This window comes from Cyanobium sp. Cruz CV13-4-11 (assembly GCF_024346055.1).
Lineage (GTDB): Bacteria > Cyanobacteriota > Cyanobacteriia > PCC-6307 > Cyanobiaceae > Cyanobium.
The window spans coordinates 1-55,341 of sequence record NZ_JAGQCH010000004.1 but is presented as its reverse complement, the minus strand read 5'-3'; the positions used below and the strand labels follow the sequence as shown (position 1 = coordinate 55,341).

Genomic DNA, 55,341 nt, shown 5'->3' with positions numbered 1-55,341 from the left:
GTGGGCTTCGAGGGCCTCCCGCTGGATGCCGCCGGGGAAGCGGAAGCTGCGGCTCCAGGTGCCGTAGCGGAATTCGCTCAGCAGGGGAGGACGCTGGCGGCCTTCGGTGGCGGCGGAGCTGTCGTCAACCGGTTGAGGGGAACGGCGTTCGGCGGTGATGATCAAGGAGCGGTCGGTGGCCTTCACGTCGATGGAGGAGCGATCGACGCCGGGGAGTTCCAGAGCGATCGTGTACTTCGCCTCGGTTTCGTAAATCTCGGCGGCGGGAACCCGTTCAGCTGTCTGCAGCTGTTGCTCCAGCCGGTCGAACAGATCGAAGGGGGAAGGATGCAGGGTACGCATGGTTGTTGTGTCCGATACAGGCAACGGGAAGGGTCGGGTGAGGAAGCACCCGCTGCATCAATCTCCCCGGCTTGCCATCAGGCTTCCAGGGTGAGAACCGATGGCTCAGGTTCGGTCCCCCCACCCGGGTTCGGCCTCTTCGCCAGCGGGAGGCGGAGAACCGCCAGGGGCCTCCGGCAGCCACCACCAGGTGGCGAAAGCGGCCGCCTGCCCTGCGGGTTGGCCGGTGCCATCCCGCAGGCTCCACAGCCGGGCCTTCTCGAGGCGGAAGCGGCGGCCGCCACTGTCGACGCGGACGCCGGCGTAGCCAGCCACGGCCTCGCGGCGGCGGGCCTTCTCCAGGGCGAGGGCGCGGCTTTGTCGTTCGGCCGGCTCGGCCGTGAGGCGGGAAGGCAGCCCCACCATGGCGTTCCAGGGGCGGCGCCAGAGCACAAGGGCGGCGCGGTTGGCGTAGATCAGGCGCGGATCGGCGCTGCCGTCGTGGGCCAGGATGACCGTGGCCGCCACGAACAGTTCCTGGGCCGCCTGCAACGGTGAGCGGCCGTGCTGTACGCCCGCCAGCAGCGGACGATCGAACGCCAGCCGGTGACAAGCCAGGAGGCGCCCGGCGGTGGCGATGGCGGCGTCGCTCAGCCAGGGGGGCAGATCAGGCGATGGGATGGCTCCGACCTCAGCGAAGGGGATCGTTGTCCTTGGGCGTCATCATTCGCATGGCCTTGCGGATGGAGGCGCTCAGTCCCCGGACCCCTGCCCGTTCTTGGCATTGCTGCCGCCTTCGGATACAGCCGCAAGCTGAGGAAGCGTATTCAAGCCAGCTGAATCGCGTGACAACGCAGCCACTGCGGCGTGGGCATGACCACCGGCAGCAGGCCGGCCACCGCGTCGCTGTAGGGCGTGGCTTGGTTGGCGAGGAACCAGCCGCAGAGCACGGAGTTGTCGAGCACAAAGGCGGTGGTTGCGATCGCCGGGTTCAATCCAGGCCCTCCCGGGCGATCAACCCCAGGTCGCCATCCAGGACGACGCCGCTCCGCAGCTGTTGCAGCCGCTCCAGCGCCAGGGCCACCCGCTGACGACGCCCAGCCCCCCGATGGCGATCGCCGGGATCAGGCACGAGCCGCACCACCGGCACCCCCCGACGGGTGATGGCGATCTCCTCGCCTCGTTCCACCCGAGCCACTAGGGCCGAGAGCTGGTTCTTGGCTGCCGCCAAGGGCACCGCCAGGGTGGGTTGGCGCCGGGAGCCGGCGGGACAGCTGTCCGTCATGATCAATGGCTAGCCTGGGGGTTATCCAAGCTAGCCTGAAGGCTTCGATGGTGATCCCCAGTTCCCCGGGCTGGTGGTGGATCTGGAGGAGATCTGGGCGGGCTGAGGGGCCCTGAGGTGGTTGGCCCAAGCTCTCCCTCTGGGCCGCGAAGTTCGAGCGGCTGGTGATCAGCCCGGGCGTTGCCCGCCCTCGGCAAGGGCGATCAGCGCCTGCAGCCAGCCATCGAAGGCCTGCAGATCGGCACTCAGCCGCGGCCAGAGCGCCAGGGCTCCGCCGAGCCGCTGCCGCACCTGATCGGGCTCCAGATCATCGCTGTAGAGATGGCGCACCACATGCCGGAAGCCCAGCAACAATCCCAGCGCCTGGGCCGTGTCCGCTGAAAGCAGCGCTGGCCTTTGCTCGGTGGCCATGGTGAGCCGATCCAGCAGGCGGCGGTGCCAGTCGGCCCCTTCAGGGGTGGCGCCATTGAGCACCCGCACGATCTGCAGCAGACAGCGCTCGATGCCGGTGTACAGGCTCTGCAGCCGCAGCGCCGCCGCATCCACCCGTTCCGCGTCAGCACCCTCCCGTTGCCAGCGCTCCGCCAGAGCCGCGAGGTTGTGGACCAGGGCCTCCAGCCGCCGACGCTCCACCGCCAGATCAGTGGCCAGATCGCGCAGCCGCTGGGGAGGTAGCGGATCAATGGCCATCAGACCAACGGCTGCCCCTCGGCGCGGATCCTCTCCTGCCAGTGGATCGGCAGCGCCTCGAGCCGCACCAGATCCACCGCTACCGCTGCGGATCCAGTGCGGCCGGCGGCAGCGGCGGCACTGCGTTCGGCCAGCGCCAGGGCATCGAGCAGCTCGCCGGCGGCGAGGCCCTCCACTGCCAGATCCAGATCTGAATCAGCGTGCAAGCCCGCACCCAGAACCGAGCCGAACAACCAGATCGAGATGGGGGGCCAATGCCTGCGAAGCTCTGCGGCGATGGCCCCAGCTTGGCTGCGGAGCTCCCCTCGCCTCAGCTCACGGCATGCCGTCTGGCTCGCCCAGCGTTGCCGCCAGTGGTCGCGTTGGGCTGGAGTGAGAACCATCCCACAAGCGTAGGCAGCCCGGTGGAGGAGAGTTGGACCGTCGTGAGGGAGGGTGCCACAGCGTTCGCGACTTTCGGAACGCCTCAGCTGGGATCTCCTTGCCCTCCTACTCAGCCAAGCCCTCCTAACGGCAGGTCAAGGCTGTTCGTGGTGTCGAGGTAGGGCCGGAAGCCGTAGCGGCGATAGAAGCTGTTGGCCTCCTCTCCTTTGGCATCGACGATCAGGGCGTAGCCGCCCACCGACTGGCGAGCCCGCTGACAGCGTTCGACCGCAAGGCCGAAGAGCAATTCGCCCAGGCCTTCTCCACGCCAACGGAGATCTCGAGCCAATCGACCCATTCGAAAACAGGGCCGCTTGGGATCAAGCAGCTGCTCATCAAACACGCTTGACGCGGGCGTGGAGCTGGTTCAACGCTTGCAGCAAGGCCTCGTTGGGGCGGAACGGTTCAGCCAGGGCGGCTTGGAAGGTTTCGTAGTCGCGGCGGAAGAGAGAGACGGCCCGATCGAGCTGGATGGCCTCAGCTGCCCGCTGCTTGGCGGCCAAGCGCACGAAAGCAGCAACGGAGATGCCTTCGATTGCGGCCGCTTGCTGGAGGAGCTGCTTGTCTGTGCAGGAGAGCTTCAGGTCCAGGCGATCGGTGGTGGCCATGACTTTCCAGACCTACTGAGCTGACGGTACGGCAAAAAGCAGTACTGGGGCGAAGGGCCAAGCCTCTGGGCGGAGGGTGGGCAGTCGATGACCTGCAATCGCTGCTCGGTGTTGATGTCGATGTTGATGGGGATTCTGGTCGTGAAGGGTGCGCTCACCAATCCCTGCCAAGCAATGCCTTGCACCACCAAGGGCCGAGGGCCTTAAGGCCTGGTTGCCGCTGGGCTGAGCAGGGAACTCAAAAACCCCAAAAAACCTCTCCCCCGCGTTAGGGGAAGAGGTTTTGGCCTGTAGCCAGGGTGGAGAGACTACGGAAGCAGCTATTGAAGCAAGCAGAGAAACGACATAGAAACGAAGCCCAGGGCCTATCGATGCGGCTGCCCTCAAGCGGCAGGGAAAGAAGAACCAACTGCTTTGCTGTCGTTGATCCGCTTCCTCAGCTTGCGGCTCAAGCCGAAGGCTGCTGCGGCACCAAAGAGAGGTAGGGGGCCAGGGACGGGTACGAGACTAGCTTGGGCAAATAAGAAGGATGAACTGGATGCGCGCGGTCCAAACCCCGCCATGCATTCACGCACCCCGGGGCCACCAGGAGGACATGAGCTTGCGCTTACACCGCCGTTTACTTTCCTCCACGCCGACCCGTTTATACTGCCTCCGCTTTGGACCGAAGTGAAGAATGGTCCAATTCCTGACCCTGTACCCGAGAAGTCGGGAAGTTGGGAAGTTGGGAAATCCAAAGGCAGAATTTACAGCTGTGGAAAACGTGCCCGATAGCGCGTTGCCGCCCCACCAAGGCATCACTCCACCGTTAGCCGGAGTATTGAATTTACTGATGTTGGCGTCGTAAGACCCCGTAAACGTGGTCACATTCCATTGCTGGCCGTTGACAGTCACAACCAAGGCTTGGGCTTGTCCCGCACCCAGCACCCCTATCGCCAAGGCGGCACCGATGGCGGACTTGAGGGTTGCTTTGCCTAGCCCAGCCTTAACCCAGCTTGTGCGGGGGGGTAGAGGGATTAGCAAGATTCATGATGTGACGAATCCTATTGAGTCCATATGCAACAAACTTACTGTAGCACCAGCGCGTGACTGCAGTTACAGGGGGGTGAGGATTCCCCCACGGGCTTCTCGGCCGTAGGCCCTGAGCAGCGCCAGCGCACGTCAAGCCAGCGGCTACCCCGCCACCAAGCGGGGCTTCAAGGGCGTCGCTCTAGGCAGAGCCGGCGGCGGGCGCGGCCCGGCGCTGTGGCTGGTGGCAGGGATCGCTGGGCTTCGTCCCGGCTGGCCGGAGACGCCAACCGGCTATCGCGACCTGGGCGACCAGCTCCTGGGATCCCCCTTAACCTGAAACCCTGCACACTCTCCGGGCCCCCGGGCCCCCGGCCCATGCTCGCTCCGCTTCTCCCCCTGGAGACCCCGTCCGGCGAGGTATGCGGCGCCGGGCTGTCGGAGCGTCTCAGCCTGCCCGCTTCGCTTTGCACTGGCCTGCGGTTCACCCCCGAGCAGTTTGCTGCCCTGTGCCAGGCCAATCCCGAGGCGGTGCTGGAGCTGGCCGCCGATGGTTCCCTGATCCTGATGACCCCCACCGGAAGCGAAACAGGCGCCCGCAACGCCGATCTGGCCTTTCAGATCAAGACCTGGGCCCGTGCCACCGGCGGCTGGAAGGCGTTCGATAGCTCCACCGGTTTCCGCCTGCCGGACGACTCCGTGCTTAGCCCCGATGCCTCGTTGGTGGCTCTCGATCGCTGGCAGGCCCTTACGGCCGAGCAACGCCGCACCTTCGCCCCCCTCTGCCCCGATCTGGTGGTGGAGCTGGCAAGCACCAGTGGTGCAAGCCCCAGCGACGAAGGCCCCCGGGGTCTCAGCGCCCTGCGGCAGAAAATGGCCGCTTATCAGCGCAATGGGGCCCGCCTCGGCTGGCTCTTGATTCCGGCGGAGCGGGCGGTGGAGATCTGGGAACCGCTGGCCGATTCCCCGGCCCAGCCGCGGCGGCTCGAAGCGGCCAGCCGCCTTGAAGCAGATCCCCATTTCCCTGGGCTGGCGATCGATCTTGAGGAGATCTGGGCGGGCTGAGGGGCCCTGCCCCTGCAGCAGCCTTACTCCGCCACCGCCAGCTCCTCCATGGAGGCGGCATCGAGGATCACCAGATCGCTGGCGCAGCGGGCTCCGTTCCAGATCATGCACAACACCCAGCCGTCGTCCTCGGCGGGTTCCGACTTGGCCGGGTCTGCGCCGCCGGCCGGAGCGGGCCGCGGCACCATCACCGGTTCGCTCACGAAGCCCCGCGGCTCGCTCAGCCGCTCGGTGCCCACCGTGCCCGCGGCCAGGTCGATCGTGCAGCGCTCCAGCAGCCAGGCCCGCGCAGCTACTGCCAGCAGGCCCGAGGAGTGATCAGCGGCAATCGGCGGGCGGCGCAAGAGTCGGCAGTTCAAGACGGAAGCAGCACCCTGGGCGGCAGGTCGAGGGGCTGGATCCGCCGGGCCAAGCCCTTGTCGTCGAAGGAGCGCCGGCCGGAGCTGCCGAACGATCCACCCTAGATTTGGGGATTAGCCGTGCTGGCCTTGGCCGATCGATCGGCGGACTGGGTGGATCAGGCCCTGCGGGATCTGGAGCAGGCGGAGCAGTCGATGCAGGCCGCTCGCCACGAATGGGCCTGTTTTGCGGCCCATCAGGCGGTGGAGAAGGCGCTGAAGGGGCTGAATCTGGCCCTGGGCCAGCAGGCCTGGGGTCACACCCTCACCCGGCTCTGGGCGGTGCTGCCGCAGCAGGATTGGCAGCCGCCGCCGCCCGAAGGCCTCGAAGACCGGCTGCGGCTATTGGATGGCTTCTATATCCCCACCCGCTATCCCGATAGCTATCCGGAGGGCACACCGGGGGAGCATTTCGGCAGACTGCAGAGCGAGCAGGCCCTCCTTCATGCCCGTGCCATCACTGAGTGGATCCGTGCAGCGCTGGCCAGCCGCCGCTGAGGTGCTGGAGCAGGCGGGGCGTTGGGCCGCCCTGCAGCGCAGCGGCCATCCCGACCTCTTGGCGGTGGGTGTCTTCGGTTCCTATGGCCGCGGCACAGCCGGCGTGGGCAGCGATCTCGACCTGTTGCTGATCCTGCAGCGCTGCGACGAACCGATCTGGGACCGGCTGCGCCGCTGGGATACCGGTTCGTTGCCGCTGGCCTGCGATCTGCTCGTGTACAGCCTGGAGGAATGGCGCAACCTGCCGCGCTGGAATCTCAAGCTGGCGGAGGCGTTGCTTCGTGATACCCGCTGGCTGGGCGGAATACCGGAGCCCCCCGGCCAGCAGCCGGAACCGCCCGTAGCCTGAAACTCCGCACGCCCGACGGGCCCATGCGCGCCCCAGCCAGTCCCCAAGCGCCGCCCTCCTCCCAGCCGTCTTGCCCTGGGCTGCTGAGCCCCGAGCAGCCGTTCGGGTCGATCACCCTGCCGCTCATCCTCAGCGGCAGCCTGAGGCTCAGCCCCGAGCAGTTTGCTGAGCTGTGCCAGGCCAATCCCGAGGCGGTGCTGGAGCTGGCCGCCGATGGTTCCCTGATCCTGATGACCCCCACCGGAAGCGAAACAGGCGGTCGCAACGGCGCCCTCAGTGGCCTGCTCTGGCAGGCCCTGAAAGCCAGCTCCCTGCCCCTGAAGCTGTTCGACAGCTCCACCGGCTTCCGCCTGCCCGACAACTCCGTGCTCAGCCCCGATGCCTCGTTGGTGGCTCTCGATCGCTGGCAGGCCCTCAGCACCGAGCAGCGCCGTGGCTTTGCCCCCCTCTGCCCTGATCTGGTGGTGGAGCTGGCGAGTCCCAGCGACGAAGGCCCCCGCGGCCTCAGCGCCCTGCGGCAGAAAATGGCCGCCTACCAGCTCAATGGGGCCTGCCTGGGCTGGCTGCTGATTCCTCAGGAGCGGGCGGTGGAGATCTGGGAACCGCTGGCCGATTCCCCGGCCCAGCCAAGGCGGATCGAAGCGGCCAGCCGCCTTGAAGCAGATCCCCATTTCCCAGGGCTGGCGATCGATCTTGAGGCGATCTGGGCGGGCTGAGGGGCCCTGGCCCTGCAGCAGCCTTACTCCGCCACAAAACTCCCGTGCAGCCCATAGGGGGTCGCCAGCGGCAGCTCCACCACCGCCAGCTCCTCCATGGAGGCGGCATTGAGGATCACCAGATCGCTGGCGCAGTGGGCGCCGTCCCGCACGCCGCTCAATCGTTGCGGACTCCGTTGGGATCTGTTCAGGAGATGGCCGTGGCTGCCGTTGATCTGACTCAGTCAGATGACCGTGGCAGCGATCGAGAACGCTGGTCCTCAGCCTGGGTGTGGAGCGCTGGTTGGCGCTGCTGGCCTCCCGTGGTGGTGGATCTGGAGCAGATCTGGGCGAGCTGAGGGAGGCACTTCAGGGCTGCGATGGCCCCAGCTCCCAGCTGATGCGCTTCAGGCTGGGGATCCCATCAACGGCCAGCACGGCCTGCTCCAGCCGCCGCCGTTCACCGCTGCCGAGTTCGGCCAGGTCACCATCGGCGAAGTACACCAGAGCCTTGAGGCACTCACGGACCGGAAACCCTGAGCCATACAGCGCCTGCGCCGCCGCCAGCCCATCGCTCAGCGCCAGGCCGGAGTCCAACAGGGTGACCACATCCTGATAGTCCTTGCGTTCCGCCCGCTGCAGCAACACCTTGATCTTGGTCGCCAGCAGATCGTGCGGGGAGGCCACCAGCGCCACCCGATCAAGGGTGTAATCCGGATCGGACACGCGGCCGATCGTCAGGCCACCGAAGAACGACTGGTGGCGGAGGGGCGGTCGGGTTAAACAGGAGTGGCTGAAGGGGGCGAAGCGATGGGCCTGGAGCGAGAGCGACGACGCTGTTCTGCTTGGCTTAACGCAGGGCAACCCGGCGGAAAGGCTCCCGCCGGAAGCGTCGATAGACATCGAAATCGCTGTCCAGAGAGAGGATCTCGGCGATGTCCAGGCGCTCTGAGAGTGTCACCAGGGTGAGGTCGGCGAAATCACCGGGCAGATCGGCGTAGCGCTGGTTGAGTTCGGCGATGCGGGCGTAATCCTCCGGAAGCAGGTTGATTGCATGGATCCCGCCGCGGCTCACCGCTCCCAGCAGGTGATTCTGAGCGGCGAGAGCGCGGCGATCGCTGGGATTCCCCAGCAGCCACAGCACCTCCGCGATGCAGATCGGTGAGGTGATCAGTTGGGCGGCGTTCTGATCAAAGAAGGCCACCACCGCTTGATGCAGGGGCTCCTGCTGCTGGTAATAGCTGAGCAGGATTCCCGAATCGATCAGGATCCGCCGCATCAGCGCCGCTCCAGCCGGCGAGCCTGGAGCTGCTCGCTGAGCAGCCGGCGCCGTTCCTGGCGTTCAGCGCTGCCCGCTGGCAGGGTGTCGAGGAAGGGATCGGGGTGGCCGCCCAACCGCTCGGTGATCGAGGGGGCGGGCCGGCGCTGTTGCCAGCGATCACGGATCAGCTGGCGGATGAGGGTGCTCTTGTCCTGGCCTGTGGCAGCCAGCAGCTCCTGGAGGCAGCGTTCGGTTTCGCTGTCCAGCCTGACGGTGAGTGGCATGGACCCAGCCCCGAGGTTGTACGACAATCGGGTTGATTGTAATACGACCGACCTGATTCCGCCTGTATCGAGCGATGTCCTCACGGACGGCCATTCCCTCAGGGTTCCCGAACCCCACGACCCACCTGGCGCAGGCTGGCTGGCTGGATCAGCGTCACCGCTGCCGGCGTGGAAGCGGGCTTCCCTGTCGCCAGTAGGGAATCGCCAGGCGAGCGTGGGCATATCCGGCGCCTGGTTGTACGATTTGTACAGAAACTGGCTAATCATGGGAGAAATCGCAGTCAGCCAGGCCCGTGAGAACCTCGCGGAGGTGATCGAATCCACGCAGCGCAGCGGTGAGCCCATCGTGCTCACCCGACACGGCCGGCCGGTGGCGGTGGTGCTGGAGCATGCGGCGTATGAGCGTCTGGTGGAGGCAGCTGATGAGGCCAGTGACCGCGCAGCCCTGGCCCAGGCGCGCCAAGACGACGACAGCGTGCCGTGGGAGCAGGTCAAGGTTGACCTTGGCCTGGTTTGAACTCGGGTTCTGATCAGCCACCGCGGCGCTATGCGGTCCGCCTGGCACGCCGTGCTGTGCGCTCCCTGGCGGACTGGCAACGGCGCGATCAGCAACGCATTCGCGCAGCCATTGATCTGCTGGCCGAAAATCCCCGGCCTCCCAACTGCGTTGCTCTTCAGGGAGAAGCCGGGGTCTACAGGGTGCGTGTGGGGGATTACCGCATCGTTTATGAGGTGTTTGATCGACTGCTGGTGGTGCAGGTGGTCCGAATTGGCCATCGGCGGGAGGTTTACCGCTGATTCAGCCTTGATCAGAAGCATTCCGCCATCACCGCCAGCTCCTCCATGGAGGCGGCAGCCAGGATCACCAGATCGCTGGCGCAGCGGGCACCGTTCCACTCCATGCACAGCACCCAGCCGTCGTCCTCGGCGGGTTCCGGCTTGGCCGGTTCTGGGCCGCCGGCCGGAGCGCTCCGCGGCACCCTGTCGCCATGGCCCCGACCATCGCCCGCTGGCGCAGCGGTTGCGGGTGACTAGACGGTGAGTACCCCCACCCCAGCAGCCCAGGCAGCATCAGCAAGGGCATCATCGCGGCTGGCGATCGGCAGCTGCAGCCTCAGGGCGAGCTCCAGGTAGGCCGCGTCGTAGCTGGTGAGCTGAAAACGCAAAGCCAGGCTCAGCAGGGCGGCCGGCTCGGGAGGGGCGGCGTCGATGCGGATCGGCAGCAGGGCCACCTGATCAATAATCTCGCGGGCCGCAGCGATCTCGATCGTGCCGCGACGACAAGCGGTGCGCAGCACATTGGTGAACTCCAGCTGCAGCAACCAGGGGGCGTGGGCATCGACCACCGGCAGCAGGCCGGCCACCGCGTCGCTGTAGGGCGTGGCTTGGTTGGCGAGGAACCAGCCGCAGAGCACGGAGTTGTCGAGCACAAAGGCGGTGGTTGCGATCGCCGGGTTCAATCCAGGCCCTCCCGGGCGATCAACCCCAGGTCGCCCTCCAGGACGACGCCGCTCCGCAGCTGTTGCAGCCGCTCCAGCGCCAGGGCCACCCGCTGACGACGCCCAGCTCCCCGATGGCGATCGCCGGGATCAGGCACGAGCCGCACCACCGGCACCCCTCGACGGGTGATGGCGATCTCCTCGCCTCGTTCCACCCGAGCCACTAGGGCCGAGAGCTGGTTCTTGGCTGCCGCCAAGGGCACCGCCAGGGTGGGTTGGCGCCGGGAGCCGGCGGGACAGCTGTCCGTCATGATCGCTGGCTAGCTTGGGGGTTATTCAAGCTAGCCTGAAGGCTTCGATGGTGATCCCCAGTTCCCCGGGCTGGCGATGGAGCTGGAGGAGATCTGGGCCGGCTGATCCTTACCAGCTTTCAGAGCTGGTAAGGATGCAGCACCCCGCCAAGCGCCAGCGGGAAATCGCGGCTGTTGCGGGTGGCGAGGCTGAGATCGGCGCAGCGGGCCGTGGCCAGGATGATCGCATCGGGAATCTTGAGGCCATGGCGTTGGCGGAGCCGCGCAGCACGTCGATCAGGATGTTGGTGTCGAGCAGCAGCATCAGGGCGCGTCCCACTCCTGCCGCAGCGCCTCCTGCAACTCCAGGGTCCCTTCCGGGCGATCACGCCACAGGCCGAAGACTTCGCTGTGGCTTGGTTTCTGCTGCTCCAGCCACAGCCACAGCCACAGCCGCAGCGCCTGGCGCAGCGCCTCCGCCCGCGACAGCCCCCGTTGTCGGCAGAGGGCATCGAGCTGGGTGCGCTCCGCCTCCGGCAGGTCCACGATCGTGCGCATCCTGTTGCCGTTATCAGATGACGGCAGCGTAAAGGGGGATGATTAGGTTGATTCACGCGGCACAGCTGCCAGGGTCGGCTGCCGGCCCTGCCTTGGCGCGAGCGGCTCACCCCTCCACAACACTCCCGTGCAGCCCATAGGGGATCGCCAGCGGCAGCTCCACCACCGCCAGCTCCTCCAGCGAGGCGGCATCGAGGATCACCAGATCGCTGGCGCCACGGTTGCGGGCGACTAGGCGGTGAGTACCCCCACCCCAGCAGCCCAGGCAGCATCAGCAAGGGCATCATCGCGGCTGGCGATCGGCAGCTGCAGCCGCAGGGCGAGCTCCAGGTAGGCCGCGTCGTAGCTGGTGAGCTGAAAGCGCAAAGCCAGGCTCAGCAGGGCGGCCGGCTCGGGAGGGGCCGCAGCGATCTCGATCGTGCCGCGACGACAAGCGGTGCGCAGCACATTGGTGAACGCCAGCTGCAGCAACCAGGGGGCAGCCACTGGCAGTTGCTTGAGCAATCTCTGGTACCTTGCTTTCCAGTTGGTCCCTATGCCGATAAGGCATAGGGACTTATTTTTACCCTTGATTCCTGGCGTGCCTGGATGTCTTGCCTTCAACGATCATGACTGTCAGCCCTGACTCCGCCAGCCCTGACTCCGCCAGCCCTGACTCCGCGCTTGCCGCCAGCCCTTCTCTCTCCCGTCTGCTGGCCACCCTGTCGCCTGTGCTGCTGGTGTTGTTCCTCGCTGCCGTAAGCACGGAGGCCTTGCCGCCAAAGCCCCTTGATCCCGCCTGGCAGCTGGCCCTCATCGCGACGATCATCAACAACGCCTCCCTGGCGCTGGTGGGTACTCTCCTTCTGCCCCTGGCCCTCGGCTTCGATCCCACCAACCATCGGCTTCGGGCTCGCTGGCATGCCTTCCGCCGCTGGGCCCTGCCCGCCGCCCTTGGTTTTCTGTTGCTGATCCCCCTGCAGGGCTATGCCGCCTGGAAGTTCCAGAGAACGGCCACCGTCGCCCAGGAGCAGCGGAACACCCAAACCAGTCGGCAGCTCTTCGAACTGCGCCAGGCCATCAAGTCCGCCACCAGCCACGAAGAGTTGCAGACCAAGCTGAAGCAGCTCTTCGGCCGTAACGCTGGCCTCTCGCCATCGGAATCGCGCATTCCCATGGGCGAACTGCGCTACATGCTGCTCGCACGGGCCGAGCAGGCTTCCACCCAGATGATGCAGCAGATTGAGGCCCAGGCTGCCATGAAACCGACTCTGCCGCTCAAGGAAACCATCCGCATCGCCATCTCCGCCCTGGCCTATGCGATTGGCTTCGCTTTCCTTGCCGGTGCCCTGCCTCGCAATCAAGTGATCAGAGGGGGTAATCGTGGTGTAGTAGATCAGGACTATTTCGATACGCTTGCGGAGTGACCAAGCGCAATGTCCACCTTTTGGAAGGCTGTCCTATTGGTGAATTGCCCTTCCGGCAACTGTCGTTACCTGCATCAGGATCGCAGCGTCGTCGCTGCTGCTGAGGCTCACAGGAGCGCCTGAAGGACTCCACGCGAAGGGCCCCCTTCAGCCTTCGTTGTCGTTGCCGGTGGCCATCGCCCGGGCCATCGCCTGCTGGGCCAAGGCGGTCCCATGGGCTTTGAGCGTTTCCTGGAAGAGCTGGTTGGCCTCCGGGAAGCGGGGTTCCTCGGCCAGGGGCAGGGGGCCGGCCCCGTCGAGGCCGGACTCGCCCTCCATGGCCGGCGTGATCACCACCAGATCGGGATCGAGGGGGGCGTCGTAGCGCCACCAGCGGGCCGGATCGGCGATGGCGGGATGGGTGGGATGGGGCGCATGCTCCACCGGCGCCACCACGCCCTCCCGCCGGCGCTTGGCCAGATCACCCAGCAGCTGGCTGCGGGTGCGGCCCCGCAGCTGGAACAGCACGAAGGGATCCTCGCTGAAGCGGTCCCCCATCAGGTAGTAGACGGCGCTGATGTGCTTGCAGGGATTGGCCTTGTCGGGGCAGCTGCACTCGCTGCGGACCTCCTGGAGCTTGAAGGGGAACAGGCGCTTGCCGCTGGCGGCGAAGGCCCGCTCGATGTCGGCGGGCATGATCCCCGCCAGCAACTGGGCCGACCAGCGGGCCTTCTGGCTCAGGGCCTCGAGCACGTAGCCCCAGTCCTCGTCGTTGAGGACGTCGAGCCAGAGCTTCACCTTGTAGGGATCCGGGTCGGTGCCCTGCACCCGGGCATGCACGCGCCGCCCTTCGAAACGGATCGAGACGACGTTGCCCTCCCGGGCGTAGGTCCAGGCCCGCTCCAGGCGTTTCTTGAAGCGGTAGGAATGGATCAGCTCCATCCACTGCTCCACCCACCAGGGTTGCTGCCCAAGACCCTGCTGCCCCAGCTGGGTGGTGATGGCGCCATTGGCGCCGGGGAAGGAGCTGGTCATGCCGCCGGCCTCAGGCCCCCATCCTGACGCCTGCCGGACCCACTGGCCTACTAGGTTGGCCCGACGCAGGGCTTGGAGTCCTTGAATCGCATCACGTTCGGCGCCGGCGACGGTTTTCACAGTCTTTTAAGGGCAAGGGTTCACGACCACTTCGAGAGCACGGGCCAGGAGCGGCGCGATTCCCTGGCCATGGTGGTCAAATCGGCCGTGATCCTGGTCTGGTTCGCGCTCACCTATTGGTTGCTGGTCTTCCAGGCCAGCAGCTGGCCGGCGGCGGTGGCCCTTGCGGCCTGTCTCGGCCTGGCGATCGCCGCCATCGGCTTCAACATCCAGCACGACGGTGGCCACGGCGCCTACTCCCGCCACCGCTGGATCAACAAGGCCGCGGCCATGACGCTTGATCTGCTGGGCGGCAGCTCCCTGATCTGGGCCCACAAGCACAACGGCCTGCACCACACCTTCACCAACATCTCCGGCCACGACGACGACATCAATCTCGGGCTGATCGGCCGGCTGTCCCCCCATCAGCCCCACCGCTGGTGGCATCGCTGGCAGCACGTTTATCTGTGGCCCCTCTACGGGATGCTGCCGATCAAGTGGCAGTTCTTTGATGACTTCGCCGATATGGCCAGCCGGGGCCGCGGCGACCACTCCCTGCCTCCCCTGGCTCCGGCCGACTGGCTTGTGTTCGTGGGCGGCAAGGTGATCTTCTTCTCCCTGGCCTTTGCATTGCCGCTGCAGTTCCATTCCCCCGCCGCGGTGATCGGCTGTTACGTGGTGACGGCGATGGTGCAGGGGATCGTGCTGAGTGTGGTGTTCCAGCTGGCCCATTGCGTGGACGAGGCCGATTTCCCCGCCGCCGCTGCCACCAACTCCGGCATGGGCCCCTGGGCCGACCACCAGCTCGCCACCACGGTGGATTTCAGCCGCTCCAATAGGGTGCTGAGCTGGTTGCTGGGGGGCTTGAACTTCCAGGTGGAGCACCATCTGTTTCCCCGTATCTGCCACGTCCACTACCCCCAGCTCTCCGCCATCGTCGAGCAGACCTGCCGCGACTGCGGTGTTCCCTTCCGCAGCCACCGTTCCTTCCTTGCCGGTGTGGCCTCCCACTACCGCTGGCTGCGCTGCATGGGTCAGCCGCCTGTCGCCGCAGCCCCTGTTCATGTGCCGGTGCTGCTTCCCGTGATGGGCAAGGCAGAGGTCGCGATCGCAGAACTGGAGGCCTCGGCGCTGGTCAGGCGCTGAGGCCAGAGCGCTGCCGAGGCTTCGCCTGCCTCAGGGGCCATCCTCCAGGGCCACCAGGTCCCGCAGCTGGCCGACGTCCAGGCCGCCGAGCCATTCCTCGCCACTGCCGACGATGTCGGCGGCCAGCTTGGATTTCTCCTCGATCATGCGGTCGATCTTCTCCTCCACCGAACCGCTGGTGATGAACTTGTGCACCAGCACGCGGTTGGTCTGGCCGATCCGGTAGGCCCGGTCGGTGGCCTGGTTCTCCACGGCCGGGTTCCACCAGCGGTCGATGTGGAACACGTGGCTGGCGCGGGTGAGGTTGAGGCCGACACCGCCGGCCTTCAGGGACAGCAGGAACAGCTGGGGTCCGCGGGGATCCTCCTGGAAGCGATCCACCATCGCCTGGCGGTCGGTCTTGCTGCTGCCGCCATGCAGGAAGGGCACGTCCTGGCGCCAGCGCTGTTCCAGGTAGGCCTTGAGCAGGTGGCCCCATTCGGCGAACTGGGTGAACAGCAGGGCCCGATCCCCCGCTTCGATCACCTCCTCGAGGATCTCCTCCAGTCGCAACAGCTTGCCGCTGCGGCTGGCAAAGCCGTTCGCCACCCGGCCCTCCTTCAGGGCCAACGCCGGGTGGTTGCAGATCTGCTTGAGCCGGGTGAGCAGGGCGAGCACCTGGCCATGGCGCTGGCCGAGGGGGGCGCGGGCGATGGCATCGAGGCTGTCGTCGACGGTCTGGCGGTAGAGCTTCGTCTGCTCCGCCGACAGGCCCACCCACTCGCGCAGCTCCACCTTCTCCGGCAGGTCGGAGATGATCGAACGGTCGGTCTTGAGCCGCCGCAGGATGAACGGCCCGACCCGGGCCTTGAGGTCACGCAGGGAGCTCATGTCGCCGTAGCGCTCGATCGGCAGGCGGTAGCGCTGGCGGAAGAAGCCCTCCTCCCCCAGCACCCGCGGATTGAGGAAGTCCATCAGGGCCCACAGCTCGCTCACCCGGTTCTCGACCGGGGTGCCGGTGAGGGCGATGCGGAAACGGCCCTGCTTGCCGGGGCGGGCCAGGTCGCGGGCCGCCTGGCTCTGCTTGGCCGATGGGTTCTTGATCGCCTGGGCCTCGTCGATCACCATGCCCTGCCAGTCGATGCTCTCCAGCAGTTCACTGTCCCGCTGCAGCAGTCCGTAGCTGGTGAGGACCAGATCCACCCCGTCCAGGGCCTTGGCCAGCTTTTCCGGGGTGGACGGCCGGCGCGGGCCGTAGTGCTCGCGCACCTCCAGATCCGGCGTGAAGCCCGCCGCCTCCCGCTTCCAGTTGGTGAGCACGGAGGTGGGCGCCACCAGCAGGACGGGGCGCTTCAGCTCCTGCTCCACCTTGAGGTGCTGCAGGAAGGCCAGCAGCTGCACGGTCTTGCCCAGGCCCATGTCGTCGGCCAGACAGGCCCCCTGGTCGAAGCGGTGCAGGAAGGCCAGCCAGCCCAGGCCCCGCTCCTGGTAGGGCCGCAGCTGGCCGGCGAAGCCCTCCGGCGCCGGCAGGGGATCCGGGGCCTTCTGCTGGTGGTACTGCTCCAGGACGGCGTGCAGCCTGGGCCCGGCGGTGAAGCGATGCACCGGCAGCCGCATCAGGGTGTCGCCGTCGCTGGCGGTCAACCGCAGGGCATCGTCGAGGCTGAGGTTGGGATCGGCGGCGCAGAAGCGCTCGGCGTTCTTGAGATCGCTGGGGCGCAGCTCGATCCAGGCCCCCTTGTGCTGCACCAGCGGACTGCGCTTGGCGGACAGGCGCTCGAGGTCCTTCAGCGTCAGCGTGACGCCGCCGATCATCAGCTCCCATTCCCACTCGAGGCTTTCCCCCAGGGAGAAGCCGCGGGAGCGATTGGGCAGCTCCGCTTCGATCGAGAGGCCCAGGCGGCTGGCCAGGCCCCCACTGAGGCTGGCGGGCAGCACCACGCCCACGCCCACATCACGCAGCTGGGCGGCGGCGGTGCGCACCAGCACGAAGGCCTCGGCCGGCGTGAGCTGCATGGTTTCGGGGGCCGCCGCATCCAGGCCCCGCCCGATCGGTTCGAACACCTGCAGGGCCCGGCCCATCCCCTCCAGCAGCAGCTGGCCCGGTTCGGCCACCTCCACTTCGCCCAGCTGCAGCCTGCCGTCGCCCGCATTCCAGACCGTGCGGGCCGGCATGCGCAGGCTGGGATCAGCCTCGGCCTGAAGCGAGAAGTGCAACTCCCAGAGCTCCTCGCCCTCCTCCGGGGTGAACAGTTCCAGGCAGGTCCTGGCCGGCGCCACGCGCCCGGCCACGGCTTCGCGCCAGTGGTGGGTGGCCACGGCCAACCGTTCCCGCTCCTCTTCGTCCAACTCGAGGCGGCCGGGGCCAGGGCCGAGGGCCTTCTGCCAGGCGCCCAGCAGGGGATCGAGACCCTCGGCCCCGGGCCGGAAGCCGCTGCGCAGCTGGCCATCCAGGAGGGCCTCCAGCAGGCTGGCCACCCGCAGCCGGCCGCTGCCGGGGCGGCGGCAGGCCAGCCCCAGTTCCCCGGAGGCTCCGGCGGCCATGGCGCAGGTGGCCACCTGGGGCAGCCGGATGGCCAGTTCCTCCAGCCGGCGCCGGTCCCCTTCCCGGTTGAGCAGGGGCAGCCAGCGGGCCCGGTCCTCCTCCACCTGGGGCAACCAGCGCCCACGGGCGATCAAGCTCAGGGCCCAGCGCTCCAGGTGGGTCCACCAGCGCAGATCATCCGCCAGGCCGGGATCATCGCCCGAGAGGGGCAGCCCGGCGAGCCAGTCGCCCGCCCCCGCCGGATCGAGGGCCAGGCCCTCCACCCGCCAGGGCCACCACTGCACCTCCTTCGGGATCGGCTCGCCGGCCTGCAGCGGCAGGCCGCTCCAGGCCGCCAGCCCCTCACTGGCGGCCTTGCGGCGGCCGCGGGCCCCCTGGCTGCGGCTCGGCAGGGTGAGCAGCGCCTCCGCCGGGCGGAAGGCTTCCGACCAGAGGCCATGGTCATCGAGCCAGGCGCCCAGATCGTCGACGCTGAGGGACAGGGGATGGTCGGGAACGGTGCGCAGGGGGGCCACCGGCGCGGCGACCCTCCAGGTGTCGGCCCAGAGCAGCAGCCGGCCCCCGGCCCCTTCCGGCGGAAACAGCCAGGTGGCGTGCAGGAGGCTCATGGCCGCAGGGCGGGCAGCAGGCGTTGGGCGCCCCTCAGCAGCAGGGCGCTGCCAATCAGGGGAAGCCAGAGCGGCAACCAGCCGCGCATCAGTTCGATGATCGCCGCCATGGCGCTCTGCGCCAGGGGGGTGACCACGACCGCCCCCCCCAGGCTGCGGATGCCGCACACCGCCCCCACCAGCCCGGCGGCCAGGTGCTCGTCGTCAGGATCGACCCGCTGCAGGTGGAAGGCCAGCAGGCCGTAGAAAAAGCCACAGCCCGCCGATCGCAGCCCACTGTCCAGCCCGGCCGGCAGCCCGATCAGGGCGGCGGCCAGTCCGCCCAGCAGCGCCCACGACAGGGACTGCAGCCGCAGACGGGCACGGGAATCGTCGGACGCCTGGGTCAACGGCAAGGCCTTGGCGATGGCCCGATCATGCCTGGCCATCGGCAGGCTTACATTATTCAGTGTCGTTGGCCATGCCAACGGTTCAACCAGCACAGCATTTTTTCAGCTCCCCTACACACTTCCCCACAGCCCTGGCACGGTCATCGGGCATGGCCCGCCCGGCTTCCTGACCGGGAAGCAGGCCCCCCCTTCCGGCAAGCAACCCTCTTGACCGCCGCCCACCCGCCACCGCACGCCTCCGACGCCCATCAGGCGCGGCGCGCGTTGCCGGAGATGCTCCAGATCGCGACGGCCATCAGTGGTGCGGTCAATCTGCCCGCTCTGCTGGGGCAGATCCTCTCCAGCGCCAGGGATCTCACCCTCAGCGATGCCGGCAGCATCTACCTGGTGGAAGAGGAGAAGGGGGAGAAACGCCTCTGCTTCACGGCCTTCCAGAACAGCTCCCTGGCGGCTCGAGGGGCCGGCATCGATTCGGGCCTGCTGGATGTGCGCTTCCCGATCACTCCCGAGCGCCTTGTGGGCTGGGCGGCCCTGCATGGCGAGGTGCTGAACCTGCCCGATGAATACGCCATTCCCCCCGATCGTCCCTACCGCTTCGACGCCGCACTGGACCGCCGCACGGGTTGTCGGGCGGTGTCGATGCTGGTGGTGCCGCTGCGGACCATGGCCGGAGACGTGGTGGGGGTGATGCAGCTGATCAACCGCAAGCGGGAGACCTCCTCCCTGCCCACCCCCGAGACGGCGGCGGCGCTGGTGCGTCCCTACGACGCCGGCGACCAGCAGCTGATCGAGGCCCTGGCGGTCCTGGCGGCGGTCTGCGTCGAGCGGGCCCAGGCCCTGGAAGGACAGCAGCGGCAGATCGATTCGATGATCGCCCTGGTGGTGGGGGCGATCGATGCCCGCAGTTCCCACACCGGCCGCCACTGTTCCCGGGTGCCGGAGCTGGCGCTGCTGCTGGCGGAGGCGGCGGAAGCCACCGAGGCGGGGCCGTTGGCCGCCTTCCGCTTCCGGGGGGAGGCCGAGCGGCGGGAGTTCCGCACGGCGGCCTGGCTGCATGACTGCGGCAAGATCGTGACCCCCGAAGCGGTGGTGGAGAAGGCCACCAAGCTGGACGCTCCGACCAACCGGATTCATGAGATCCGCACCCGTTTCGAGGTGCTGCTGCGGGATGGACACATCGCCCTGCTGGAGGGCCTGCTGGCGGGCGGTGACCCGGAAACCCTGCGGCGTGACTACGCCCAGCTGGAGCAGGAGCTGCAGCGGGATTTCGCCTGCGTGGCCCGCTGCAATCTGGGCAGTGAAGGCACCGACCCTGAGGATCACGCCCAGCTCCAGCGGCTGGCGGAGCGCCGCTGGTGGCGCCATTTCGTCGACCGGCAGGGCCTGGGCTGGGAGGAGCAGGCCAGGCGCAGCGGCCCGCCGGTGCCCCTGCCAGCCCCCGAAAGCCTGCTCAGCGACGCCCCCCACCACCGCCTCCCCAGGCCCGCCGCCGAAGTGCCGGAGGCCAGGTGGGGCTTCAACCTGGCGGTGCCGGAACTGCTCTACAACCGCGGCGAGCTCCATAACCTGTCCGTGGCCAGGGGCACCCTCACCACCGAGGAGATCTACAAGATCCGTGAGCACATGATTCACACGATCGTGATGCTGGAGAGCATGGCCTTCCCCCCGTCGATGGGTCGGGTCGCCGAGATCGCCGGTGGACACCACGAGACCCTCGACGGCTGCGGCTACCCCAGGGGGTTGACGGCTGAGCAGCTGTCGATTCCGGCCCGGATCCTGGCCATCGCCGACATCTTCGAGGCGCTCACCGCCGCCGATCGCCCCTACAAACAGGGCATGCCCCTGTCCCAGTCGCTGGCGATCCTGGCCAACCTGCGGGATGGCGGCCGGATTGATGCGGACCTGTTTGATCTCTTCCTGCGATCGGGGGTTTACCTCAACTACGCGCAGCGCTTCTTGGCCGCCGACCAGATCGATCCAGTGGATCTGGACGCGCTGCTGAGGCCCGCGGCGATCTGATGCCTGATCATCTGCACAACGACGACCTGCCGCTGCGGCTCGGTGTCGATCACCATGCCAACGTCATCCAGGAGTTGCTGGGCGAGCTGCACGCGTCCTTTTCCGGGGTTCGCGAGGGCCGGGTGGCCGACTACATCCCCGAGCTGGCCAAGGCTTGCCCTGATGATTTCGGCATCGTCATCGCCACGTCGGGGGGGCGGATCTATGAGATCGGTGACACCAGAAAGGAGTTCACGATCCAGTCGATCTCCAAGCCCTTCATCTATGCCCTGGCGCTGAAGACGCTTTCGTTCGACTTCATGGCCAGCAAGATCGATGTGGAGCCTTCAGGGGAAGCCTTCAACGCCATCAGCCTGGATCCCGAGTCGGGCAAACCACGCAATCCGATGATCAATGCCGGTGCGATCGCCGCCTCTGCCCAGATCTGTGACGCCGATCCCAGCGGTGCCCTCGATCGGCTGCTGGACTACTTCGAATCGCTGGCCGGTCGGCGCCTGACGATCAACGAGGACGTCTACCGCTCGGAAAAGGAGACGGGCCACCGCAACCGCGCGATCGGCCACCTGCTGCGCAACTTCAACATCATCGAGTCGGACCCGGAACCGGCCCTGGATCTTTACTTTCGCCAGTGCGCCATCTCCGTCACCTGCCGCGACCTGGCCGTGATGGCCGCCACCCTGGCCTGCCAGGGACGCAATCCCTTCACCGGCGGCCAGCCGCTGTCGCACGACATCACCGTTCGGGTGCTGGCCCTGATGGGCACCTGCGGGATGTACGACTTCGCCGGCCAGTGGCTCCACGACGTCGGCATTCCGGCCAAGAGTGGTGTCGCCGGCGGCGTTCTGGCGGTGATTCCGGGGCGGCTCGGCATCGCCACCTACTCCCCGCCCCTCGACAACTTCGGCAACAGCGTCCGGGGGGTGGCGGTCTGCCGCCAGCTGTCGGTGGGGGTGGGTCTGAGCCTGTTCAATCAGTACTCCCAGGCCGATGCCACCATCCGCCGCTCCTACCAGGGATCGCAGCGAAAATCGCGCCGCTGGCGCAGCGACCGCGAGCTGGAGATCCTGACCCCCCACCGCGACAAGGTGCGCATCATCCACGTGCAGGGGGTGCTCGATTTCGCTGGCATCGAGCAGCTGGCCTCCGAACTGGTGCTGCTCAGCAACGACGTGCGCATCCTCATTCTCGACCTGGCCCACGTGACCGAGTGCCCGATGGAGTCCTTCGACCTGCTGGACCGCCAGCTCTGTTCCCTGGAGGGCAACGGGGTCGAGATTCTCCTCTCCCGTGCCGGGCGGCTGCCCCTGGTCTCGAAGCCGGACTGGGCCATCACCGATCGCATCGATGCCTACGAGCACCTGGATTCGGCCCTCGAGGCCGCCGAGGACCTGCTCCTGTCGTGGTTCGACCCCCAGGCCGCTGCGGGCGACCCCGACCGTGGCGACGACCTTGGCGAGCAGGGCTTTCTGGCGCCCCTCAGCGAGGAGCATCGGCGGATCCTGGTGGATCGCATGGTTCGGAGAGCGTTTGTGGCCGGTGATTTCGTGATCCGCCGGGGGGATCCGGGAGACGAGCTGTTCCTGGTGCGTTCCGGTTCCTTCGACATCGCCCTCGACATCAAGACCGGCGATGGCCAGTGCCACTCCACCCGGCTGGCCACCTTCGGCCCCGGGCTCTGCTTCGGCGAGATCGGCTTCGTGGCCCAGACGCCCCGCACCGCCCACATCATCGCCACCCGGCCGGGCGAATGCTGGGTGTTGCACCGCAGCGACTTCGAGGCCCTCAGTGCCAGCCATCCCGCTGTGGTGATCGCCCTGCTCAAGGCGCTCACCTGCGACATCGGCGCCAAGCTCAGCCAGACGAGCGTCCAGCTGACGCTGATGGAGCACTACTGAGCGCCCGGCGGGCTCCCGCGCTGGGCGATCATGCCTGTCCCAGGACCTCTGCCTGCGTTCCCGTCATGGCTGCCGACCCCACCCTGCCCAGGCCTCGCAGCGGGGCCGAGATCCGTGAGGCCTTCCTCGCGTTCTTCGAGGCACGGGGCCACCGGCGGATGGCGAGTGCCTCCCTGGTGCCGGACGACCCCACGGTGTTGCTCACCATCGCCGGCATGCTGCCGTTCAAGCCGGTGTTCCTGGGCCAGGCGGCGCCACCGGCTCCCCGGGCCACCAGCAGCCAGAAGTGCATCCGCACCAACGACATCGAGAACGTGGGCCGCACCGCCCGGCACCACACCTTCTTCGAGATGCTGGGCAACTTCTCCTTCGGCGACTACTTCAAGGAGGAGGCGATCGCCTGGGCCTGGGAGCTCATCACCGAGATGTTCGGCCTCGATCCGGACCATCTGGTGGTCAGCGTCTTCCGGGAGGACGACGAGGCGGCGGCGATCTGGCGGGACGCCGTGGGGGTGGCTCCGAAGCGGATCATCCGCATGGACGAGGCCGATAACTTCTGGGCCTCCGGCCCCACCGGCCCCTGCGGCCCCTGCTCGGAGATCTACTACGACTTCCACCCGGAACGGGGCGACGACGGCATCGACCTGGAGGACGACGGCCGCTTCATCGAGTTCTACAACCTGGTGTTCATGCAGTACAACCGCGACGCGGCCGGCACCCTCACGCCCCTGGCCCGGCGCAGCATCGACACCGGCATGGGCCTGGAGCGCATGGCCCAGATCCTGCAGCAGGTCCCGAACAACTACGAGACCGACCTGATCGTTCCCCTGGTCGAGACGGCCGCGGCGCTGGCGGGACTGGACTACGCCGCCCTCGATGCCCGTGGCCAGACCTCCCTCAAGGTGATCGGCGACCACAGCCGGGCCATCACCCAGCTGATCGCCGACGGGGTCACCGCCTCCAACCTGGGCCGGGGGTATGTGCTGCGCCGCCTGCTGCGCCGGGTGGTGCGCCATGGCCGCTTGCTGGGCATCGACCGCCCCTTCCTGGTGGCGATGGGGGAGGCGGCGATCGCCCTGATGGCGGCGGCCTACCCGCAGTTGCTGGTCCGTCGGGAAGTGATCCTGGCCGAACTGGTGCGCGAGGAGGCCCGCTTCCTGGACACCCTGGAGCGGGGCGAGAAGCTGCTGGCCGAGGTGCTCGCCGCCCGGCCGGATCGCATCAGCGGTGATGTGGCCTTCGAGCTCTACGACACCTACGGATTCCCCTTGGAGCTCACCGAGGAGATCGCCGAGGAGCACGGCCTGACGGTGGATCTGGACGGCTTTGAGGCGGCCATGGAGCGACAACGGCAGCGGGCCAAGGCGGCGGCCGTGAGCATTGACCTCACCCTGCAGGGGGCGATCGACCAGGTGGCCGGTGCCCTCGAGCCCACCGACTTCCGCGGCTACGAGGCCCTTGACCAGGCGGCCTGCGTGCTGGCCCTGGTGGTGAACGGGGAACCGGCGGAGCGGGCGACGGCCGGCGACAGCGTGCAGCTGGTGCTTGATTCCACGCCCTTTTACGGCGAGGGCGGCGGCCAGGTGGGTGATCGCGGCGTGCTCAGCGGCGAGGGCGTGATCGTGGCGATCGAGGGGGTGAGCCGCAACCGCTCGGTGTTCGTGCACAGCGGCCAGATCGAGCGCGGCAGTTTGGCGATCGGGGCCCTGGTTACCGCCCGGGTGGATGGGGCCTGCCGGCGCCGTGCCCAGGCCAACCACACCGCCACCCACCTGCTGCAGGCGGCGCTTAAGCAAATTGTCGATCCGGCCATCGGCCAGGCAGGCTCGCTGGTGGATTTCGACCGGCTGCGCTTCGACTTCCACTGCCCCCGCGCCGTGACGGCTGAAGAGCTCGAGCAGATTGAGGCCCTGATCAACGGCTGGATCTCTGAGGCCCACCGCCTCGAGGTGGCGGAGATGGCGATCGAGCAGGCCAAGGCCGCCGGTGCGGTGGCGATGTTCGGCGAGAAGTACGCCGATGTGGTGCGGGTGGTGGATGTGCCCGGCGTGTCGATGGAGCTGTGCGGCGGCACCCACGTGGCCAACACCGCCGAGATCGGCGTGTTCAAGATCGTGGCCGAGAGCGGCGTGGCCGCCGGCATCCGCCGCATTGAGGCGGTGGCGGGGCCGGCGGTGCTGGCCTATCTCAAGGAGCGCGAGGCGGTGGTGAAGCCCCTGGCCGAGCGCTTCAAGGCCCAGCCCGGCGAGATCGTGGAGCGGGTGTCCGCCCTGCAGGAGGAGCTCAAGGCCACCGGCAAGGCCCTGGCGGCGGCCCGCAGCGAGCTGGCCCTGGCCAAGGCTGCCGCCCTGGCGGGCCAGGCCGAGCCCCTCGGGGGATTCCAGCTGCTGGTGGCCCGCCTCGATGGGGTGGAGGGTGCCGGCCTGCAGGCGGCGGCCCAGGGCCTGGCCGATCAGCTGGGCGCAGGCGCCGCCGTGGTGCTGGGGGGTCTGCCCGATCCCGGCGATCTGGCCAAGGTGATCTTGGTGGCCGCCTTCGGCCAGGCGGTGATCGCCCAGGGCCCCAAGGCTGGGGCCTTCATCGGCGCGGTGGCCCAGGCCTGTGGCGGCGGCGGCGGCGGGCGGCCCAACCTGGCCCAGGCCGGCGGCCGCGACGGCGCAGCCCTGGATGGGGCGCTGGCGCAGGCCAAGGCGCAGCTCACGGCGGAGCTGGCCTGAGCCCGGCCTGGTCCCAGCCAGCTGCCGACCTGCTCCTGCCCACTGGCGCGATGCGCCATGGCCAGTACCTTCGTGATCCATGCCCGCCGCGACTGGACCTTCCGGCTGGTGCTGCTGGGCAGACGGCTGCTGGGTGGAGCCCACCCAAACGCCCCACGATGTGGCCGATCAGCTGATGCGCCAGCCCAGCTGTTGCCTCTTATTCACTCCCGGCCGGTCGGCGGTCAGAAGCGGAACTGCACCTTGGCGTAGAGGCCTCTGCCCAGGGTCCATTCGTCGAGCCACACACCCCGGTTGTCGCCGGTTTCGAAGGATTTGGCGTAGCCCAGCTCCATCGCCCAGTTTTCTACGGCCAACCAGCGCAACAGCAGGCCGGCAGTGCCCACGGTGTCGCTGAAGTCGGCACCGGGCAGGTCGGTGCGCACCCCCCCCGCACCCGCAAACGGCACCAGTTGCAGGGCGTTGGTTTTGTTCTGCCAGAAGGTCCAGGAGGTTTCCAGCACGCCCAGCCAGCCGCTGTCGCCGCTGATCAGCTGGCCGGGCAGGCCGCGGATGCCCACGTCGGAGCCGAGGCTGAATTGCATCGAGGGGGTGAGCGGGTTGAAGGCCCACTGACCGCCCAGGCGGGCATTGAGCTGCCAGCTCGGGGCAAAGGCCCAGGCTCCAGACAGCAGCCCGCCGATGGCGGTGGATTGGGCCGGATCAATGCCGACGGCCTGCCATTCTGCCTTCTGGTCGGGGGGGATCACACCGGAGATGCGGCTCAGCATGTAGAGGTTGCCGCCCCAGCTGGAGCTGTCGCGGATGCCACTGCCACAGTCGCTCTGAGGCTGAACGGCTCATGGAAGCTCTGCAGGAGCGATTCGCGTCCTGCGGGCTACAACTGCATCCACAGAAGACCCAGGTGGTCTATTGCAAGGACAGCAGCCGTCGGGGCCAGTTTTCTCAGATCCAGTTCACGTTTCTTGGCTTCTGCTTCCGGCCACGCATGGCTAGAAACCGCTATGGGGAGATCTTTAAGAGCTTCCTTCCAGCGGTGAGTCCGCAGGCGCTCAAACGCATGCGGAAGAAGATCCGGCAGATGCATCTGCGTCGGCAGATGTTTTTGCCATTGGAAGAGATCGCCCGACGCCTGAATCCGATCCTGCGGGGCTGGATTCACTATTACGAACGATTTTATCCAACGGAGCTGCGGGCGAGGTTGTTCAGCTATCTCAATGAGCACCTGAGCGCCGGGCTTCGCCAGAAACACAGCCGATTGCTGCGGCATGACCGCCGCAGTCGTCAAGTTCTGGCGCGGATTGCTCAGCAGCGACGGGATCTTTTCGTTCACTGGCGTGGTGTTGGTGTCGCAGCTGGATGACAGGAGCCGTATGACGCGAGAGTGTCACGTACGGATCTGTGGGGGCCTCGGGGGGAAGTTCCCCGGGGCTAGCTGGCATCCTGGGGTCGAACCCCTTCTCGCCGCGGGGATCCTTGGCCTGAGCAGGGATCAGGACCTGCGAGAGATCCAGCTCATCCACCAGATCCAGCAGGAAGTACACCTGGTGATCCCTCGAGAGCCAGTCACTCGGTGAGGGCGGCAGCAGGGTGGTCTGCTCCGGGTGCCAGGGGCGGAAGGTCTTGGGCATGAGCCCATTCCCTCGCCCAGGTCCATTGCGGTCACAAGGATCTGAACAGATTAGGGGGCGGCTGTGGAGAAGGTCGGCAGTGATCTATGGGCAACAGCCTCCTCGTTCGGCGATCGTTTCGGCTTCTCGATCACCCCCCCCGTCCCTCAACCTCACCTCCTTCGGCCCTCCTCGTTTGACCCGTGGGCGGGAGCTGGCGGCGGGGGCCCCGGAGTTCGAGGGACTCAGCCCCTGCCCCTGGTGCCCGAGGAACTGGAGCTTCACCTTGGAGGTGCTGCTGAGCCAGGCGGCCGACCCGCGTTACGAGCGGCTGCACATGGCCACCCATGCGGAGTTCATGCCAGGGGGACCGTCGCAGGCCCGCATCTTCACTGGAACCGCCTCCGTCAGCCATCAGGAGTTTGCCCGCCTGCGGCAGCAACGTAGTGGCCGTCCGCTTGCACTGTTCGTGCTGAGCGCCTGCCGCACGGCCCTGGGGGATAGCGACAGTGAACTTGGTTTTGCCGGTCTGGCCCTGCAGGCGGGATCACGACGTGCGATCGGCACCCTCTGGTACGTGGACGATGTCGACACCTCCGCCTATTTTCTGCAGCTCTATCGCTACCTCGATCAGGGCGTCCAGAAAGCCGATGCCCTGCGGGCCACACGGCAGGCGATGGCCACTGGCAAGGTGAGGCTTCAGGGCGATAAAGTCATCGGGTTCGATGGAGTCCCCCTCCTCACCGATCTGACACCCTCCCAGCGGCGCCGCGTTGCGTCAGGTATGGCCCATCCCTATTTCTGGGCCGGGGTCCAGTTGATCGGCACTCCATGGTGATTCTTTAACATCGGCTTTCTTGGCCTGATTCCTTCCCTGTTTCTGCCCCACTTGTGGTGGGTCTCCACGGTCCACCCAGTTTCTCAATCAGTGCCTGATCTTCCAGCGGTCTTCAACGTCTTTCTGATGCTGGTGATGGCCCATTTCCTCGGCGATTTCGGGCTCCAGAGCGATCGCATGGCGCGGGAGAAATGCCCCGGTTGCGGGGTGACCCTCGGGTGGGGCTGGTGGCTTACCTCCCATGCCGCCATCCATGGATTTTTGGTGGGCATGGTGACACAATCACCCCTTCTGGGCATGGCAGAATGGGGTATGCATCTGTTGATTGACTTCGGCAAATGCCGACGTCTATGGACCCTGTCTTTCGATCAGGTGCTGCACATCATCTGCAAGTTCCTCTGGGCCTGGCTGGCCATTCGGCAGGCCTCCACATCGCTCTGGTTCCAATGAAGAGAAAGGTTGCTGGTTCCTCGATGGCTGCTCGCAGGCGTTCCCCCTTCTCCTTTCCTTGCTCGCCACTGGCCTTTTGCTCGCCACTGGCCTTCTGACCCTGGCCCCCCCTGGAAATCATCTTCCTTGCCGGGCATCACCCTCCTGACGCTGCACCCGCTGAAGGTGCCGACGATGGGGGAATCCAGCTACATCTGCCCCGGGGCTGCCGCCACTCCCACCCCAGCCGATCCGCTCAACTTCGTGGCCGCAGACTCGCCGCCGGCCCTCAGCCTGCTGGTGACGGAAGCCTCCAAGGAGGACACGGCCGTGCAGGCCTCCCTGGCCAAGCTGCATCGCTCCTGCGGCTCCAGCGTGTCCCGCGAAGAAGTGGGTGCCGCCTTCGGTCTGGCCGATCTGATCACGGCCTAGTGGCTGGTGCGGATCCAGTGCGCTGTCTCGCTTGAGGCCACCCCGCAGCTCCCAGATGCGCAGCGGTTCGGCGCGCCCCTTGACGTTCAATTCTCCCCAGTCGAGCCACTCCAGCGCCAGCCCCGTGGGCAGCAGATCCAACGTGCTGGAGGACACCAGCACCCGGCAGAGATTGTTCTGACGCTCCTTGTCGATGCTTTCCAGCCGTGAGGCGCAGTTCACGGCATCGCCGATCACGGCGTACTCCAGACGCTCGCTGCTGCCCATCGATCCCGCCAGAACGGCACCGGAATGGATGCCGATTCGCAGTTCCATGGCTGGCAGCCCCTCCTGCTTGAGTTCCTCGTTGAGGCTGGTCACAGCCCGCTGAATGGCGAGGGCGGCTTCAATGGCCGACTTGGCATCCGCCTGCTCGCCGCTGCTCAGGGGCGCACCGAAAACCGCCAGCAGGCCGTCGCCGGTGAACTTGTTGACCATGCCGCCCCGGCGCACCCAGGCCGCACCGGCCATGGCGATCAGACCGGTGAGGGGCAGGCTCAAGCCGACCCAGACGAAGTTGTAGAGCAGCAGCACGGCGCCACCCACCATCAGGGCGACCAGGCGATGGGCATGGATCTCGACCCCGGGCACCAGCAGCTGCTTGGCCCCGAGGGCGGAGCGGGTCTGGGGCACGGTGGCTTCGTCCTGGCCGGTCACATGCACCAGATCGCGGCGGATCACCCCGTCGGCATCCAGCACCAGATCGTTGAAACCGCGCCGATCGCCACCGCCCCTGCGGCGTTCAGGCGGTCGATCGCTTCGCACAGCACCTTGTCGTCGATGGGGAAGCCATAGGTGGCGAGGTCGGATTCGTCGATGCCGATGATCTTGTCGGCTTGTCCGTACCGGCCCGCCGCCGCCTAGGGCACCAGCGAGCGGACGCCATCGCCCAGATGGTGCAACCCCAGCCGTGCCAACAGGGAGGACAGCGTGGACCCTGGCCCTTTCTTGCTGTCCATCAGGTGCCCTTGAAGGCGAAGAAGAGCCGTTTCATCGTGTCCAGCAGAGCATTGGAGCGTTCCGTGTGCTGTTCGCGATCCAGGTTTTTCAGCTCCGCCTGCCGTTCATGCACCATGGCGGCAAAGCGCTCGAGGAGGTCGGGGTTCTCGTCCAGCAGGCCCTTGATGCTGTCCCGGTCCACCTCCAGCAGCAGGCATTCCTCGATGGCCCGCACCGTGGCGCTGCGCGGGGCGTCGAGGAAGAGGGTCATCTCGCCGAACACCTCGCCGGGCCCCAGCTGGCGCACGGCCACGGTGTGGCCCGGCTCCAGTTCCTTGAGGATCTCCACGGTCCCCCGCAGCACATGGAACATCGAGCGGCCCTCTGCCCCCTCCAGCATCATCGCCTCCCCCGGCCCGTAGGCCACCTGGTGGCTGCCTTCGACCAGGGTCTCCAGTTGCTCGCCGCTCAGGTCCGTGAAGATCCCCGCGCTGGCCAGGGTCTGGCAGCACTGCTGGCGGGAGGGGCGGCCGGGCGGCTGGTCCCTGTCCTGAGGGCGGCGTGGACGCAACTCCCGCACCGGGAAGGGGATGCTCTGGCCCTCCCGGGCCAGGGCGTACCAGATCTGCTCCAGAAGATCACTGCGCAGATCGCCGATGGCACCATCCCCCAGTTCCCGCTGCCACACCTGCAGCTCGTAGGCGATGGCACTGTCCTGGAACTCCTGGACCCGGATGCGGGGGGCCGGTTCCCGCAGCACCTTCGGATGCTGCAGCACCACCGTCTCGAGCAGGGCCCTGGCCTGGGCTGGCGGCAGGTCGTAGTCGAGGCCGACGCTGAACCGGTTGCTGACGGCCCCGGAGCGGCCCAGGTTGCGCAGCACCCTCTCGGTGACGAGGCTGTTGGGGACCACCACCAGCTGACCGTCCATGTTGCGCAACATGGTGTCCCGCCAGCTCACCTGCACCACCACCCCGCGCACCCCCTGATCCAGCTCGAGGAAGTCCCCTTCGGTGAAGTCGTCCCCCAGCTGCAACTCCAGACCCGCGAACAGGTCCTTGAGGGACTCCTGGGCCGCCAGGCCGATCACGGCGGTGAGCACGGCGGAGGTGGTCACCAGCCCCACCAGATCCAGCCGGGCCGACTGCTTCACAAGCACCACCGTGGCCAGGGCGCCGCTGCCGAGGGTGAGCAGCTGCATCAGCAGTTGCGGCGGCGGACGCCACAGCCCCAGGTGGGCGGGCACCTGCAGGGTTGCCCAGAGGGCAATGAGGATGGCGGCGTAGGTGAGCAGCAGGTCGTCGGTCAGCAGCACCCACACCCGGTAGGCCGGTGGCAACCCCTGCAGCGGCAGGGAGCTCAGCAGCGCCCAGGTGGCGATGGCCAGCAGCGGCAACCGCAGCGGCAGGGTCGGGAGGTGCCTGTGGCGGCTGAGGTGGGCCAGCACCAGCAACCCGGCCGTGGCGGCCAGGGCGCTGATCCAGATCTGCAGCAGGGCCAAGACGCTCGCTTCGACCGCCCCATCCTGCCGCCGATCCTGGTCTTCGGCTCCCTGGCAGAGCAGGCTGGGACCAACCGTTCCCCAAGTCGATGCGCCCGATCTGCCTGCGCCCCGTCGTCCTTCTGCTGGGCCTGACGGCGCTCGCTTCCTGGCCGGACGCCGCGGGCGCCCAGGTGCAGCTGCGCTGCGAGGGCACCCTGCTGGAGGCCAGGGGCAGTGCCGAACAGGAACGGCCCACCCGCCGCCTCTCGTTTTCCCTGTCCCTGGAGGCGGAGGCCGCCACGGCCGATGGCGCCCTCCAGAGCCTGCAGGAGCGCCTGGCGGCGGTGCGGACCGCCCTGCAGGGGCAGCAGGTGGAGGAGCTGCGGGTCACCTCGCCGAGCACCTGGCGCCGCGACGCTGAACGCAACCGGCCGGCTGCGGTGACGGCCAGCCTGCAGGTCAGCGGCCGGCTGGTGCCCCAGCGGCTGCAGGCCCTGATCCGGGAGGTGGGGGCCCTGAGCGGGGTGCGCCTGGCGCCGGTGGGCACCGAATCCGATCGGGGCCTGGATGGGGCCGTGCGGCGCCAGCTGCTGCGGGCGGCCTACCAGGACGCCCTCGCCCAGGCCCGGGAGGTGGCGGCTGCCGTCGGCCTGAGCACGCTCAACCCCCTCGAGGTGCAGATGGACGGCAACGAGCTGCGGCCGGTGATGATGCGGGCCGCGGCAGCCGATGCCGCCCCGCCCTTCGATCCGGCCGAACTGGCCCTGCCGAAGGACCGCTTGAGCCTGACGGTGCGGTTTTGCGCGCGTTGAAGGCTTTTCGGGCGCGCCGATGCGCTTTGGGCACCGCCGAGCAGAATGCGGTGATACGGACCCGGAGCCTTGAGCGAATGCGCCGCCGCCGCCTGCCGAGCCTGTCGTTCCTGCCGATCCTGATCCTGCTGACGGGTCCGGCCGTCGGGCCGCTGCCGGTGGAGGCCTCCGAAAGCGCCGTGGTGCAGGAGATTCTCGATGGCAACGAGCTGTTCATCGACGGCAAGACGGCCCAGGTCAAGGAGAAAGCCACCGCTCCCCAGAAGGTCAGCACCCAGAACAGCCGGGGCCAGATCCGTTTCGACAGCGGCGCCGCCGGCCGCCTCAACCGCTTCGCCCTGCTCAAGCTGGGCCAGGGCTGCTTCCTGATCGAGAAGGGCCAGATCCTGGTGTCGGGCAAGCAGAGCGGCTGCACCCGTTCCGCCCGCCTCAGCGTGCGGGGCACCAACTACCTGATCGATGTCAGCGAGTCGGGGGAGGCGGAGATCTCCGTGCTGGAGGGGTCCGTGGAGGTGGAACCTCTCGCCGACGGGGAGCCCACCGGCAAGCCCGCCACCACGGTGGAGGCGGGCCAGCGGCTGCGGCTCTCCGCCAAGGGGGTGGTGCTGGCGATCCTGGCGCTCACGGTGGGGGATTACAACAACATCCTCGGAGGCCCCCTGTTCCAGGGATTCCGCGTGCCGTTGCCGGCCTACGGATCCCTGGAGGGTTACCTCCGTTCCCGGGTGCCGGGGGTCAACCTGCCGAGCGTTCCGGTGAGCCCGCCGTCCCTGCCGTTCTCGCTGCCGCGTTTCTTCTGAGCCGGCCGTGAGGGGTAGGTCGATGGTCGGGGCTGAACGAACGGGTGCGTGAACCTTGCGGTGGCTCTCGGGTCGGGGGTGGGCTGCGTCACTGTTTCTTGGCACTGAGGTGCTGGACGGCCAGGTTTCCGCAGCCCGTGGTTCATGGATCTGCTCAGCAGTCACCGTGTGGTCCTGCCCCGCCGTGCCCATGAGAAGTTGTCCACCCTCTTTCTCCGCAACGGCTCTGGGCTCTGGGTGCTGCGAACCAACCAGATCCCCGGAGGGGACACCACCGTGGAGCCGATGACTCACACGCTGCTTGACCCATGATCAAGGCAGGTGGGGGAGGACGCCCTGACCCGATGGCCCAGTGGCACTGGGCCCGATGGCTGCCAAAGGTCCGTTACCTCGATTGAAGACAGACATGACCTTCCGAGCGTTTTCCATACCGAAGCGGCGGCACCGATTGGCAAGTCGCTCTGCCCCTGTTCTGTCAGGTCTGGGCCTTTCCCTGGTGCTCGGTTGCTGGTCGGGGAAGGCCGTCCTCGCCGTTCCCCAACCGTCCAGCTATGCCCTGGCACAGCAGGCCGACTTCAACCGGCCTGGTCACTATCCACTGGGGGTGCGACCCGACCCTTCGCTCTATCTCCCCCATGCAGACTGGCTCGGGCGCCTGATCCTTCCCTCGGTCCAGGAGTTGGCCGCCTCCCCCCTGCCTGACGACGACTGGGTGTGGGTGGAGATCGAAGGGGCCCCTCAGCCATACCGGCGTCTGGTCGGGCAGCGACTGAGGCTCACCTGGCAGGACACGCAGAAGATCCGCGATCTGGTGGGTCTGGTGACGACTGACATCCGCTTCAGCCGGGATGCCCGGCAGCTCGTTGCCGATGGAATAGTGGTGCCGGAACGTCTGGACGGTCGACGGCGGGTCGGCCCGATGCAGTCGCTGGCAGGGGCCAGGCCCAACGACGACCTCATCGTGAGTCTTGAGCAGGTGGCTGTGGCATCGGGGCCCAATGCAACGACAACACTGCGGATTGGCCGACCGCCCATTCAGATCACGGGACGTTACAAGGCACTGGTGCGGATCCTTGGGCCGGATCCCCGTGGCGGTCTCGACCGGTATCGGGTTCAGCACTTCGATCGAGGCAGCGGCCGGTACAGCGGACCGATCGACACCGTGCGGATCCCTCGCCAGCCCCTTGACCGGGTGGGTCGGCGGTTCTCCTCCCCGGAGGGACTCCAGGCCAGTTCGGCCGGATTCCAGGGTTGGTATCTCTACGGAGCGCCCGACGCCGAGGGCGTCTTCACCGTGCAGGCGATCCAGCCCAGGGGGCTGGTCAAGGTGCAGGCCGATCAACGTCTTGTGGGCCGTGATGAGGGCCTCCGGTTCCTGCGTCAGCGCCAGTGGGACTCCACCTACTGGCCGCGGGGTCGCATCGGCCGCGTCCAGATCCTCCCCGATGGGCCCACTGGACCGGGGACGTCCCGAGGGAGCGACGTCTGGCTGCCGGGCACCGAAGCCCTGATCGTTCATGTGTTCGGAGGGATCGGTGGCGCTGGCGGTGAGCTGGGCGTCATCGGCGATCTCCTGGCGTCCGGTCACTTCTCCTTCGGCATGGCCCGGGTGGTGCGTGATCCACTCAGTGGCGAACCGGTCTTTGACCTGCGCTACTACCAGATCTATGGACATAACACCGATGGCATCATCTCCGGCACGCAGGACTGGACGGCCTACATCGGGGACATGCAGCGCGGCTGGCTGGGAACGCGCCCAATCTCCGATCTCCTCATCAGACTGCCGGTCCTGAGTCAACTGACTCTTGGATCCCAATCCGTGTCGCCGCTCAGGGAGCTGGGAATTCAAAGCGAGGTGATGATGGCTCGTTTTCGCAGCGGCGACGGTACCGGTGCCTCCATGGTCACGCTCTGGACCTCCTGTGTTCAGGACTCCAACCAGGCCCTGTACATCACCTTGCAGAACCTACGCAGCCGCATCGCCGCCGAGCGGGGCCCGGCGGCCGCACCGGTTCCTGCCTCCGAAGACACGGGTCCAGGTCCAGAACCCGACCTTCTGGCCCAGGCTTCCGCTCTGGCGAATGGCCTTGATGCCTTTCTCAAACCAACGGGCACCCCCCGCCCCGACTGGGAGAGCAACCGCAGGATCTTCCTCGATCCGGCACGAACCGGCTCCGGTGCCTCGTCGGGTTTTCGTCGTGGTGATTTTCAGGACGCCCTGCTGAGCCGTCACACATTCCTTCCTCGCCGCGCCTATGAGGAGCTGGCCAGGCTGTTCCTGGTTCAGGGGGCCGATCTCTGGGTATTGCGCAGCAACCAGGTGCCGGGCACCGACACCAGCCTCAAGCCGATTCCTCCCAGCCTTCTGGAACCATGAGACGACTTCGTCGCGCTGCCCTCGCCGCGGTGGCGGCCGTGCTGCCCGTCCTCGGGTGGCCCACCGATGTCACCGCGCAGCCGCTGGCATCGGCGGTGGTGGAGGAAATCCTTGACGGCAGCGAACTCTTCATCCAGCTTCGCCAGGCTCACCTGCATGAGAAGGCCATTGCGCCCGAGCTGGTGCGCACCCAGAACAGCCGCGGCCAGCTGGCCTTCTCCAGCGGAGCGGCCGGTCGGCTCAACCGCTTCTCGCACCTGCGCCTGGGCAGCTCCTGTTTTCTGTTGAGCCGCGGTCAGATCCTGGTGTCGGGCAAGCAGAACGGCTGCACCCGTTCCTCGCGGATGAGCGCCCGTGGCACCAACTACGTGATCACTCTGGCGGACAACGGCGAGGCCGAACTCGTCGTGCTGGAGGGCACCGTGGACGTGCAGTCCCTCCGGGATGGCCAACCATCCGGTGAGTCCCCCACCACCTTGACGTCCGGCCAGAAGGTGCGCTTCTCGCCCCTGGGGTTGCTGTTGTCACTGCAGCGCCTCTCCGCGGCCGACTATGCCGCCATCCTGCGAGGGCCCCTGTTTCAGGGTTTCACCGCACCGCTGCCCGGCATGCCGGCGCTGCAGAGCTATCTCCAGCGCACCTATCCGGGCCTGAGCCCGGCCGGCGGTCAGCCGACGGCCCCGGTGATCAGTTCCGATCCCCTGGTGGTGAGCATCAACCTGGCCCGGGAGCGGAGCGGTCGCCCTGTCCTCCAGCCCCTGCCTCCGGGGCTGGCCGCCGAGAACGCCACCTACCTGGAACCTGTGCTGGAGGGGATCCTGACCAGCTCCAATTGCGACCACGATCGGCCCCGCTGGGATGCCTTCCAGAGCCGCATGGCCGCCACCATGAAGCTGATGCCCACCAGTGAGGTGATCGCCTGCCCGATGCCGGCCCGTGACTGGAACACCGAAGCGATCGTGTCGCGCTGGATGACCTCACCTCTGCATACTCAGATCCTGATCAACCGGCCCCGGGCCCGGCACATCGACTGTGTGCGGCTGGTCAAGGCCGGTCGAGCGGTCGGCATGTGCACCCTCTGGACGCCTCTCAGCGGTTTCGGTCAATAGCGCCGCCACCATGGCGGCATAGCCCTCCTCCTCCACAGCGGCGTGGGCGGCCCAGTCGAGAATCCCGGTGGAGGTAAGGTTGGGCTTCAGCACCAGATCGGCGAACGGTTCTTCCACGTCGGATCGGCGCCGTGCCGAGCAGAGCATCGACTGCATGATCGTCACGGTGATCGGTGGCAGCTCCCAGAAGACGAGACCGAGGCGCCGCAGCATCCTCTGGATCCAGGTCTTCATCTCTCCGGTGCGTACCAACTGACGCTGGCCGGTTCCGTGGTCTAGGGAAACGGCCACAACCCTGGCTGACGTCTGGCGGCGGGCTTCGAGGATCGGCAGGTTGTTGAGCACGGCGCCATCCACATGAAGGCTGCCATCCGACATGGGCACGGGTGGTGCCAGACCTGGAATCGACATGCTGGCGATGACCGTGCTCAGCAGCGACTGGTCATGCCAGAAGGTCATCGTGTTGGTGGCGATGTTCACCGAGCCGGGACGGAAGGGAATCCAGGTGTCACCGACGTCGTGATGTCTGAGGATCTCCTCGATCAGGTGCAGCCCCTTGTTGTAACGGAACAGGGAATGCATCGGAAGCGTGGGTGAATAGGGCGTCTGCTCCACGAAGATGTGGATGAGTTCCCGCTTCACTTCCTCCACCGATCGTTCCAGGGCGTAGAGGCTGCCGATGAAGGCGCCGATGCTGACGCCGTAGATCATGTCGATGTCCACGGTCTGCTGCTCCTCAATGGCGCGCAGCACGCCGATGTGGGCGAATCCCTTGGCGCCGCCGCCGCCGAGCACAAGGATGTTGGCCTGTCCGAGGATGCACCGGGCGATGCGCCGGAAATCAGGGGAGCAAGCCTGTCTCACGTTGTAGACATAGCGCAGGCCCGCCAGAGAGGAGGGCTCCGGGAGCCGGTCGGGATGCACCTGATCGCCGGGCCAAAGACGCAGAAGGTCGACCGTGAGCTCCTGGCCTGGGAAGTCGGCCGGCTCCAGGCGATTGCCTTCGGTGATCAGGAGACAGCGATCGACCAGTGGCCGCACGGAGGGGTGGATCCGACAGAGCCGGTCGACCAGGAACAGGGTGGGCCGACGGATCTGAACAGCATGGATCATGGCGGCGGTCTGCTCCGCCTCGTCCCAGTCTTCGTTCTGGCGATCGCAGATGGCGCCGGCGCCGGAGGCCTTCAGGGCCGCCACCAGATCATCCACCGCAGCATGTTCGAGGCTGCCCATCGCGGCGGCCGGACAGAGCACCACCACCAGCGGCTGGATGGCCAGATCCTCATGGCGTCCGCGGGAGGCTGCCAGTGCCAGCTGGCGGATCAGCCGCTGCGGCAGTTCTGGCATTGCGCCCAGGAGATGGTCCAACGCCTGTCGGTCGATCACCACCAGCAGCCCATCGGTGAGGGCCACCGCACTGGCCGAACGGGGCTGGCTGCAGAGCAGCGCGTACTCGCCGATCAGATCGCCGCGGCTGGCCTTGCGGAACAGCCGGCTTTCGCTGCCGACATCGGCGCGGTATAGGCCCACGATGCCGCAGGCAATCAGATAAGCATCCTCGCCGGTTTCTCCCTGGGCGAAGAGGTGCTCACCGGCCTTGACAGCGAGGCATCGCGGGGACGTCTCCTCCAGCAGGACCGGGTCGATGCCCTCCAGCAAGGGGGAGGCCGTGACAGCGGCTGCGATGGCCTCCGCCAGCGCTTCGGGACAGCTGATCGCTGCCTGCGGGGGGGCGTCGGGTCTTGTCACTGCGAATTCTCCGGTAGGCATGGAGCTTCTGTTCATGCTGCTTCAGACTCCGTTCCGTGGCCTCCGGCCGGAGCGGGCTGGCGCTGGCAGCCGCTGTCCTCCGCGTGCGGCCTCTCCCTCAGAATGAACCAGGCACAGATTCCGGAAGGGCCTGCGGATGACTCCCGTCAACGAAGATCCCCGGATCGTCGGGCCCTTCCTTGCGAGAAGGGGGGGCTGAGTCGAGATGCGCCGTACCCGTACCCTCGCCATGCTCACGGGCGCCCTTCTGGTTTGGGTGGGGGTGTCGGCAGGCTGGCCCGGCCCCCGCTGGCGGATCTGGGAGCGGGGCCTGGGGGACCAGCTGCTGCTGCTGCTGGGCCCCCGCCGGCCTCCCGCCTCCGTTGTACTGGTGACGGTCGACGACGCCACCCTGCAGCAGGGCGACTGGTTTGAGCAGAACCGGGAGATCCCAGAGTGGGCGAAAGGGATCGGCACCCTGCCCTGGCCCAGGGCCGCCTATGGAAAGGTTGCCGACAAGCTGTTGCAGGCGGGCGCCGCGGCGGTGGCCATCAATGTGGTCTTTGAGGGGCCGAGCGGCACGGGGTCCGCCGATGACGCCCTCATGGAGCAGATCCTGAGGCGCCATCCCGGACGCATCGCCCTGGCCGCCGAGATGCTCGAATCCAATGACAGCCAGGGGGCCGGCTCTCTCACTCTGGTGCGGCCCGAGCTGTTCCTGACATCCCTCGGCGGCGCGGGGTCCCTCGGCCTCACCAACACCCTGGCCGGCAGTCCCAGCGAGCCCAGCCGCCATCCCGAGGCCTATGCCCGTGGTGTGCTCACGGCACAGGAGGCCGCCAGCCTACCGGCGCTCTCCACCACCCTGCTGCGGATGGCCGGTCACCACAGCCGTCAGAACGACGTGATCAGTTCACTGCATTTCTACGGTCCGGAGGGCAGCTTCCGCCGCCTGCCCGCATGGGAGGTGCTGGACCCTGACCGCTGGAGGAACCACCCTCTGCGGCCGACCCTGGCCGGCTCCATGGTTCTTCTGGGGCCTGTGGTCACCCAGGGCGATGACGGCTATCCCACTCCCTTCGGTTCGATGTCGGGCCTGGAACTGCTGGCTACCGCCAGCGCCAATTCGCTCCAGGGGGACGGTCTGCAGCCCTGGCCGGGGGCACCGCCGGCCAGGGCCCTGCTGGCCCTGGTGCCGCTGCTGCTGGTGATGGTGGCGGCCCGGGTTCGACCTGCCGTGCGCGGGCGTCTGGCCCTGGTGGCCTTGGCGTTGGCGCTCCAGTTCGGCATCGGGATCGTGGCGCTGCGCCAGGCCCACCGCTGGCTGCCGCTGCTGCCGCCGATCACCGGTCTGGTGCTGCTCGGCCTGCTCTATGGCGGTGACGCCTACGTGAGCGAGGAGCGGGAGCGGCGGCGCCTGCGGCGCACCTTCGAGCGCTACGTGGCTCCCGGGGTGGTGGCCGAGATCCTCTCCGACCCGGAATCGGCCCAGGGCATCCTGCGCGGCCGGCTGCTGGAGGTCACCGTGCTGATGACCGACATCAAGGGCTTCACGGTGCTCACCAAGCAGCGCAGCGGCGAAGGCAAGAGCGAGCTGCACGTGCTCCAGCTCAACGAGTACCTGGGCGCCATGGTGGAGGTGGTCATGGCCCATGGCGGCACCGTCGACAAGTTCATCGGCGATGCGGTGATGGCGGTGTTCGGATCACCGGTGAGCCGGGGGGTGGCCGAGGAGGCCAGCCAGGCGGTGCGCTGCGCCCTGGCGATGCGCGCCGCCCTGGCCGGCCTCAACGAGGACTGGGCGCGGCGGGGCATCGCCACCCTCGACAACGGCATCGGCCTGGCCAGCGGCCAGGTGATGGTGGGCCAGATCGGCAGCCCCAAGCGGATGGAGTTCACCGTGATCGGCGACACGGTGAACCTGTCGGCCAGGCTCGAATCGGCCACGCGGAATGTGGACGCGGCGGTGGTCTGCGACGCCCAGACCGCCAGCCTGATTCAGGCCGATGCGGGCCTCGCCTCCCGCTCCCTGGGGGCCCAGCCCGTGAAGAGCCTGGGGGAGGTGGAGATCTTCACCGTCTCGCTCCGGGATCAGGCCTCCAGATAGGGTCAGGCCTCCAGATAGGTGGTCTGCTCCAGGCTGGCCCGCAGGTGGGCCATCAGCCTCCGGGCGTCGCTGATGGCCAGGTCGCCGCGGCCGATCGCCTGCTCGCTGGCCAGGCGGAGCCGCTCCAGCAACAGGTCGGGGTCGTGTTCCATCGCCTCGAGCACCTCGGCGTTGGTGTTGCCCCGCACCACATGGTCGACCCGGTAGCCGCCACCCGCCGCCAGCCGGATGTGCACGGCGTTGGTGCTGCCGAACAGGTTGTGCAGGTTCCCCATCACCTCCTGGTAGGCGCCGCCGAGGAACAGGCCGATCCAGTAGGGCTCGCCGGGCCGCAGATTGTGGAGTTCCAGCAGGGGCTTGACCTGGCCCCGATCGATGAAGCGGGCGATCTTGCCGTCGGAATCGCAGGTGAGGTCGGCGAAGCTGCCCAGCCTGCTGGGGCGTTCATCGAGCCGGTGAATCGGCATCACGGGGAACAGCTGGTCGATCGCCCAGGTGTCCGGCGCCGAGCGGAACACCGAGAGGTTGGCGTAGTAAGTGCCGGCCAGCGCCGCCGGCAGGGCCTGCAGTTCCTGGGGGATCACGGTGCCTGTGGGCAGCCCCTCGAGCTGGCGGGCGATCGCCTGGCAGCTGGCCCAGGTGAGGCCCTCGGCCGTGGCCCGCTCCGGCAGGCTCAGGTAGCCGAGACGGAAGGCGGTGAGGGCGTCCTCCTTGAACTTGAGGGCATCGTTCCAGGCCTCCTGCAGCTGCTCCACCACCGCCCGATCGCCGGCGTCGTCCCCGTCGCCCCCCCCTGCCGCCGCGATCGCCGTGATCAGGGCGTGGGTGTCGCGCAGGTTGCGCAGGATCAGCGCCTCCCCTTCGGCCGGCGGCGGCACCGTTTCGCTGTGGCCGCCGGCCCCGAGCACGTCGAACACCAGCACGCTGAAGTGGCTGGCCAGGGCCCGGCCGCTCTCGCTCACCAGCGTGGGCGGGCGGATGCCGTGGGGCTCGCAGCACTCCCGGATCGTGGCGACGACGTCGTTGGCGTAGTTCTGCAGCGAGTAGTTGGTGGAGGCGGCGGTGGCGGTGCGGCTGCCGTCGTAGTCGATGCCCAGGCCGCCGCCCACATCCAGGAAGCCCATCGGCGCCCCCAGACGGGTGAGCTCGGCGTAGATCTGGCCGGCCTCCTGCAGGGCGTCCTTGAGCACGGCGATGTCGTTGATCTGGCTGCCGACGTGGAAGTGCAGCAGGCGCAGGTCGTTGAGCAGGCCGGCCTCCCGCAGCCTCTCCACCGTGGTGAGCAGGTCGGGGATCGAGAGGCCGAACTTGGCCCGCTCGCCCACCGAGCTGCCCCAGCGGCCGGTGCTGCGGGCCGAGAGCTTGGCGCGGATGCCGATGAACGGGGCCCCGCCCAGGGCGCTGCTGGCGGCGATGATCCGCTCCACCTCATCGGCCTGCTCGATCACCACCACCGGCTGGCGCCCCAGGCGCCGGGCCAGGATCGCCGTCTCGATGTAGCGCCGGTCCTTGTAGCCGTTGCAGATCAGCAGGGCGTCGGGATCGTCGAGCAGGGACAGGGCGATCAGCAGCTCGGCCTTGCTGCCCGCCTCCAGGCCGAAGTGCCAGCGGCGGCCGCTCTCCACCAGCTGCTCCACCACGTGGCGCTGCTGGTTGCATTTCACCGGGAACACCCCCTGGTAGCGGCCGTTGTAGCCGTACTGGGCGATGGCCCGCTCGAAGGCACCGTGGAGACGCTCGAGCCGGTCCTCGAGGATGTCGTCGAAACGGATCAGCAGCGGCAGGGAGAGATCACGCCCCTGCAGCTCCCGCACCAGCTCTACCAGATCGAGGGAGCCGCCGCGGTCACCGCGGGGCTGGACGATCACGTGGCCCCGGGCGCCCACCCCGAAGTAGGGATCGCCCCAGCGGTCGAGCCCGTAGAGGGCCGCCCCGTCGGCGGCGCTCCAGGCGTCGGCCCGCCCGGAAGGGACGGAGGGCACGCCCGGCGGGCTGGTCGGTTCGGCGAACACCATCGCAGCCTTGGGTTGGCTCAGGCCTCAGCGGCGCAATCTAGGCGGGGCGCCGCTGCCGGTTTGGGGTTGCTTGCCAAGCGGCAGCTCCAGCGCGGACGATGGCCCGATCCCCTTTCCCTTTGCCATGGCCACCGAACGCACCTTCCTCGCCATCAAGCCCGACGGGGTGCAGCGGGGCCTGGTGGGCGAGATCCTCGGCCGTTTCGAGACCAAGGGCTTCAAGCTGGTGGGCCTGAAGCAGCTGGTTCCCAGCCGGGAACTGGCCGAGAGCCATTACGGCGTGCACCGGGAGCGCCCCTTCTTCGCTGGCCTGGTGGACTTCATCACCAGCGGGCCCGTGGTGGCCATGGTGTGGGAAGGGGATGGCGTGATCGCCAGCGCCCGCACATTGATCGGCGCTACCAAGCCCCTCGAGGCCGAGCCCGGCACCATCCGCGGCGACCTGGCGGTGAACATCGGCCGCAACGTCATCCACGGCTCCGATGCGCCGGAAACTGCCGAGTTTGAGATCGGCCTCTGGTTCGCGGCCTCCGAGCTCTGCGACTGGACGCCGGCCGATCAGGTGTGGCGTACGGAGAGCTGAACGCTCCGTGCCCCCCCTGCTCACGGCGGCCGATCTGAGGGGACTTCCCCTCTTCGCCCAGCTCACGGATTCCCAGGCCGATCGCCTGCTAGCCGGCCAGATCGGTGTGGATGTGGCGTCGGAGCAGGTGCTGCTCCTGCAGCAAGATGAGGGTGAAGGCCTGGTGGTGATCCAGACGGGGCTTGCCAAGGTGCGGGCCTACACGGCGAACGGGGAGGAGGCGGTGATGGCCGTGCTCGGTCCCGGCGATCTGATGGGCGAGATGGCGGTGCTCACGGCCGGGCTGCGTAATGCCGATGTGGTGGCCCTCACCCCCTTGACGGTGGTGAAGCTGCGGGCCGGCGCCTACCGCGAGCTGTTGTTCAACGATGGCTCCATTTCCTTGGCCCTGGCCCAGCTGCTGGCCTCAAGGTTGTCGGCGCTCAATCGCCGCTTCCTGTTGCGGGGGGCGGACGCCACCACCCGGTTGCTGGGGGTACTCCTGGATCTGGCCCTCACCTGCTCCCGCGGTCAGGATCCCCTCGCCCTGATCCCTCCCCTGCCGCAGCGGGAGCTGGCGGCCATGGCGGGTTTGTCGCGGGAGACCACCTCCCGCACCTTCGCCCAGCTGCGGGAGCGCGCCATGGTGATCGGCGACCCGCAGGGGATGCGGATCGCCGATCTGCAGTGTCTGCGGAAGCGGGGCTTGCTGAACTGAGGGTGGCCGCCAGCCTCAGGCACCCAGGGCGAAGTCGCTGGCCTGCAGGGTGAGTCCTTGGCTCACCACGGCGAACACGCCGCCCTGGCCCACTCCGGCGGTAGATCCGTTCTGGTTGAACAGGATTGTGCCGTTGCGCAGGTCCTGAACCAGCAGGGTGCTGCTGCCCAGGGCGCGGGTGAGCTCGGCATCGTTGTTCACCGACTGGAAGCTCACGGCGGCGCCGGCACTGAGGCCGAAGGCGCTGCGGGAGAGTTCGATCCGGTCTCCCTGGCTGCGGCTGAAGTCGGTGATGTGATCGGCCTGGGCCGTGCCGAAGGCGCCGGCTGTGGCGAAGCGGAACCGATCGGCGCCGCTGCCGCCGGTGAGCACGTCGCGGCCTGCGCCGCCATCGAGCCGGTCGTTGCCGGCGTCGCCGCGCAGCTCTTTGGCGGCCCCGTTGCCGTTGATCAGATTGTCGAGGGCGTTGCCGTAGCCGTTGATCGCGGCGGTGCCGGTGAGGGTGAGGTTGCGAGCTTCGGCGGCCAGGGTGGTGCTGACGCTGCTGGACTGGTTCTCCTGGGTGCCAACCGGGGACTGCAGTGAGGGCGCAGGCTTGTTGCCGGGCAGGGCATTGGTCGGGTCCTGCAGGAAGCTGGGATCACCGCTGGGGATATCACCCTCGCCGCCGGGATTGGTGACGCCAGCGCCGTTGCTTCTGGTGGGGCCGTTCAGGCCTTTGTTGCCGCCGCTCACGTTCTCGCCGATCGCACTACCCCCGGGCTGGCCGAACAGCTTCTGGCCCTGCAGCGACGCCGACTTCGCCGCGATGCTGCCGTTGTTCACCACCTGGGAGATGCCGTCGTTGTCGACCGGGGTGGCATCACCGCTGCCGCCCTGGCTGGTGGGTTTGCCGGCCTTGGAGGCGATGATCTGGTTGAGCATCGATTGGGTGTAGATGTTGTCGTGGCTGCTGCCCTGATTGTTGGGGTCTGGCATGCCTACGCTGCCGGCCGCTTTGGGATTAAGATCTTTCATTGAATCTTCTTCATAGAAATAGGCGTCTATTGCCTCTGACACGATCAACATCAACCCAGCGCCAGCGGCGACTACTGGGGCGACTTCAGCTAGTGGAGTTACGGCGAGAATACCCGCTACCGCGCCTCCTGCAGCCGCTGAATCGTAAAGAACTTCGCTTACATCCTTGTGGTCATAGATGTATCTACCGCTCACCCATTCTCCCGCAACCATGCCTTTTGATTTGAAATCCGTGAGCGTCTTGACGCCCGCATTCGCTGCCACGCCCAACAGCCCCCCACCGATCCGCCCTGATACGGCGCCATCGGGTTCCCTCCGGGCACCGTGTTCGCGTCAACGTTGGGTTGACTACCGAATCCCTGGTCCGAGGAGGGTTGGTTCGTTGTGCTGGATCCGCTCAGATCCTTGAGTTTGTCCTTCTCCGACTGGGCTGCCGTGGAGCTCGTGCCCACGCCGGCCAGTTGCTTCATGGCGTCGGTCTTGCTCACCAGACCAAGGGCATTGTTGAGGGTGGCCTGCTGTTCCTCGGCGGTGGCGGGGGTGTAGCCCGGCCTGCTCACCTCGGGAATGGCGGGCGAAGGGCCTTCGAAGCCCGGGCGAGGCCTGTTGCCCTGGCTGCTGCCGTCGGTGCCCTGGTTCTGAACCTGGTTCGGATTGATCAGCGGGGATTGCTTGGCCGCGGCGGCGAGCACTTTTGCATTCACGACGGCGCTGGTGGTTTTGGCCTTGGCGGCTGTAGCGATGTTGGGTTTGGGGATAGCCGTGGGAGCCTCGTTCGGGACTCCGCCACTGTCTGCCGGATGGCCGGGTGGCCGGGTGGCCACCGGAGCTGGCTCACGCCGGGTTGTGAGGTTGCTCACAGCCCGAGGCTCGTAGCCACCCTTTCCTGGGACAGGGGGGCTGCACTCCGAAAACTGGTCGAAGGCCATCTGCTTCTGGCGGTTTCAGCCTTCCCCCGTCACCCTGGAGTCACCTGATGCGTCCCCCCCTTCATCCCATGCCGATGCCCCAGCGTCTTCGAGCGGCATTGGCGGCTCGCCCCTGGCCGGGGCGGGCTTCCCTCGGCCTGGCGGATCTGGCCTCCCTGGCCCTGGCCGCCGCCCTCGTGCCCAACGCCCCCGCGGGTGTCAGCGCCGCCCCCGCCATGCCGCGGGTGGTGGAGGTTCCCTCCCGTCCCGCCTTCATCAAGCCCCCCGGCGGTTCGGAACGGCCGGCCCGGCCAGGTCAGATCCTGGCGGCCAGCACCCTGCTGCGCACCCAGAAGCCCGGCCGGATCCAGGTGCTGCTGGCCAATGGCCGCAGCTTCCGTCTCGGCGGCGATGCCGTGGCGCGCCTCGGCCCCGATGGGGTGGACCTCGAGAACGGGCAGATCATTGCCTGGGTGAATCCCGGATCCAAGGGAACCACCCGGCTCCGGCTCCGGATCCGCACCCGGGTGGCCACCGCTTCGATCGTGGGCACCACCGTGTTCATCGATGCCACGCCCGACACGGTGAAGGTGTTCAGCTGGGAGGGCCATGTGTCGGTGGCCACCTCCAGTGGCGTGACCTTCGAGCTGCACAGCGGCCAGCAGGTGGTCTTCGAGCAGGGGGCCTGGCAGGCGCCCCGGCGCCTCAGCCAGGAGGAGGCCACGGTCCGCCGCCGCACGAGCCTCCTGCTCAATGGCTTCGAAACACCGATGGTCACCCTCCCGGTGATTGAGCGGGAACTGGGGCTCTCACCCTTGGCCGCCCCGGCCGCCGCGCCGGTGGCTCCCGCTTCCCCGCCGGCCCGTTGACCCGGTTGCCGCCGCTCTGGAGTCTGGCCCTGGCGGTGCCGCTGGTGCTCAGCCCCGCTCTGGCGGGTCTCGATTCCCGGTGGAGCGCCCTGTTCTTCCAGTGGAGGGGAGCGCGGTCGCCGTCGCCCGATCCGGTGCTGCTGGCCGTGGATGCCGAGTCCCTCTCCCTCGATCAGTTGCTCACCCCGGCGGAGCGCAGCGCTTCTCCCCTGTGGCGGCGGATGGGGCCCTGGCCCTGGCCCCGGGAGCTCCAGGCCGAATTGGCCGCGGCGGTGCTGGAGCGGGGTGCCCGGCAGGTGGTGTTCAACGTGGTGTTCACCGGCCCCAGCCGCTTCGGTGCCGCCGATGACACGGCCTTCGAGCGGCGCCTGGCTCCCTGGCGCCGGCAGGTGGTGCTGGCGGCCGCATACAGCACCAGCGAGCGGGGGGGGCTGGAGCAGGCCCAGGTGCAGAGGCCGGTGTACGGCGGCTTTCCACGGCTCGGTCTCACGGCCCTGCTGCAGAGCCCCCGGGGGCTGGTCGAAGCCATCCCTGGTCGGGCCTGGATCGACGCCACCCTGGCCGATTTCCCCGGGATCCATCCCTTGCCCCTGGCCTATGTGGCGGCGGCGCGCCCCCTGCCGGCGGACTCCGTGGGGATCGATTTCAGTGGGCCCGCCGCTGCCCTGCCCCAGGTGCCGGCCTGGCAGGTGTTGCAGCAGGCCGAAGGCTTCTGGCGTGGTCGCACCGTGTTGATCGGGGCCACGGCGCCGGAGCTGGGGGATCAGCAGGAAACCCCCTTCGGTTCCCAGAGCGGGGCCCAGGTGCAGCTCGCCGCCCTGGCCACGGTGCTGGAGGAGCGGGGCTTCCAGCCTCTGCCATCCCCCCTGGTGTGGCTCCTCCTGGGCGGTTGGACCCTGCTGGTGGCAGGGATGCTGTGGCGTTGTCGCCAGGTGGGCACCACCGTGGCGATCACGGTGGGGATCGCGGCTGCCGGGCTGCTCGGCGCTGGCGGCATCTGGGCCCTGGCCCATCGGCTGCCGCCGGTGTCGGCGCTGGTGGCCACGCCGCTGCTGGGGGGCGGCCTGCGCTCCTGGAGCCAGTGGCGCCATGAGAGCCGGGAGCGCGCCTATCTGCACCAGGTGCTCGCGCGGCGGGTCTCCCCCACGCTGCTGCGCGACATCCTGCGGGAGCCGGGGCCGATCTGGACCCAGGTGGGGGGCGTGCGGGGCCACTGCGTGGTGCTCTTCACCGACCTGATGGCCTTCACCCCCTTCAGCGCCGTGTTGCCGCCCGCCGAGCTGTTCAGCCTGCTCAACCGCTATTTCGAGGCCATCGCCGCCGCCGTGATCGCCGAGGAGGGCCTGCTCGACAAGTTCATCGGCGATTCGCTGATGGCCGAGTTCGGCGTGCCCCGCAGCCGCGGCGATGGGGTGGAAGCCCTGGCGGCGGTCCGGGCGGCCCTGGCGATGCAGGCCAGCCTGGCGGAGCTCAATGCCGAACTGGCCGCGGCGGGCCGTCCTCCCCTGCGCCAGGGCATCGGCCTGCACTTCGGCGAGGTGATGGCCGGCAACCTCGGCTCCAGCCAGCGGCTGGAGTTCACCGTGATCGGCGTGAGCGTGATCGTGGCCAGCCGTCTGGAGCGCCTCACCCGCCAGTTCCCGGATACCCCGATCCTGATCAGCGGGGCCCTGCTCGCGCTGCTGCCGGATCAGCTGGAGGTGGTTTGCCTCGGTGCCCATCGGCTCAAGGGGTTGCCCGATCCGGTGGAGGTCTATGGCCTGCTCGGTCTTCGCTGAAGGGGCCGGGACTACTCCCTGGGGATGGCCCCAGCCTTGTAACCGCGCGACCCCGACGACAGTGGCCGCCACCGCATCTCCCCCCTGTCGCCGCGGACGGGCAGGCCCCTTGGAAGCGGTGATCGGCCTGGAAACCCACGTGCAGCTCGGCACCGCCAGCTAGATCTTCACCGCTGCCTCCACCGCCTTCGGTGATGCCCCCAGCAACCATGCTGATCCGGTGGTGCTCGGCCTGCCCGGCACGTTGCTGGTGCCGAATACCAAGGTGCTCGAAGACGTCGTCAAGGCGGCGATGGGATGGCCCTGAGCCTGAAAGATCGCCGCGACGTGCAAATTTGATCGCCAGCAGTATCCCTATCTCAATCTCCCCAGGGATTAGCAGACTTCCCAGCATGACGAACCCATTACCAAAGACGGCTGGATTGAGATGAAAGTGCGAATAACACATGCAAGCTCATGGTCTGCGCACCGGCCGGCATGTTCAGCATGGCTCTGATAGTCGGCCCATCATGTCCTACTTGGGGGTGAGCGACGGCAAGGCGCAGGCGGGTTCGCTGCGCTGCGCTCTGAACATCTCCGTGCGGAGGGGAACGGATGCACCCTTCGGAGTGAAGGTGGGGCGCAAGAGTATGAACTTTTTCTTCACGATTCGGAGGGCCTGTGAGCAAGATCACCAAGGAGATCCTGAACTCGCCAACCAGATCCTCAGCACGAAGCTCTAAGGGCTGAGGGTCATCGACCGACCCCTCATCCGTCCTCCGGGACCCTGGATCCGTCGTCCGGTGGTGAGGGGCTGGTTGCGGATCCGTGGCGATCAGGAAAAGCGGCTCCAGTGAAAGGCCTCGAGCAGCCCATCGTCCCTTTCCTGGCCAAGCAGCGCGCCCGCCAGCAGTTCGGCGGTGATCGCCGCCAGCAACACCCCATTGCGATGGTGGCCAGCCGCCAGCCACAGGCCGGGAATCGAACTCTTCCCCAGCAGGGGGGCCTCATCCGGGGTGCAGGGCCGGAAGCCCCACCAGCGCTCCATGGGAGGCCAGCTGCTGGCGGCCGGCAGCAGGGAGGCAATGCCGTTCTGGAGGGAGCGCTGGCCATCGGGGGTCAGACCCTCGGCGAAGCCGACCTCGGCTTCGCTGGTGGCGCCCACCACCAGCAGGCCGTCCTCCCGCGGCACCAGGTAGGTGCCGGGGCCGAACACCACCCGCTCCAGGGCCTGGCGCGGCCCTTGCAGCGACAGCATCTGGCCCTTCACCGGCACGATCGGCAGCTCGGGTAGGAGCTGGCCACTCCAGGCGCCGCAGGTGAGCACCGCCTGGATGGCGGCCAGTTGGCGTTGTTCCCCCTCGGCGGTGCGCAGCCGTGCGCCGGCGAGAGCACCGTTGCCATCGCGCACCAGCTCCAGCACCTCGGAGCCCTCCTGGAATTCCACCCCCAGCCCCACGCAGGCCCGCTCCAGGGCCCGCATCAGGCGGCGGCGGTTATCGATCTGGCCGTCCTGGAGGAACAGCAGACCCGCTTGCCACAGGGGGCCGATGCCTGGGATTTCCCGTTCCAGGCCGGTCCGATTCAGGGGAGTCCCCCAGGAGGCCGTGGGGTAGGCGTCCCGCTCGGCGGCATTGGTGAAGGGCACCACGATCCCGCAGCGCCGCAGGCCGCAGGCCAGGCCGCTGTCGGCCTCAATCTGGGCTACCCAGGCGGGGATCCGTTCCAGGCTGCGCTGGCCCAGCTCCAGCAGGGGCCCGTTCAGGCCCTCGGCGTGGGGCGCCAGCATGCCGGCGGCCACAAAGCCGGCGGCTTCACTACGGCGCCGGCTCAACACCTGCACCGCCAAACCCCGGCGGGCCAGCTGGTGGGCGATGGCCAGGCCCATCAGTCCGCCACCGAGGATCAACACCGGTTTTGGGGTGGCTGCCTCCATTGCCCCAGCCTTGCGCACGGCCCACCCGATCGGCGTTTCCGTCCGGAGCTGCCGATCACCGATGGCGCGGGGCTGGCTCCCCGCCCCGCTTCCATAGGATCGGGCCACGTTCAGGAGCTGGAGATCTCAAATGACAGCGGCAACACAGGCTGATTGGGAAGCCGTGATCGGCCTGGAGACCCACGTACAACTGGGGACCAACAGCAAGATCTTCACCTCAGCCTCCACCGCCTTCGGCGATGCCCCCAACACCCACATCGACCCGGTGGTGTGTGGACTGCCCGGCACCCTGCCGGTGCTCAACCAGAAGGTGCTGGAGTACGCGGTCAAGGCATCCCTGGCCCTGAATCTTCAGGTGGCCGAGCACAGCAAGTTCGACCGCAAGCAGTACTTCTATCCCGACCTGCCCAAGAACTACCAGATCTCCCAGTTCGACGAACCGATCGCCGAGGACGGCTGGATCGAGGTGGAGGTGGCCGAGAAGGGCAAGGACACCTACCTGAAGAAGGTGGGCATCGAGCGGCTGCACATGGAGGAGGACGCCGGCAAGCTGGTGCACGCCGGCAGCGACCGCCTGGCCGGCTCCACCCACTCCCTCGTGGACTACAACCGGGCCGGTGTGGCCCTGGCGGAGATCGTCTCCAAGCCGGACCTGCGCACGGGCCGGGAGGCGGCCGAGTACGCCTCGGAGATCCGCCGCATCATGCGCTACCTGGGCGTCAGCGACGGCAACATGCAGGAGGGTTCCCTGCGCTGCGACGTCAACATCTCCGTGCGCCGCGGGCCCGAGGCCCCCTTCGGCGTGAAGGTGGAGATCAAGAATATGAACTCCTTCTCGGCGATCCAGAAGGCGATCGATTTCGAGATCGCCCGCCAGATCAAGGCGTACGAATCCGGTGAGCCGGTGGTGCAGGAAACGCGCCTGTGGGATGAGGGCAAGCAGCTCACCAAGAGCATGCGCAGCAAGGAAGGGGCCAGCGACTACCGCTATTTCCCCGATCCCGACCTGGGGCCGATCGAGGTGAGCACCGAGCAGCGGGAAGGCTGGCGGGCCGAACTGCCCGAACTGCCGGCGGCCAAGCGCCACCGTTACGCAGAAGGCCTTGGGCTCTCGATCTACGACGCCCGGGTGCTCACCGATGAGCGTTCGATGGCCGAATACTTTGAGGCGGCTGTGGCCGCCGGGGGAGACCCCAAGGCCGTGGCCAACTGGGTGACGGGGGACATCGCCGCCCACGTGAATGCCAACCGTCTGTCGATCACCGAGCTGCCCCTGGGGCCCGAGCAGCTGGCCGAGATGGTGCAGCTGATCGAGGCGGGCACCATCAGCGGCAAGATCGCCAAGGACCTGCTGCCCGAACTGCTCGAAAAGGGCGGATCGGCCGGGGAGATCGTCGAATCCCGCGGTCTTGGCATGATCTCCGACCCGGCGGCGATCGCCGCCATCGTGGCGGAGCTGCTGGCGGCCCATCCCGAGGAGGTGGAGGCCTTCCGCGGCGGCAAGACCAAGCTGCAGGGCTTCTTCGTGGGGCAGCTGATGAAGCGCACCGGCGGCCGCGCCGACCCCAAGCTGGCCAACCGGATCCTCAGCGAGCAGCTCAAGGGCTGAGCGCTGCCGGTTGCTTGCTCAGATCCAGGTGGTGATCGGCGGTTGCAGCAACAGATCGGCGATGGTGCTGATGATCGCCGGGGCGTCAAAGTAATCGCCGTGATCGATGCTGCGATTGGTGAGGCGGGTGGCGTTGTATCCCGTCATGTTGGGCGGCGCCAGGGAGGGCAGGGGATTGAGACCGAGGCTGCTTTCCCAGCGTTTGGTGAGTTCGGGCCCCGTGAGTCGCTGCTTGAGTTTTTCGATCGGTTCGCGCAGGGCCTCTTTTTCCAGCACCGAAGCCTGCAGGGCGCTGTCGTGGCGTGAATAGAAGAGATGGGTGTGACCCACCAGATGCTTGAGTCCACCGTAGAAGGGTCCGTTGTAGTGCAGTCGCCTGGAGCCGACCTGCACATTCGGACACTGGGTGACCTCACGGCGTTCCACATCGGGGGCCAGCATGATGTACTGATCCACGAAGGATTCGGCGCCGTTGTCTTTCCGCCGCGACAGGCGGCCCGTCAGCCGACGGCCGGCGTCGTCACCGCTTAAGGCCTGCTTCGGCCAACTCTCCTCGTTGAGCAGGCTGGCCAGCATGTTGCAGGTGAGGTAGTTGCCCATGCTGTGGGCGATGAGCGCGATGCCGGTGCCAGGATTCACAGTCCGGATCGTGGCGATCATGTTGGCCAGTGCGGCGGTGGACTGGGTCGCTTCGTTGCGATCCGACTGATAGGCCAGCACGCTGCCATCGGATGGCCAGGAAAAGCCGATGAAGGCCATGTGATCCCTGCTCTCGTCGATCGGATGCTGTGGGTCGGGCGGGCCCATCAGCAGCGAGTGTCCTTGCTGGGCCAGCTGTTGCTGCAGCAGCTCCGCCAGCAGCGAAAAGGAGGTGATGGCACCGTGCAGCGGCACGTTGAAACCGTGAATGCCGATCACCACCGTTCGGATGCACGGTTTGGCCAGAAATCTCTTCAGGTCCTCGCGTTGTGCTTCGGCGATCACCGCCTCGATCGGAAGGCTGGAGGGATCGGTGCTGCCCAGGTACTGGGCCATGCAGATCTCGGTGTCGATCCAGTGGTAGCCACTGCGCTGCAACTTGATGCGCTCCGCATCATCAAAGGCCCGCCCGAGCTTCTGGCGATCACGATTGGTGGCGAAATAACGAATAGTGCGTGACATTCATGTATGCCGGCCAATACTCATTGTCATGGAAGCCCCAGCGCTCACGTTGGCCCCTGGAGCTTTCTGCTGAAATCTTTACATCAAAGGCGCTTGTCTGTGCCCCTCGTCAGCGTCTGTCACTGCGGAGGCCGGAGCAGGTTGTTCATCTGTGAGGGAAGGTTGCTGCTGGCCTGGTTGTTATTGATCACGGCGTTGGCGAGGGCCCGTTTGCGGGCGAGCGGTCACTGGGAGTGGATGCGGTTGGTGGCCTCCCCAGCGTCGAGTCCATCGCGGGCCATCAGGCGTCGCAGCTGCTCGGCTTCGTCGCAATCCACCAGCCACACCTCGCTGCAGAGGCTCTCCAGCCCCGCCTCAAACAGCAGCGGGATCATCAGGACCACGGTGGGCACCTCCCGCAGCCGTTCCAGCTCGACGGCAAAGCGTTGCCGCACCAGGGGGTGCACCAGCCCCTCCAGCCAGGCCCGCTCGGCCCCATCGGCGAACACGATCCGCCCGAGGGCGGCCCGGTCCAGGGCGGGGGCAGGGTCGGCGGCCGGCGGGAAAACCCCCTCAACCGCCCGTACCTGCTCGCCATAGCGCGCCAGCACCGCCGCCGCACCGGGGCTTCCCGGCGCGAGGGCCTCGTGGGCGTAGCGGTCGGCATCCAGCACCGGCAGCCCGAAGCGGTGCTCCAGCAGGGCGGCCACCGTGCTCTTGCCGGTGGCGATCCCGCCGGTGAGCCCGATGCGGCGCTGAGCCGGCCGGCTCAGCGCCGTTCCCCCCAGAGAAGCCGTCCCAGCAGGGCCAGCAGGTCGTCCTCCAGCCCCGTCCGCTCCGCCGGCACCGGAGGCCGCCAGGGCCGCCGCCTGCTCCGCAGCCTCCCGCCGCAGACCTTCCCTTCCGGCTGGGTCAGCTGGCGGAGATGGTGGGCCTGATTGAGGCGGGCAGCATCAGCGGCAAGATCGACAAGGAGATCCTGCCCGAACTGCTGGAGAAGGGCGGTTCGCCGGCTGCCCTGGTGGAGGCGCGGGGACTGGGGATGATCAGCGACCCGGCGGCGATCACGGCGATTGCCGATGAGCTGCTGGCCGCTCACCCCGCGGAGGTGGAGGCCTTCCGCCGCGGCGACAAGACCAAGCTGCAGGGCTTCTTCGTGGGCCAGCTGATGAAGCGCAGCGGCGGCCGCGCCGATCCCCAACTGGCCAACCGGATCCTGGCGGAGCGGCTCAGACGATGCTGATCCGGGACAGGGAGTTGAAGCCGCTGGCGTAGCTGAAGCCGCTGATCTCCACGACCGCATCGCTGCTGGCGCCGTAGCCGGCGGTGGCGTCGTTGAAGGCGATGAAGGTGCGCAGTGCGCTGCCGCTGCCGAAGCTGAAGGTGGCGGCGCCATTGGCCACGAAGTTTGTGGCGCTGAGCAGGCCGGTGAGGGCAGTGTCGTTGAGGCCCGACACCGCTCCGAGGGTCTTGAAACCACCGGCGGGGGGGGCGGTGGCGACGTCGAACCGGTCGAGGCCGACGGTGAAGCCGTTGATCCGCTCGAAGCTGCGGGCGGCGCTGCTGCCGCCGACGCTGCCGTCGCTGAGCGCGGTGTACACGAACGTGTCGGCTCCCGCGCCGCCGGTGAGGGTGTCGAGTCCGCCGCCGCCGTTGATCGTGTCATCGCCCGCGCCGGCGTTCACCGTGTCCACCCCCTGGCCGGCGAGGATCGTTTCCCCATCGGCGCTGCCGGTCACGATGTCGTTGCCGTCGCCGGCATCGATCACCACATTGCCGCCCAGCAGGCGGACGCGGCTCAAGTTGAGCGTGTTGGCGGCCCAGTTGCCCTGCAGCCGCACCTGTCCTGGACGGGCGCCGCTGTTGCCCCCCACCGATGTGTTGTTGACGATCTGCTCGATCCCGTTGCCGGTCAGGAAGTTGCCGTTCGCCAGGCCGATGTCGACGTTGTCGTTGCCGATCGCCACGATCCGATCCACGCCCGTTGCGCCACTGTCGCTGTAGATGTCGGTGCCGCCGTAGCTCTGCCAGCCGCCGCTCTCCAGCCCGCTCACCAAGTAGGTGTCGCTGCCTTCGCCGCCATCAAGGATGTCGTTGCCGCCGCCGCCGCTGATCGAGTCGTTGCCGCCACGGCCTCGAATCCAATCATCGCCGTAGCCGCCACTCACCGTCTCGCGGGCTGTGCTGCCGATGAAGCTGTCGTTGCCGCTGCCCAGATCGGTGCTCAGGTTGGTGCCCCGCAGTTCCGTGGCGCTGAAGTCGAAGTTGTTGTTCTGCCAGTCGCCCAGCAGGCGAACGCTGCCGCTGGTGCCGGTGGCGTCGATCAGCTCGATGCCGCTGGCCGGACCAAAGGACATCAGACCGATGTCGACGTTGTCGCGGCCGTTGGCGGCCACCGCCACGATGCGGTCGTAGCCGCTGCTGTCGGCATAGGTGTCGTAGCCCTCAAAGGTATAGGGCTGATCAGGGACCCAGTTCGGGTTGGCGCCGCTCACCTCATAAAGGTCGTTGCCGGCGCCGCCATTGAGCCAGTCGTCGTTGCGACCGCCACGGATGCGGTCGGCGGCGGCAGTCCCGATGACGATGTCGTTGCCATCACCGGCATCGATGAGGAAGTTGCCGCCGAGGAGGGCAACGCCGGAGAAATCAAAGACATTCCACTCCCAGCTGCCGAGGAGTGTGACGCGTGCCGCATCGGTGGTGGCATTGACGATCTGCTCGATGCCACTGCTGGCGGAGAATGCGCTGCTCAGGCCGATGTCCACCGGCCCGGTGCCTGTGGCGAGGATTTGATCGATGCCATCAGCGGCGGCACCGCTGTCGCTGTAGGTGTCGTAGCCGGAGAAGGTGTAGGGCTGATCGGGCACCCAGTTTGGATTGGCGCCGCTGACGAGGAAGGTGTCGCCGCCGCCACCGCCATCGAGGGTGTCTTCGTTGCGGCCGCCTTGGATCAGATCGGAGCTGGCGGTGCCGATGACGATGTCGTTGCCATCACCGGCATCGATGAGGAAGTTGCCGCCGAGGAGGGCAACGCCGGAGAAATCAAAGACATTCCACTCCCAGCTGCCGAGGAGTGTGACGCGTGCCGCATCGGTGG

General features: G+C 67.6%; 54 protein-coding genes and 5 pseudogenes (1 of these 59 only partly in view). 25 read left to right on the top strand and 34 right to left on the bottom strand.

Annotated elements, in window-relative coordinates:
• The 8 genes from KBZ12_RS04385 to KBZ12_RS04350 form a co-directional block, all read right to left on the bottom strand.
• Window positions 1-342, bottom strand: partial view of an Hsp20/alpha crystallin family protein gene (locus KBZ12_RS04385; RefSeq protein ID WP_254956607.1) — the 5' portion only. It extends 78 nt beyond the left edge of the window; 342 of the gene's 420 nt are visible here — the first part of the coding sequence; the start codon lies at window positions 340-342; the stop codon falls past the left edge of the window.
• Window positions 343-447: 105 nt separating this feature from the next.
• The gene (locus KBZ12_RS04380) at window positions 448-939 is read right to left on the bottom strand and encodes an MEKHLA domain-containing protein (RefSeq protein WP_315859416.1); all 492 of its coding nucleotides are present in this window, start codon (window positions 937-939) and stop codon (window positions 448-450) included.
• A gap of 209 nt (window positions 940-1,148) precedes the next feature.
• On the bottom strand, window positions 1,149-1,316 hold the full coding sequence (locus tag KBZ12_RS04375) for a hypothetical protein (protein ID WP_254956605.1): 168 nt from the start codon (window positions 1,314-1,316) through the stop codon (window positions 1,149-1,151).
• Entirely contained in the window at window positions 1,313-1,606 is a 294-nt protein-coding gene (locus KBZ12_RS04370) for a type II toxin-antitoxin system Phd/YefM family antitoxin (RefSeq protein WP_254956603.1), read from the bottom strand. The genes KBZ12_RS04375 and KBZ12_RS04370 overlap by 4 nt, the downstream gene beginning before the upstream one ends.
• Before the next feature lie 168 nt (window positions 1,607-1,774).
• Window positions 1,775-2,296: a hypothetical protein gene (locus KBZ12_RS04365; protein ID WP_254956601.1), complete on the bottom strand. Its 522-nt coding sequence runs from the start codon at window positions 2,294-2,296 to the stop codon at window positions 1,775-1,777.
• A complete protein-coding gene (locus KBZ12_RS04360; protein ID WP_254956600.1) occupies window positions 2,296-2,502 on the bottom strand; it encodes a hypothetical protein in 207 nt (68 codons plus the stop codon). The genes KBZ12_RS04365 and KBZ12_RS04360 overlap by 1 nt, the downstream gene beginning before the upstream one ends.
• A gap of 287 nt (window positions 2,503-2,789) precedes the next feature.
• A complete protein-coding gene (locus KBZ12_RS04355; protein ID WP_254956599.1) occupies window positions 2,790-3,017 on the bottom strand; it encodes a GNAT family N-acetyltransferase in 228 nt (75 codons plus the stop codon).
• 37 nt (window positions 3,018-3,054) lie between these two features.
• The gene (locus KBZ12_RS04350; RefSeq protein WP_254956597.1) at window positions 3,055-3,327 is read right to left on the bottom strand and encodes a DUF1778 domain-containing protein; all 273 of its coding nucleotides are present in this window, start codon (window positions 3,325-3,327) and stop codon (window positions 3,055-3,057) included.
• Between the two features lie 1,386 nt (window positions 3,328-4,713).
• Between KBZ12_RS04350 and KBZ12_RS04345 the strand changes: the two genes are divergently transcribed.
• Window positions 4,714-5,400, top strand: coding sequence for a Uma2 family endonuclease (locus KBZ12_RS04345; RefSeq protein ID WP_254956595.1), 687 nt, complete (start codon window positions 4,714-4,716; stop codon window positions 5,398-5,400).
• Between the two features lie 23 nt (window positions 5,401-5,423).
• Here the strand turns inward: KBZ12_RS04345 and KBZ12_RS04340 are convergent.
• Window positions 5,424-5,660: pseudogene (locus tag KBZ12_RS04340) on the bottom strand (carotenoid oxygenase family protein); the annotation flags it as partial.
• A 228-nt stretch (window positions 5,661-5,888) separates the two neighbouring features.
• On the opposite strand from KBZ12_RS04340, the gene KBZ12_RS04335 reads away from it, so the two are divergent.
• From KBZ12_RS04335 to KBZ12_RS04325, 3 genes are read left to right on the top strand one after another with little or no spacing between them, the layout of a single operon-like run.
• On the top strand, window positions 5,889-6,296 hold the full coding sequence (locus KBZ12_RS04335; RefSeq protein ID WP_254956594.1) for a HEPN domain-containing protein: 408 nt from the start codon (window positions 5,889-5,891) through the stop codon (window positions 6,294-6,296).
• On the top strand, window positions 6,271-6,645 hold the full coding sequence (locus KBZ12_RS04330; protein ID WP_254956593.1) for a nucleotidyltransferase domain-containing protein: 375 nt from the start codon (window positions 6,271-6,273) through the stop codon (window positions 6,643-6,645). The genes KBZ12_RS04335 and KBZ12_RS04330 overlap by 26 nt, the downstream gene beginning before the upstream one ends.
• 23 nt (window positions 6,646-6,668) lie before the next feature.
• Complete coding sequence (locus tag KBZ12_RS04325; RefSeq protein WP_254956592.1) at window positions 6,669-7,361, top strand: Uma2 family endonuclease; 693 nt, start codon at window positions 6,669-6,671, stop codon at window positions 7,359-7,361.
• 23 nt (window positions 7,362-7,384) lie between these two features.
• Here the strand turns inward: KBZ12_RS04325 and KBZ12_RS04320 are convergent.
• The 4 genes and pseudogenes from KBZ12_RS04320 to KBZ12_RS04305 form a co-directional block, all read right to left on the bottom strand.
• A pseudogene (locus KBZ12_RS04320) lies at window positions 7,385-7,513 on the bottom strand (carotenoid oxygenase family protein); the annotation flags it as partial.
• 196 nt (window positions 7,514-7,709) lie between these two features.
• A complete protein-coding gene (locus tag KBZ12_RS04315; RefSeq protein ID WP_254956591.1) occupies window positions 7,710-8,066 on the bottom strand; it encodes a nucleotidyl transferase AbiEii/AbiGii toxin family protein in 357 nt (118 codons plus the stop codon).
• Between the two features lie 124 nt (window positions 8,067-8,190).
• Window positions 8,191-8,619 carry a type II toxin-antitoxin system VapC family toxin gene (locus KBZ12_RS04310; protein ID WP_254956590.1) on the bottom strand — a complete coding sequence of 143 codons (429 nt, stop codon included), beginning with the start codon at window positions 8,617-8,619 and terminating at the stop codon, window positions 8,191-8,193.
• The gene (locus tag KBZ12_RS04305; RefSeq protein ID WP_254956589.1) at window positions 8,619-8,885 is read right to left on the bottom strand and encodes a ribbon-helix-helix protein, CopG family; all 267 of its coding nucleotides are present in this window, start codon (window positions 8,883-8,885) and stop codon (window positions 8,619-8,621) included. The genes KBZ12_RS04310 and KBZ12_RS04305 overlap by 1 nt, the downstream gene beginning before the upstream one ends.
• A 214-nt stretch (window positions 8,886-9,099) precedes the next feature.
• Here KBZ12_RS04305 and KBZ12_RS04300 point away from each other — a divergent pair, with 214 nt between their 5' ends.
• Complete coding sequence (locus KBZ12_RS04300; protein ID WP_254956588.1) at window positions 9,100-9,402, top strand: type II toxin-antitoxin system Phd/YefM family antitoxin; 303 nt, start codon at window positions 9,100-9,102, stop codon at window positions 9,400-9,402.
• The gene (locus KBZ12_RS04295) at window positions 9,399-9,683 is read left to right on the top strand and encodes a type II toxin-antitoxin system RelE/ParE family toxin (RefSeq protein ID WP_254956587.1); all 285 of its coding nucleotides are present in this window, start codon (window positions 9,399-9,401) and stop codon (window positions 9,681-9,683) included. The genes KBZ12_RS04300 and KBZ12_RS04295 overlap by 4 nt, the downstream gene beginning before the upstream one ends.
• 11 nt (window positions 9,684-9,694) lie before the next feature.
• Here KBZ12_RS04295 and KBZ12_RS04290 read toward each other — a convergent pair whose 3' ends face one another.
• The 7 genes and pseudogenes from KBZ12_RS04290 to KBZ12_RS04260 all read right to left on the bottom strand — a co-directional run bounded on the left by KBZ12_RS04290 (window position 9,695) and on the right by KBZ12_RS04260 (window position 11,658).
• Window positions 9,695-9,865, bottom strand: coding sequence for a carotenoid oxygenase family protein (locus KBZ12_RS04290; RefSeq protein ID WP_396100599.1), 171 nt, complete (start codon window positions 9,863-9,865; stop codon window positions 9,695-9,697).
• A gap of 51 nt (window positions 9,866-9,916) precedes the next feature.
• A complete protein-coding gene (locus KBZ12_RS04285; RefSeq protein WP_254956586.1) occupies window positions 9,917-10,345 on the bottom strand; it encodes a type II toxin-antitoxin system VapC family toxin in 429 nt (142 codons plus the stop codon).
• On the bottom strand, window positions 10,342-10,635 hold the full coding sequence (locus KBZ12_RS04280) for a type II toxin-antitoxin system Phd/YefM family antitoxin (RefSeq protein ID WP_254956584.1): 294 nt from the start codon (window positions 10,633-10,635) through the stop codon (window positions 10,342-10,344). Before KBZ12_RS04280 ends, KBZ12_RS04285 begins: the two co-directional genes overlap by 4 nt.
• A gap of 109 nt (window positions 10,636-10,744) precedes the next feature.
• Complete coding sequence (locus KBZ12_RS04275) at window positions 10,745-10,939, bottom strand: hypothetical protein (protein ID WP_254956582.1); 195 nt, start codon at window positions 10,937-10,939, stop codon at window positions 10,745-10,747.
• A complete protein-coding gene (locus KBZ12_RS04270) occupies window positions 10,939-11,172 on the bottom strand; it encodes a CopG family transcriptional regulator (protein WP_254956580.1) in 234 nt (77 codons plus the stop codon). The genes KBZ12_RS04275 and KBZ12_RS04270 overlap by 1 nt, the downstream gene beginning before the upstream one ends.
• Before the next feature lie 106 nt (window positions 11,173-11,278).
• A pseudogene (locus tag KBZ12_RS04265) lies at window positions 11,279-11,392 on the bottom strand (carotenoid oxygenase family protein); the annotation flags it as partial.
• A gap of 11 nt (window positions 11,393-11,403) precedes the next feature.
• Window positions 11,404-11,658: a hypothetical protein gene (locus KBZ12_RS04260; protein ID WP_254956577.1), complete on the bottom strand. Its 255-nt coding sequence runs from the start codon at window positions 11,656-11,658 to the stop codon at window positions 11,404-11,406.
• 122 nt (window positions 11,659-11,780) lie between these two features.
• Between KBZ12_RS04260 and KBZ12_RS04255 the strand changes: the two genes are divergently transcribed.
• Window positions 11,781-12,578: an HpsJ family protein gene (locus tag KBZ12_RS04255; RefSeq protein ID WP_254956575.1), complete on the top strand. Its 798-nt coding sequence runs from the start codon at window positions 11,781-11,783 to the stop codon at window positions 12,576-12,578.
• 147 nt (window positions 12,579-12,725) lie between these two features.
• Here the strand turns inward: KBZ12_RS04255 and KBZ12_RS04250 are convergent, their stop codons facing one another.
• Window positions 12,726-13,592 carry an SWIM zinc finger family protein gene (locus KBZ12_RS04250; protein ID WP_254956574.1) on the bottom strand — a complete coding sequence of 289 codons (867 nt, stop codon included), beginning with the start codon at window positions 13,590-13,592 and terminating at the stop codon, window positions 12,726-12,728.
• Between the two features lie 81 nt (window positions 13,593-13,673).
• Between KBZ12_RS04250 and KBZ12_RS04245 the strand changes: the two genes are divergently transcribed.
• Window positions 13,674-14,837 carry an acyl-CoA desaturase gene (locus tag KBZ12_RS04245; RefSeq protein WP_254956573.1) on the top strand — a complete coding sequence of 388 codons (1,164 nt, stop codon included), beginning with the start codon at window positions 13,674-13,676 and terminating at the stop codon, window positions 14,835-14,837.
• Window positions 14,838-14,867: 30 nt separating this feature from the next.
• On the opposite strand, the gene KBZ12_RS04240 is transcribed toward KBZ12_RS04245, so the two are convergent.
• Window positions 14,868-17,969, bottom strand: coding sequence for a DEAD/DEAH box helicase (locus KBZ12_RS04240; protein ID WP_254956572.1), 3,102 nt, complete (start codon window positions 17,967-17,969; stop codon window positions 14,868-14,870).
• Window positions 17,966-18,397 (bottom strand): hypothetical protein, encoded by a 432-nt coding sequence (locus tag KBZ12_RS04235; protein WP_254956571.1) that lies wholly within the window; start codon window positions 18,395-18,397, stop codon window positions 17,966-17,968. The genes KBZ12_RS04240 and KBZ12_RS04235 overlap by 4 nt, the downstream gene beginning before the upstream one ends.
• A 234-nt stretch (window positions 18,398-18,631) precedes the next feature.
• Here KBZ12_RS04235 and KBZ12_RS04230 point away from each other — a divergent pair, with 234 nt between their 5' ends.
• The 3 genes from KBZ12_RS04230 (at window position 18,632) to alaS (ending at window position 24,989) form a co-directional block, all read left to right on the top strand.
• Complete coding sequence (locus KBZ12_RS04230; protein ID WP_254956570.1) at window positions 18,632-20,377, top strand: HD family phosphohydrolase; 1,746 nt, start codon at window positions 18,632-18,634, stop codon at window positions 20,375-20,377.
• The gene (gene glsA, locus KBZ12_RS04225) at window positions 20,377-22,272 is read left to right on the top strand and encodes a glutaminase A (RefSeq protein WP_254956569.1); all 1,896 of its coding nucleotides are present in this window, start codon (window positions 20,377-20,379) and stop codon (window positions 22,270-22,272) included. Before KBZ12_RS04230 ends, glsA begins: the two co-directional genes overlap by 1 nt.
• Before the next feature lie 65 nt (window positions 22,273-22,337).
• Window positions 22,338-24,989, top strand: coding sequence for an alanine--tRNA ligase (gene alaS, locus KBZ12_RS04220; protein WP_254956568.1), 2,652 nt, complete (start codon window positions 22,338-22,340; stop codon window positions 24,987-24,989).
• Window positions 24,990-25,213: 224 nt separating this feature from the next.
• Here the strand turns inward: alaS and KBZ12_RS04215 are convergent, their stop codons facing one another.
• Window positions 25,214-25,759, bottom strand: coding sequence for a ShlB/FhaC/HecB family hemolysin secretion/activation protein (locus tag KBZ12_RS04215; protein WP_254956567.1), 546 nt, complete (start codon window positions 25,757-25,759; stop codon window positions 25,214-25,216).
• 71 nt (window positions 25,760-25,830) lie between these two features.
• Between KBZ12_RS04215 and KBZ12_RS04210 the strand changes: the two genes are divergently transcribed.
• From KBZ12_RS04210 to KBZ12_RS04200, 3 genes are all read left to right on the top strand, one after another.
• Window positions 25,831-26,352, top strand: coding sequence for a group II intron maturase-specific domain-containing protein (locus tag KBZ12_RS04210; protein WP_254956566.1), 522 nt, complete (start codon window positions 25,831-25,833; stop codon window positions 26,350-26,352).
• A gap of 443 nt (window positions 26,353-26,795) precedes the next feature.
• Window positions 26,796-27,437, top strand: coding sequence for a CHAT domain-containing protein (locus KBZ12_RS04205; protein WP_254956559.1), 642 nt, complete (start codon window positions 26,796-26,798; stop codon window positions 27,435-27,437).
• A gap of 90 nt (window positions 27,438-27,527) precedes the next feature.
• A complete protein-coding gene (locus KBZ12_RS04200; protein ID WP_315859413.1) occupies window positions 27,528-27,887 on the top strand; it encodes a DUF3307 domain-containing protein in 360 nt (119 codons plus the stop codon).
• Between the two features lie 117 nt (window positions 27,888-28,004).
• On the opposite strand, the gene KBZ12_RS04195 is transcribed toward KBZ12_RS04200, so the two are convergent.
• Both KBZ12_RS04195 and KBZ12_RS04190 read right to left on the bottom strand, forming a co-directional pair.
• On the bottom strand, window positions 28,005-29,102 hold the full coding sequence (locus KBZ12_RS04195; RefSeq protein ID WP_254956557.1) for an adenylate/guanylate cyclase domain-containing protein: 1,098 nt from the start codon (window positions 29,100-29,102) through the stop codon (window positions 28,005-28,007).
• A 193-nt stretch (window positions 29,103-29,295) separates the two neighbouring features.
• Complete coding sequence (locus tag KBZ12_RS04190; protein WP_254956555.1) at window positions 29,296-30,777, bottom strand: mechanosensitive ion channel family protein; 1,482 nt, start codon at window positions 30,775-30,777, stop codon at window positions 29,296-29,298.
• Window positions 30,778-30,866: 89 nt separating this feature from the next.
• Between KBZ12_RS04190 and KBZ12_RS04185 the strand changes: the two genes are divergently transcribed.
• The 3 genes from KBZ12_RS04185 (at window position 30,867) to KBZ12_RS04175 (ending at window position 34,748) form a co-directional block, all read left to right on the top strand.
• A complete protein-coding gene (locus KBZ12_RS04185; protein WP_254956553.1) occupies window positions 30,867-31,571 on the top strand; it encodes an SIMPL domain-containing protein in 705 nt (234 codons plus the stop codon).
• A 77-nt stretch (window positions 31,572-31,648) separates the two neighbouring features.
• Complete coding sequence (locus KBZ12_RS04180; protein ID WP_254956551.1) at window positions 31,649-32,371, top strand: iron dicitrate transport regulator FecR; 723 nt, start codon at window positions 31,649-31,651, stop codon at window positions 32,369-32,371.
• 496 nt (window positions 32,372-32,867) lie between these two features.
• Window positions 32,868-34,748 (top strand): CPBP family intramembrane metalloprotease domain-containing protein, encoded by a 1,881-nt coding sequence (locus KBZ12_RS04175; RefSeq protein ID WP_254956549.1) that lies wholly within the window; start codon window positions 32,868-32,870, stop codon window positions 34,746-34,748.
• Window positions 34,749-35,725: 977 nt separating this feature from the next.
• On the opposite strand, the gene KBZ12_RS04170 is transcribed toward KBZ12_RS04175, so the two are convergent.
• Window positions 35,726-37,606: a patatin-like phospholipase family protein gene (locus tag KBZ12_RS04170; RefSeq protein ID WP_254956547.1), complete on the bottom strand. Its 1,881-nt coding sequence runs from the start codon at window positions 37,604-37,606 to the stop codon at window positions 35,726-35,728.
• Window positions 37,607-37,832: 226 nt separating this feature from the next.
• Between KBZ12_RS04170 and KBZ12_RS04165 the strand changes: the two genes are divergently transcribed.
• Entirely contained in the window at window positions 37,833-39,713 is a 1,881-nt protein-coding gene (locus tag KBZ12_RS04165) for an adenylate/guanylate cyclase domain-containing protein (protein WP_254956545.1), read from the top strand.
• Window positions 39,714-39,715: 2 nt separating this feature from the next.
• Here the strand turns inward: KBZ12_RS04165 and speA are convergent, their stop codons facing one another.
• Window positions 39,716-41,728 (bottom strand): biosynthetic arginine decarboxylase, encoded by a 2,013-nt coding sequence (gene speA / locus KBZ12_RS04160; protein ID WP_254956543.1) that lies wholly within the window; start codon window positions 41,726-41,728, stop codon window positions 39,716-39,718.
• Between the two features lie 124 nt (window positions 41,729-41,852).
• Between speA and ndk the strand changes: the two genes are divergently transcribed.
• Together ndk and KBZ12_RS04150 are read left to right on the top strand one after the other, a co-directional pair.
• On the top strand, window positions 41,853-42,311 hold the full coding sequence (gene ndk, locus KBZ12_RS04155; RefSeq protein ID WP_254956541.1) for a nucleoside-diphosphate kinase: 459 nt from the start codon (window positions 41,853-41,855) through the stop codon (window positions 42,309-42,311).
• Window positions 42,312-42,318: 7 nt separating this feature from the next.
• Entirely contained in the window at window positions 42,319-43,008 is a 690-nt protein-coding gene (locus KBZ12_RS04150) for a Crp/Fnr family transcriptional regulator (protein WP_254956539.1), read from the top strand.
• A 15-nt stretch (window positions 43,009-43,023) separates the two neighbouring features.
• On the opposite strand, the gene KBZ12_RS04145 is transcribed toward KBZ12_RS04150, so the two are convergent.
• Window positions 43,024-43,986 (bottom strand): calcium-binding protein, encoded by a 963-nt coding sequence (locus tag KBZ12_RS04145; RefSeq protein ID WP_254956537.1) that lies wholly within the window; start codon window positions 43,984-43,986, stop codon window positions 43,024-43,026.
• 230 nt (window positions 43,987-44,216) lie between these two features.
• Window positions 44,217-44,849, bottom strand: coding sequence for a hypothetical protein (locus KBZ12_RS04140; RefSeq protein ID WP_254956535.1), 633 nt, complete (start codon window positions 44,847-44,849; stop codon window positions 44,217-44,219).
• Window positions 44,850-45,022: 173 nt separating this feature from the next.
• On the opposite strand from KBZ12_RS04140, the gene KBZ12_RS04135 reads away from it, so the two are divergent.
• The 3 genes and pseudogenes from KBZ12_RS04135 to KBZ12_RS04125 form a co-directional block, all read left to right on the top strand.
• Complete coding sequence (locus tag KBZ12_RS04135) at window positions 45,023-45,802, top strand: FecR domain-containing protein (protein WP_254956533.1); 780 nt, start codon at window positions 45,023-45,025, stop codon at window positions 45,800-45,802.
• The gene (locus tag KBZ12_RS04130; protein ID WP_254956531.1) at window positions 45,799-47,580 is read left to right on the top strand and encodes an adenylate/guanylate cyclase domain-containing protein; all 1,782 of its coding nucleotides are present in this window, start codon (window positions 45,799-45,801) and stop codon (window positions 47,578-47,580) included. Before KBZ12_RS04135 ends, KBZ12_RS04130 begins: the two co-directional genes overlap by 4 nt.
• 61 nt (window positions 47,581-47,641) lie before the next feature.
• Window positions 47,642-48,257, top strand: a pseudogene (locus tag KBZ12_RS04125) (Asp-tRNA(Asn)/Glu-tRNA(Gln) amidotransferase GatCAB subunit B); the annotation flags it as partial.
• A 137-nt stretch (window positions 48,258-48,394) separates the two neighbouring features.
• On the opposite strand, the gene KBZ12_RS04120 reads toward KBZ12_RS04125, so the two are convergent.
• Complete coding sequence (locus KBZ12_RS04120; protein WP_254956529.1) at window positions 48,395-49,495, bottom strand: FAD-dependent oxidoreductase; 1,101 nt, start codon at window positions 49,493-49,495, stop codon at window positions 48,395-48,397.
• Window positions 49,496-49,625: 130 nt separating this feature from the next.
• On the opposite strand from KBZ12_RS04120, the gene gatB reads away from it, so the two are divergent.
• Entirely contained in the window at window positions 49,626-51,104 is a 1,479-nt protein-coding gene (gene gatB / locus KBZ12_RS04115; protein WP_254956527.1) for an Asp-tRNA(Asn)/Glu-tRNA(Gln) amidotransferase subunit GatB, read from the top strand.
• 18 nt (window positions 51,105-51,122) lie between these two features.
• Here gatB and KBZ12_RS04110 read toward each other — a convergent pair whose 3' ends face one another.
• On the bottom strand, window positions 51,123-52,265 hold the full coding sequence (locus tag KBZ12_RS04110; protein WP_254956525.1) for an alpha/beta hydrolase: 1,143 nt from the start codon (window positions 52,263-52,265) through the stop codon (window positions 51,123-51,125).
• A 224-nt stretch (window positions 52,266-52,489) separates the two neighbouring features.
• Entirely contained in the window at window positions 52,490-52,993 is a 504-nt protein-coding gene (gene coaE, locus KBZ12_RS04105; RefSeq protein WP_315859415.1) for a dephospho-CoA kinase, read from the bottom strand.
• Between the two features lie 140 nt (window positions 52,994-53,133).
• Here coaE and KBZ12_RS04100 point away from each other — a divergent pair.
• Window positions 53,134-53,487 (top strand): annotated as a pseudogene (locus KBZ12_RS04100) (Asp-tRNA(Asn)/Glu-tRNA(Gln) amidotransferase GatCAB subunit B); the annotation flags it as partial.
• Here KBZ12_RS04100 and KBZ12_RS04095 read toward each other — a convergent pair.
• On the bottom strand, window positions 53,474-55,341 hold a 1,868-nt coding region (locus KBZ12_RS04095; protein WP_315859412.1), incomplete at its 5' end, for a calcium-binding protein. The pseudogene KBZ12_RS04100 and the gene KBZ12_RS04095 overlap by 14 nt on opposite strands.

Coding starts and splice junctions, on each gene's coding strand:
- KBZ12_RS04110 (WP_254956525.1), bottom strand. CDS start 52,265: ATGTCACGCACTATTCGTTATTTCGCCACCAATCGTGATCGCCAGAAG.
- KBZ12_RS04135 (WP_254956533.1), top strand. CDS start 45,023: ATGCCGATGCCCCAGCGTCTTCGAGCGGCATTGGCGGCTCGCCCCTGG.
- gatB (WP_254956527.1), top strand. CDS start 49,626: ATGACAGCGGCAACACAGGCTGATTGGGAAGCCGTGATCGGCCTGGAG.
- KBZ12_RS04120 (WP_254956529.1), bottom strand. CDS start 49,495: ATGGAGGCAGCCACCCCAAAACCGGTGTTGATCCTCGGTGGCGGACTG.
- KBZ12_RS04235 (WP_254956571.1), bottom strand. CDS start 18,397: ATGGCCAGGCATGATCGGGCCATCGCCAAGGCCTTGCCGTTGACCCAG.
- KBZ12_RS04230 (WP_254956570.1), top strand. CDS start 18,632: ATGCTCCAGATCGCGACGGCCATCAGTGGTGCGGTCAATCTGCCCGCT.
- KBZ12_RS04165 (WP_254956545.1), top strand. CDS start 37,833: ATGCGCCGTACCCGTACCCTCGCCATGCTCACGGGCGCCCTTCTGGTT.
- KBZ12_RS04185 (WP_254956553.1), top strand. CDS start 30,867: ATGCGCCCGATCTGCCTGCGCCCCGTCGTCCTTCTGCTGGGCCTGACG.
- KBZ12_RS04180 (WP_254956551.1), top strand. CDS start 31,649: ATGCGCCGCCGCCGCCTGCCGAGCCTGTCGTTCCTGCCGATCCTGATC.
- speA (WP_254956543.1), bottom strand. CDS start 41,728: ATGGTGTTCGCCGAACCGACCAGCCCGCCGGGCGTGCCCTCCGTCCCT.
- KBZ12_RS04215 (WP_254956567.1), bottom strand. CDS start 25,759: ATGCTGAGCCGCATCTCCGGTGTGATCCCCCCCGACCAGAAGGCAGAA.
- KBZ12_RS04255 (WP_254956575.1), top strand. CDS start 11,781: ATGACTGTCAGCCCTGACTCCGCCAGCCCTGACTCCGCCAGCCCTGAC.
- KBZ12_RS04270 (WP_254956580.1), bottom strand. CDS start 11,172: ATGCGCACGATCGTGGACCTGCCGGAGGCGGAGCGCACCCAGCTCGAT.
- glsA (WP_254956569.1), top strand. CDS start 20,377: ATGCCTGATCATCTGCACAACGACGACCTGCCGCTGCGGCTCGGTGTC.
- KBZ12_RS04305 (WP_254956589.1), bottom strand. CDS start 8,885: ATGCCACTCACCGTCAGGCTGGACAGCGAAACCGAACGCTGCCTCCAG.
- KBZ12_RS04240 (WP_254956572.1), bottom strand. CDS start 17,969: ATGAGCCTCCTGCACGCCACCTGGCTGTTTCCGCCGGAAGGGGCCGGG.
- KBZ12_RS04365 (WP_254956601.1), bottom strand. CDS start 2,296: ATGGCCATTGATCCGCTACCTCCCCAGCGGCTGCGCGATCTGGCCACT.
- KBZ12_RS04355 (WP_254956599.1), bottom strand. CDS start 3,017: ATGGGTCGATTGGCTCGAGATCTCCGTTGGCGTGGAGAAGGCCTGGGC.
- ndk (WP_254956541.1), top strand. CDS start 41,853: ATGGCCACCGAACGCACCTTCCTCGCCATCAAGCCCGACGGGGTGCAG.
- KBZ12_RS04145 (WP_254956537.1), bottom strand. CDS start 43,986: ATGCCAGACCCCAACAATCAGGGCAGCAGCCACGACAACATCTACACC.
- KBZ12_RS04280 (WP_254956584.1), bottom strand. CDS start 10,635: ATGACGGACAGCTGTCCCGCCGGCTCCCGGCGCCAACCCACCCTGGCG.
- KBZ12_RS04275 (WP_254956582.1), bottom strand. CDS start 10,939: ATGCTGCTGCTCGACACCAACATCCTGATCGACGTGCTGCGCGGCTCC.
- KBZ12_RS04345 (WP_254956595.1), top strand. CDS start 4,714: ATGCTCGCTCCGCTTCTCCCCCTGGAGACCCCGTCCGGCGAGGTATGC.
- KBZ12_RS04210 (WP_254956566.1), top strand. CDS start 25,831: ATGGAAGCTCTGCAGGAGCGATTCGCGTCCTGCGGGCTACAACTGCAT.
- KBZ12_RS04370 (WP_254956603.1), bottom strand. CDS start 1,606: ATGACGGACAGCTGTCCCGCCGGCTCCCGGCGCCAACCCACCCTGGCG.
- KBZ12_RS04310 (WP_254956590.1), bottom strand. CDS start 8,619: ATGCGGCGGATCCTGATCGATTCGGGAATCCTGCTCAGCTATTACCAG.
- KBZ12_RS04325 (WP_254956592.1), top strand. CDS start 6,669: ATGCGCGCCCCAGCCAGTCCCCAAGCGCCGCCCTCCTCCCAGCCGTCT.
- KBZ12_RS04250 (WP_254956574.1), bottom strand. CDS start 13,592: ATGACCAGCTCCTTCCCCGGCGCCAATGGCGCCATCACCACCCAGCTG.
- KBZ12_RS04350 (WP_254956597.1), bottom strand. CDS start 3,327: ATGGCCACCACCGATCGCCTGGACCTGAAGCTCTCCTGCACAGACAAG.
- alaS (WP_254956568.1), top strand. CDS start 22,338: ATGGCTGCCGACCCCACCCTGCCCAGGCCTCGCAGCGGGGCCGAGATC.